Source organism: Rhodanobacter geophilus (assembly GCF_040812275.1).
Lineage (GTDB): Bacteria > Pseudomonadota > Gammaproteobacteria > Xanthomonadales > Rhodanobacteraceae > Rhodanobacter_A > Rhodanobacter_A geophilus.
The window spans coordinates 1-56,692 of the sequence record NZ_JBFOHL010000007.1 but is presented as its reverse complement, the minus strand read 5'-3'; the positions used below and the strand labels follow the sequence as shown (position 1 = coordinate 56,692).

Here is a 56,692-nt window from a genome sequence, read left to right as displayed (position 1 = left end):
CGAATGAAGCCATCGCCCTTTTATGATCGCGTCGTGGACGTCATGGAGGAGTTGTTCAAGTTCACGCTGCTGGTGCGCGATCGCAGCGACTACCTGGTGGATCGCTACAGTGAGCGCAAGGGCGCGGCGCAGGCGCGTGCGGTTTCCATGGCGGCCGCGGTCATCGAGCCGGTGGCGGTCGCCACGCCGCTCTTATCGCCCAAACCAGCCAACGAAGCCGTTCGGCCGCGCAGCCCTTGCTGTGCCAGTGGGAGCTGCTGAGCATGGAAGCCAAGCAAGCGACGATCTATCACAACCCGGCCTGCGGCACGTCCCGCAACACGCTGGCGCTGATCCGGCATGCCGGCATCGAGCCGACGATCATCGAGTACCTGGCCCATCCACCCGCGCGCGCTCAGCTCCGCGCGTTGATTGAGGATGCGGGCTTGACTCCAAAGCAGGCCATTCGGGAGAAGGGCACGCCTTTTCATGAACTAGGTTTGGGACGGTCAGGCGTGAGCGACGAGGCGTTGCTGGACGCGATGGTGGCCCACCCCCTTCTGATCAACCGACCTTTCGTGGTGACGGCGCGCGGGACACGCCTGTGTCGTCCATCGGAGGTGGTGCTCGATATCCTGCCGCCGGTGACGGCGCCCTTCGCCAAAGAGGACGGCGAGGTGGTGATCAACGTGCACGGCAAGCGCGTGCGTTGAGTCTGTGACCAGGGCCGAACAGCGACACCGTAGCGCACGGCCCCGGCACCACCGGCATCACTCCTTCAGGTACGCATCGCACTCGTCGACCAGGCGCTGTACTTCCGACTGGTCGGCGTCATGGCGCTGAAGCAGGAGGGCGCGCACCTGGGCGATCTGTTCGTTGCTGGGGATAAGTTCCGAGGGGCTCTCCCACATCCAATCGATCAGGAAGGGAAAGAGCGCGTCGGCCGGCATGCTGGCAATTTCGGAACAGGCCGGAATATCCATGCCCGAGCGCAGCACCGGGTTGTTCGCCCGTGACTTTCCGTGGCCGCCAAAAAGGCACTCTCAGGCATGCCAAAACGATCATCGGGTTCGGTCATGATGCCCTCCGCAATTGCAACGGTCAGTCCCAGATGCTTTCCTTGGACTGCCCCCGTGGATGGCTGTGAGCATAATTCACGGCACATGGTGCATGGGCGCCTCAACGGGCATCAAGCCTCCGCCGCCTGATCGTGACGATGACCTCTCACTCGCTTGACACTTATCTCGAAGCGGCGCAGCGGGAAAACACGCAACGCAGCTATGCCTCCGCGGTGCGCCACTTCGAGGTGAGCTGGGGCGGTTTGCTGCCAGCCACGGCCGACACCGTGGCGCAATACCTCGCGGCTCATGCGACCACGCTATCGATCAACACGCTTCGGCAACGGCTGGCCGCGTTGTCGCAGTGGCATCAGACGCACGGCTTTGCCGATCCCACCACGGCGGCGAGGGTCAAACAGGCGCTCAAAGGCATTCAGGCGCTTCACCCGGCTCGCGAGAAGCGTGCTGCTCCCCTGCAGCTCACCGCCGTCGCCCGAGTCTCCGATTGGCTTGACGCCGCTGTCGCGGCGGCGGACCAGCGGGGGGACCGCGCTGCTGCGCTTCGCGCCCGTCGCGATCGCGCGATGCTTTTGCTGGGGTTTTGGCGCGGCTTCCGCGTAGACGAACTGGTCGGCCTCCACAGCGAGCACGTGACGGCGGTGCCTGGCCATGGCATGACGTGCTTCCTGGGACGCAGCAAAACCGATCGGCAACTCGTCGGTACCACCTATCGGGTGCCCGCGCTCAGCCGGTGGTGCCCGGTGGCGGCGACGCTCGACTGGATTGCCATGGCGGGGCTCACCGAGGGCCCGCTATTTCGCGGCGTCACCCGCACGGGCGGGATCAGGTCCGGCGCCCTGCATCCAAACAGCGTGGTACCCCTGCTACGGCGGCTTTTCGTCCGCGCCGGCTTGGCCTCGCCGGAAAGTTACAGCGGCCACTCGCTACGCCGTGGGTTTGCCGGATGGGCCAGCGCCAACGGTTGGGACGTACGCGCCCTGATGGAGTACGTCGGCTGGAAAGACATGCACTCGGCAATGCGCTACATCGACGCACCGGATGCGTTCGGCCAGCAGCGAATTGAAACAGCCCTCGCCAGCATGTCGGCTCCGGGATCGCCGCCGGCTTCCTTGCCACCACCGGCCAGCCAATCGGCAGCTGCCGTCACCTTGATGCTCACGCTGCGCCTGACGCCCCGCCGGGCGGGCCGAAGCGTCGCCAAGGCGCGAAAAACGATCGAGACTCTTTGTCTTTCGCCGCACCGGGGCGTGGCCGTTAATCCCGAACGTACCCGCTACCGACTTCAGGTTGAGGCGACGGATGACCTCGACCTGGACGAGGTGGCATCCGCACTGATCGAAGACCTGTATCGCATCGCAGACAACCACGACCTGCATTTGGACGCATCGCTTCACGACGAAGCCGCCGAGCGCCACTGGAACTGACCTCTCGCCTGACACCGGAGATGCAAGACGCATGACCGCACCTCACGAGACCGCTTATCCGCGACTGAAGCAAGACCCCACCGCCCGCGAGCTGGATCTGCACTTCACGCCCTCCGCGGACGAGCGGGCCTTCGTGCAGGCCTTGAGCAAGCAACCGGCCATCCGTTTGGCCGTGATGCTTCACTTGAAAACCCTTCCTCACCGCGGGCACTTCGGCGCACTGAGCCAGATACCTGAGCGCATCGTGCGGCATGTGGCTGACGCGTTGGGTTACCGGCGCGCGTTCAGTGCCAGCGATCTAGACGCCTACGACGCCTCGCGCATGAAGCGCGAGCACATCGCTAAGATTCGGCAGTACTTGAATGTGCGCCCGCTGGGAGAGCCCGGACGACAGTGGCTGCGGACGGTGGCTCAGCAGGCGGCACAGACCAAGCACATGCTGCCGGACATCATCAACGTGATGGTGGAGGAGCTCTATCACCACCGGTACGAATTGCCCGCGTTTCGCACGCTCGATGACATTGCCACGGCGGCCCGGGAAAGCGTTCATGAAGGCCATTTCGAACGTATCGCTGCCTTGCTCACGCCAGCGGCGCGCAAGAAGATCGATGAGCTCTTAGCCGTCACACCGGGCGACACGCATAGCGGCTGGCAGGCCCTGAAGCGCGAGCCCAAGCGCCCCGGAAACAAGGAGGTGCGTTTTTATCTGCAGCACATCGACCGGCTGCAGAAGCTGGCCGCAATGATTCCTGCGCTCGAAGTACCAGTGCCCAAGCTGAAATATTTCCGCGCCATGGCACGAGCGCTGGATGCCGGCGAACTGGCCGAGCTCAAACCTGCCAAGCGCTATGCCCTGGCCGCCGTGTTCATCCGCTCCCGCCACGGCAAGGCGCTGGATGATGCGGCGGATCTGTTCATTCGACTGATGCAGAACCTGGAGAACACGGCCCAGAAGAACCTCATGGCTTACCAGGTCGAGCATCTGAAGCGCACCGACTCCCTTGTCGGGCAATTGAAAGAGATTCTTCAGGCCTATCAAGTCGACGGAACCGATAGTCAGCGTATCGACGCCATCGGCGATGTAATCGGGCCAGATCTGGCCAGGACACTCGCCGAGTGCGATGAGCACATGGCCTACGCCGGTAAGAACTTCCTGCCGTTCCTGGCCAAACCGTACGCCCAGCAGCGTGCCTTGCTGCTCAACTGCCTGGAAGTGATGGAGTTGCGCACTTCCTCCCAGGATCCCGCCATGGAGCGCCTGGTCAAAGCGCTGGCAGCATTACGGGCTCAGCGCAGGGACGTGGTGGAGGCGGCGTCGCTGGGGCTGAGCTTGGAGCACGATTTTGGCTGGATGTCAGCGAACTGGCGGCGGCATGTGTTTCCGAAGGACTGGGGTGTGGATCGGGCGGGCTGGATGCAACGGCGCTACTTCGAACTGGCGGTGCTCTTCCAGATCAAGGATGAGCTGAAGTCGGGCGACTTGTTCATCCCCGGGGGCGAGCGCTACGACGACTATCGCGAAGAGCTAGTCGACGAAAGCACCTTCCAAGAGGAACTGGGCAACTATGGGGAGGTCTCTGGCATCGCGACCGAGCCGGCCGCCTTTGTGGAGACGTTACGGGAGCAGCTTCGAACGAAGTGCCGTGAGGTCAATGCTCGTTTTCCCGAGAACGCCCACGCCGATATCGTTGATGGCCGGCTGATCCTCAGGAAGCTGCCGCGCACGGAACTGTCCCAAGCCATCGCGCTGGTCGACAGCCTCATCACCGAGCGCCTGCCTGAGACGAGCATCGTCGATGTGCTGGTTGATGCGACCAGCTGGGTGGACTTGAACCGGCACTTCAAGCCGCTCGCCGGCACCGAGGCGCGCGTGCGCGACTTGCACCACCGTGTTGTGACCACGCTGTTCTGCTATGGCTGCAACCTTGGTCCCACCCAAACGGCGCGATCGGTGCGCGGCTTCAGTCGGCGGCAAGCTGCATGGTTAAACCTCAAATACGTGACGGAGGACACCCTGGAGCGTGCCACGGTCGACACGATCAACCTGTACAACAAGTTCGAGCTTCCCGGCTATTGGGGCAGCGGCAAGTCGGCCTCGGCCGACGGCACAAAATGGAGCGTCTACGAGCAGAACCTACTCTCCGAATACCACATTCGCTATGGCGGCTACGGTGGCATTGGCTACTACCACGTCTCCGACAAATACATCGCGCTCTTCAGCCGCTTCATTCCTTGCGGCGCCTATGAGGCGATTTACATCCTCGATGGGCTGATCGAGAATCGGGCCGAGATTCGGCCGGATACGGTGCACGGTGACACTCAAGCGCAGAATTTCCCGGTGTTCGGCTTAGCCCATTTGCTGGGCATTGATCTCATGCCTCGCATCCGCAACGTCAAGGACCTCTCGCTTTCCAAGCCGGACCCACAAGCGTCTTACCCGAACATCCAGGCACTCTTTGGCGATGGGAGCATCGACTGGAACCTGATCGAAACCCATTTGCACGACATGTTGCGCGTCGCCGCTTCGATCAAAACGGGCAAGATTTCTGCCTCCACCATTTTACGACGATTGGGCAACTACAGCCGAAAGAACAAGCTGTACTTCGCCTTCAAGGAACTGGGCCGTGTCATTCGAACCTTGTTCTTGCTGCGCTATATCGATGATGTAGAGGTACGCAAGACCATCCAGGCGGCGACCAACAAGAGCGAGGAGTTCAACAACTTCACCAAATGGGCGTTTTTCGGGGGGCAGGGGATCATCGCGGAGAACGTGCTCCACGAACAGCAGAAGATCGTTGGGTACAACCACCTGGTGGCCAACTTGGTGATTCTCCACAACGTTGAGCAGATGTCCCGGGTGCTGGCCGAGCTCCGCGATGAAGGCATTGAAATCAGTCCGGCAGTACTGGCGGGCCTGTCGCCATACCGGACCGCGCACATCAACCGCTTTGGCGACTACACCGTTGACACGAGCAGGGAAGTCACGCCCATCGACTTCGCTCGCCGGATTCTTCGTGCAGCTGAGGAGGCCGCGGCCGCGGAACGCGACGAAGAAGAGCTATCGAGCGCTAGCTATAAATCCTAAGTGCGGCAGTGACTTAGAGGCCGAATTGCCGCTTTCTGGGCGAATCCCTGCCAACCCTCGTCATGACGCGGAGGCATGGCATCGGAAGGCACGGGCGAGCCTGCCTCGCGTCCCAGCAATTGCGGATAGTTCGCCAACACCTGGCAAGCCACTTGGCGGGCCGTCAGCCCGGGGGTCTGAAGTGGATGATTGCCGTGCCCATACGGTGCGTACACGGATGCATCGGTGACGCAGAACATGCCGATGGTCGGTGTCCGCGCCGCCACGGCGAGGTGCATGACCCCACAGTCGGCAGTGATCATGAGATCCACGCCTGCCATCACCGCACCCATACGACGGATGTCCGACGAGTAATAGGCGGGCCACTCCGCGCCCAGCATGGAGCAGCCATGCATCGGAATCAGTTCGAGGATGCTTGCCGCCGGGCAGAGCAGCTTGAAGGTGTCGATGAACTCCTGCCACCACGACATCGGATATCGCTTGCCGCCCGTGGCATTGGCGAATACGCCGACTACCGGAGGCGACATTGTCTGGCGGGATTCGGCCAGCAATTGCTTGATGGCATGGCGCCCGTTGGTGATCTCCGCATCGGTCAGCCGGATGTCGAGCACGGGGACGTCGTCTTGCCAGGTGGTTTCCACCGCCATGGCCCAGCGCAACAAGTTCACCGGCCGCTTGGCCATGTGCCGCCCGGCTATCTCTGTCGGAGCTGCATGGGTCAGGCCATCGTGCTTCGAGTCGTCGTTGAAGCCGAGCTTGTACGTACCTCGGAACAAGCGCGTCAGCGTTCTGCTGAAGCCGGAACCGACACAGGGATCGATGACCAGATCGTAGGGCGTCGCGCGCACGCGGCGAACCAGCCGCAGGAAGGAAAGCGGGTGCTTGAAGCCCCGCTTGGGCAGGCAATACACGTTGCGCACACTGAAAAAACTGGCGAATACTTCCTTGGCGATATCGCCTTCCGCGATGACATCGATTTCCGCCCCCTTGAAGTGCCGCTCAAGCTCGCTGATCAGCGGCGTCAACAGAATGGTGTTGCCGAGGCGATGGTTGGGGCGGCAGATCAGGATACGGAAGATGCCTTTGCGTGGCAGGGGGGCATCGCAATGGAGTGTCGAAATCTGTTCCAAGCGGCACCAGGGCAGAAGTGGAAGGGACGGATGCGGCTGCTTCGCTTACAGCGAATTCCGTGCCATCGGCACAACTGTTTGATGCGTGGAGAAAAGAGCGTTTCCTGCATGGGCAGGCCGGCATGCAGCCTGCAAAATTTGTCTGCAAGGATTGGCGTGCGTTTCAGGGCAATGCCTGGTGGCCTGGGCATGCCGGCAGCTCATCGCCTGGCCTGGACGGCAGCGTGATGGTCATCACCACGCGTACCGTGGCGTCCACCTGGCAGACAGCCACATAACCGATCGCGCCCGGCGTCTTCGCCACGAACTGGACCACGGCATCCGGCGACGCCAGCACATAGGGCGGGCTCACGCCCTGGAAGTATTGCTTGTTCCAGTAATCCTGGAGCTGGTCATCATCCATATGCAGGATGGTGTGTGCGAACGCCTTGCGCAGCGGCGCGCCACTGGGCAGATTGACCGGCGTGATCCGCCGGCCGCGGCCGTCCACAAAGATCCTCTTCAGATAGATGTTGCGCAGCGTGTTCTGGTCGAACGTCAGGTGCGGCGTGTCGGGCGCGGTGATGACGGCCATTTGCGATGAAGCCGCCCAGGACACCTGGGCGAACGCCAGCAGGCCGCCCAGAGCCAACCATTCCAACCATTGCCGGAAGTGTCCGCGCATGGCCCGTCAGAACAGGATCGCGGCGGAGGCCAGCCACCCGGTGGGGGCCAGCGACAGATTATGCGTGCCATCACGATATTCGACTTTGAGGACGATGCCTTCGATCGGCTTGAAGTTGATGGCCGTGGTGCGGATGGTGCTGGTCTGCTCCGGCGTCGAGGAGCGGTAGCGCTCGTAGCGCTCAATGAAGTAGAACCGGCGCCACAACGGTATTTCCGTCTGCACGAATCCGCCGCGCTCGTCCGGGCGGTTGTCCGTGCTGCTGCGGTAGATGGCCTCACCGGTGAAGCTGATGTAATGCGTGGTCCAGTTGAAATCGAGGCCGCTCAGGAAGTACTTGTCGCGGGGTGATTCCAGCTCGTAGCTGAGGGCGGAGGCGCCGATGCTCAGCGAATCCCCAGACAGGTGGTACAGCACCCGTCCGCCGAACGCCTGACGGAAATTGTTCTGCAGCGTCTCGGCCGTGCCGAAGTTGGTGTAGGCATTGTCCTGGTCGTCGCCGATATTGAGGTTCTTCGTGTCGTCGGCAAATACCCAGTAATCGAGGTCGTTCCCTTTCACGGGGAGCGTGCCGAACATCATGGCGCCCGTGGCATGGAGCGCGAAGGCGGCCGATGTCGAGAGCGGGCGCGATATCGTCCAGGTCAGCGGATCAGCATGCACCAGGTTCCACTCGCCAACGGGCGTGAGGAACTTGCCGAAACGGAAATTGAGGTACGGGTTGACGTGATAGTCGATGTACAGGCGTTCGACATCCAATTCGGCATCATCGACGTCGGTGCGCCCCCGGCTGCTTACCGGGTTGGCGGCTTCGATCTCGGTGAACAGCTGCCACTGCGTGCCGATGTCCTGGGTCAGGAACAGGCTGAGATCCCGGACGTTGTAACTGGACCTGGTGCCCTGGACGTCATAGAAGTTGAAGTCGGCGTAGCCGCCTATCCGCAGTCCTGTCCCAGGGAAGTACAGGCCCTGGCCCAGCGTGTAAGGCGCCGGCTGCCAGACGCTGCCTGTACTGTCACCGTTGTCGGCAGCCATGGCGCCCGATGCGTAGGCTGTCCCGAGCAGCAGGACGGCCACACCGTGGCCCAAAAGACGGCACAGGTACCTGTTCATGGGGCAGTCTACCGGCAATGCTGTGGAGTGAAGCCGGCACGCGTGAGCCATGCCGGCGGGTATGCGAAACATCGAGGCCACCGCTTTCCCCACGATGGATCGGCGCCGCCCCGAATTCTGCGACACTGATGCAGGCGACCGCAAAACGGCACCTCACCATCGCGCAACGGCATTCACTTGACCATACGAGCGGCCCTTTTTCGCCTGTTGTTCTGGACCCTGCTGGGTACGGTGCTGGTCGTGGGCGCATTGTCGTTCTACCAGTTCCGTGCCGCGCTCAGGACGGAGATCGCGGCAAACCTCCGGTTCGGCGCCAGCACGGTCATGCAGCGCATCGATACTCTGCTGTTCTCGCACATCGAGAACATGCGCGTGTGGAGCGGCCTGGAGGTCATGCAGGACATCCGCATCCACGACGTGGACAAGCGCCTGTCGCATTTTCTTTCGGACTTGCACGCGGGCCAAGGCAACGCCTACACCGCGTTGCTGTGTACGGACGAACAGGGCCGCGTGGTCGCGGCGAGTCAGGCCGCGTATATCGGCACGATGGCACCCGTCGCCAAATCCTGGCGCGCCATTCCCGGCGGTTGGCTCAGCGGCGTGAGCCTGGCGCGGGTTCACGATGCCGATGGCGGGACGACCATCTTGCGCACGGCGATCCCCAACGCCTTTGGCGAGGGCAGCCTTGGCTACCTCTACGCCGTGCTCGACCGGCACGTCACGCAGCAACTGCTGGACGATGCAGTCGGCCGCGGGCCAAGGAGCCTGTTGCTGCTGGACGAGCATGGCCACGTGATCGCGGCCTCGGCAGCACTGCGCGCGCGCATCGATGAGAATCGATTGACGCTGGGCTGGCGCCTGCCGGATCGGGGGGCCGTGTCCTACGTGCGCAACGGCAGCGCGCTTGGCTACGGCACGGTTCTGGTGGGCGTGGCCAGGTCCGAGGGCTATCAGCAGTTCCAGGGACTGGGTTGGCACATCGTGATGGTGGAGCCCACCGCCGTGTCCTTCGGGCCGATCTGGCGCCTGCTGTGGGCGATGCTCGCCGTGCTCGTGCTGACCCTGCTGGCGAGCCTTTGGATCTCTTCGCGCCTGGCCCAGCGCATCGCGCTGCCGATCATGACACTGACGGATTTCACGCGCAGTTTCCGTCAACGCGATGTGGCGCTGGTGCCATTGCCGGCCACCAACATCCTGGAGACGCAGGAACTGCACCACGCCTACGCGGAGATGATCGATGCCTTGGCGAAGTCGCGCGAACAAGTCGTGCGCGCGGGCAAGCTCGCGGTCGTAGGTGAAATGGCGGCGATCATGGCACACGAAGTGCGCACGCCCCTGGGCATCCTGCGCAACTCCGCGCAGTTGCTCCAACGGCGACCCGATCTGGGAGACCGGGAGCACGAGCTCATCGGATTCATCTTCAGCGAAACCGAACGGCTCAACCGACTGGTGACCTTGCTGCTCGAATGCGCACGCCCGACACAGCCGGATTTCAAGCTGCATGACCTGCACGCCATCATTGATGACGTGCTGAGTCTGCTGGCATCCCGGGCCGAGAAGGCAGGCATCTCGCTCTCGTGCAGTTTCGCCGAACCTGCGCTGATCTTCCTGTGCGACCGGGAGCAGATCATGCAAGTGCTGCTCAACCTGGTACTCAACGCACTCGCGTTCGTCGGCGAACACGGTCGCGTGCAAATTGCCACGCGGCTGGACGGTCCGGTGTTGCAGGTCTCGGTGATGGACGATGGTCCCGGCGTGCCACCGGCGTTGCGACAGGCCATCTTCGACCCCTTCTTCAGCCGCCGCGAAGGCGGCATCGGCCTCGGGCTCACCATCGTGCAACAGGTCGTGCACGTGCATGGCGGCGAGATCGCCGTGGGCGTGAGCGCGTGGGGTGGGGCGTCCTTCAATCTCACCTTTGCAGTGGACGGGCAGGACCGATGAGCGCCAAGCGCATCCTCATAGTGGACGACGAAGCCAAGATGCGGCGCATCCTGGAGCTGTCGCTCAAATCGATGGGAAACACCGTCGTCGAAGCCAGCGATGGGATGGAGGCATTGTCCATCGTCGAGAAACAGCCCATCGACCTGGTTCTGACCGACTTGCGCATGCCCCGCATGGACGGCATTGCCCTGCTCGCTGCATTGCGCGAGCAGGGTGTGGACGTGCCGGTCATCGTGATGACGGCGTACGGCACCATCGACACGGCCGTGGCTGCCATGAAGCTGGGCGCCATCGACTACATCATCCGACCGTTCGAAATGGAGACCGTCGAGATGGCGGTCACCCGGGCGCTGGCCATGCAGGCCGCGCAACGCGAGAACCGTTTCCTGCGCGAGGAGGTTTCGCGCGGCTGGGGAGAGTTTGTCGGGACAAGCGCCGCCATGCAATCGCTCTACGAGCTGATTCGCCAGGTGGCTCCCACGCGCAGCAATGCCTTCATCGTCGGGGATACCGGCACCGGCAAGGAGCTGGTGGCGCGCGCCATCCACGAGGCCTCCGGCCGCACGGGCCTGTTCGTGCCGATCAACTGTGCGGCCATCCCCGCAGAGTTGCTGGAGAGCGAGCTTTTCGGGCACGTCAAGGGTGCGTTTACCGGAGCCGTGCGCGATCGCGTCGGGAAATGCGAACTGGCCAGCGGAGGCACGGTCTTTCTCGACGAAATCACCGAGATGCCCGCCCATCTGCAAGTCAAGTTGCTGCGCGTGTTGCAGGAGGGGTGCATCGAAAGACTCGGATCCAATGGAACGATTCCGGTGGATCTGCGGGTCGTGTCAGCCACCAACCGCGATCTGCAGCAGGCGGTGGAAAGCGGTGCCCTGAGGCGGGATTTGTATTTCCGCCTCAACGTCGTGCGCATCGACGTGCCTAGGCTTCGCGATCGCCATGGTGATATCGCCCTGCTGGCCAATCACTTCCTTCACAAGCACGCGCTGGAACTGGGGCGTGCCACGCCTCGTCTGATGTCGCACGTGCTGCAGCGCCTCGAGTCTTATGAATGGCCCGGCAATGTGCGCGAACTTGAAAACATCATGGAGCGCGCCGTTGTCCTGTGCCGTAGCGGAGAGATCACCTTGGCTCATCTTCCGGCGGAGCTGTCCAGTGAATCGCCCGGTCGGTCTTCATCGTCTTCCGCGCTTGCCGATGACCCGGCAATCGATGGCCCACTGGATCTGAAAGCCAGAGTCGAAGGACTCGAATGCCGGCTCATCAAGGCAGCACTGGAGCGCAGCGCCAACAACAAGGCTGCAGCAGCTCGCCTGCTTGGCATCAGCGAACGAACCCTCTGGTACAAGCTCAAGATGTACAAAGTTGGAAGCTAGATCGGGCCTGTCATACAACCCCAAGGGCGGCAAGCACAATCAATCCGGGCTGGTTCAGTCGGGGCACAACAGCGGAGATACCACGTCCGCGACAGAGAGAAAGTCCCCATGGGCGAATTCCTAGGTCAAGTCTCGACCTTGCAGCTGCTCCCAGCGCAGGCGGCGTCCATGCAGGTACCGACACGCGCCTGTGTCGTTATACACAAGGTCGAATGGAAGAGGGGCATGCCAGTGTCGGGACCCGCAACAATTCTCAAGGTGCAGCTTAGGCGAGGACTCAGAATGGAAGCTGGCAGAAATTGCCCAGCTTGAAAAAAGAAAAACCCCCGACGAATCGGGGGTTTGTGAGTCAAAACCGTACAAAGACGGTCTAAGGTGTCCTCTAGAACGGAATGTCGTCGTCCTCGAAGCCGCCGGTGTTGGCGGGGGCCGACGGCGACGGCGCGCTGCCGCCGCGCGCCTGGTTGTCGTAACCGCCACCGTAGTTGCCGCCGCCCTGCTGGCGCTGGCCGCCCTGCGGCCGCTCGCGCTGGAAACCGCCGCCGCCCGAGCCGCCGCCTTCACCGCCGCCGGGACCGCCGAGCATCTGCATGTCGCTGGCGACGATGTCGGTGGAGTACTTCTCCACGCCACTCTTGTCGGTGTACTTCTCGGTGCGCAGCGAGCCTTCGATGTAGACCTGCCGGCCCTTCTTCAGGTACTCGCCGGCGATCTCGGCCAGCTTGCCGAACATCTTCACGCGGTGCCACTCGGTGCGTTCCTGGCGCTCGCCGCTCTGCTTGTCGGTCCAGCTTTCGGAGGTGGCCACGCTCAGCGTGGCGATGGCGGTGCCGCTGCCGGTGTAGCGCACTTCCGGATCGTTGCCGAGGTTGCCGACCAGAATGACCTTGTTGATGCCACGTGCCATGGATGTGTTCCTGGTTGAGCCGGCCGCACTTGAGGTTGGATTGCGGCCGGGGTTGAAGTGCCTGTCATCATACCCTGCCGGGGGCCGGACGCATCCGCCGCGACCGGCAGTCGCTGTAGTCCCGGGCGGGCGCAGGGCGCCGGCTGCCGCCGCACCGCTCCGTCCCGGAGCACAGTCGCGGTTCGGCGCAGTCGCGCCGCAGCGGCATCGGGACGTGCAGCCGGCCCGCCTCCGCCGGCCAGGTGGATCGGCGCTTGCGGAGATGCTCCGTCGCGCTAGTCTTGAAGGTCAGCACGATCGCTGCGTTGCCGCCGGATGCCCATGTCCCACCCACCCTCCCCGCCTTCGCCTACGGTCCGCCGCCTGCTCGCTGAGGCGGGAACGGCGCTGAGCCAAAGGCGGCCGGACGATGCCGAGCGCGCGCTCACCAGCCTCCTGGCGCTGGCTCCGGATAACGTGGACGCCCGGTATCTGCTGGGCATCGCCTGCCTGATGCGCGGGGACAGTGCCCAGGCTGTCGGGTTTCTCCGCGCAGCGGCGCATCAACGTCCGGGCGATGCGAACATCCAGACGAACCTCGGCAGCGCCCTGCACGACGCCGGCGCCGTCGAAGAGGCCCTGGTCTGCCTGCGCCGCGCCTGCGAACTGGCTCCCGGACAGGCCTCTGCCTGGTACAACCTCGGCAAGGCATTGAAGCTGCAACGCCGGCTCGACGAGGCCGAGCACGCCCTGGGCCAAGCCCTTGCGCTCGACGCCAACCACCTTTCGGCACGCATCACCCTGGCCGACATCCACACCATCCGTGGCGGAATCGCCGCCGCGGCGCGCGAGTACCGCAACGTGCTGCAACGCCAGCCCGAATACGCTGCGGCCTGGCATGCATTGGCCAACCTGAAAACCGAACCGTTCGGCCCCGGGGACGTGCGCCGGCTGCAGCAGGCGCTGCGCAAACCAGGGCTGGATGCCGAATCCCGCATCCTGCTGGGTTTTGCCTTGTTCAAGGCACTGGAAGATCAAGGCGACCAGGCCGCCGCCTTCGAGGCGCTCCGCGAAGCCAACACGCTCAAGCGTCGGCAGGTCCGCTGGGACGCCGCCGGCGAGCACGCGCATGTTGCAGCGCTCATGGAGTCCTTTCGCGATCCGCCGGCCCGACCGCTGGATGCGTCGCTGGGGCAGGAGGTGATCCTGATCGCCAGCCTGCCGCGCTCCGGCTCCACGCTTGTCGAACAGATCCTCGCCACCCATCCCGATGTCGACGGCGCCAACGAAACCGACCTCCTGGAGCAAATCATCGACGAGGAATCCCGGCGGCGCGGCATGGCGTTTCCGGGGTGGGTGGCGACGGCCAGCCCGCAGGACTGGGATCGCCTTGGCCGCGACTATCTCGTGCGCGCCGCCCACTGGCGCCGGGGCAAGCCGCGCTTCACCGACAAGAGCCTGACCAACTGGCAGCTGACGGGTGCGGCACTGGCCATGCTGCCCGGCGCGCGCGTGGTCAACTGCCATCGCGACCCCGTCGAAACCTGCTTTGCCTGCTACCGGCAGCTGTTCAGCGGCGGCGCGCATTTCAGCTACGACCTCGACGAGATGGCCGCGCACTGCAAGGACTACCAGCGACTGACCCGGTACTGGCTGGAACGCCATCCGGCACGCGTCCTGGATTTTTCATACGAAGCCCTGCTCAAGGAAACCGAGCTGCAGGTGCGGCGCCTGCTCGATTTCTGCGGGCTGGGCTTCGATCCGGCCTGCCTCGCCCCGCATCGCACCCATCGCGAAGTGCACAGCACGGCCAGCGCGGCACAGGTGCGCCAGCCCCTGCGGGCAGACACGTCACGGGCCGGGCATTACGCCGCGCAGCTGGCGACGTTGCGCAGCCGCTTCGAGTCTTGAAGGAAAACCGGATCGCCGGCCCCGGCCGACGACCTTTTCGCGCCTCTTCGCCCCCGGCATCCGGACCCGCGCCCCATGGACGGGCGCTGGAAACCCGGTTCCGCTCATGCGCCGGCGGCGATCCGTCCCGATGGCTCCGCCACCCGTCCACACCATCGCCTTCCAGCGCATCCGCACCGCCCGTTCAACCGAAGGTGAAGCTGTAGACCTGCACCCCCTTCTGCGGGACATGCACCAACAGCACGTGCTCGCCGTCGGCCGCACTGTCGTACAAGGTATAGAGCCGGCTGCCCTGCACGGTGACGGCGGGCTGCGCCTTGCCGTCGACCGTCAGCTGCAGCGTGACCGGCTGCACGGCGCTGGCCACCACGTAGACTTTCGCGGCCTTGAAGCGCAGCCTGATGTCGCCCTCCGAACCGGCCAGCCTGGCGTATTCGTCGGTGATCTCCCAGCGCCCCTCCAGGGCATAGTGGTTGGCTGCGGGTCCGCCGGATGCATGGAAGCGGTGCATGCCGTTGCCGCCATCGCTGGCCTCGGCGGCGTCCAGCCCGGACTGCGTCGCACGGCCGAGGTGCAGTTCGGGGGTATCGCCAGCGGCAGGGGCATTGCCTGTCGCCACGCCCCCCGCCGGCAGCGGCCCCAGGTCCAGCAATGCGCGGACGGCGTTCTCCATGAGGTCATAGGCGCCCTCGCCGTAGTGGTGGCCGACCAGCCGGCCACCGCGGTCGACCAGGTATTCGGCCGGCCAGAACTGGTTGTGCCAGGCGTTCCAGGTGCCGGCATGGCTGTCCATCGCCACCGGATAGGTGATGCCGAGACGCTGTATCGCGGCCTGCACATTGGCCGGATCGGCCTCGAAATCGAACTCCGGCGTATGCACGCCGACCACCACCAGGCCCTTGTCCTTGTAGGCCTGGTACAGGTGTTCCACGTGCGGCAGCGCGCGGATGCAGTTGATGCAGGAATAGGCCCAGAAATCGATCAGCACCACCTTGCCGCGCAGGCTGGCCATGCTCAGTGGCGGCGAGTTGAGCCACTGCGCGATGCCGGCGAACTCCGGCGCCGGCGCTCCCGCCGGCGGGGCCGTGGCGTCGCCGCCGGCCTGCACGCAAAACGACATCAACACACAGACGAGCAGACACACCCAGCTCTTCATGACCGCCTCCTCGACAGCAATGCCGCCGCGACAAAGCAAAAGGGGTCGTCAACCTGACGACCCCATTCTCCCGGAAAACAACCTGGGCGGGCGACGCAACCGCAACAGCGGCTGCGTCGCCCGATACCGCGACTTACCAGTCGTAGCTCACGCCCATCTGCAGGTAACGGGGCGCCTCCAGGGCGAACGGCGTCAGGTAGATCGGATTCGGAGTACCCGTGGTCCCATAGAAGGTATTGATCTGGGTGTACTTCTGCTCGTCGAACACGTTGTGCACCTGGGCCGTGAACGCCAGCTTCTTGTCCGCCCACGACGGCCGGTACTCGACGCTGAGGTTCAGCTGATGCGTCCATGGCGTGCGGCCGGTGGTGCCGGGGGGAGTCGCCACGCCGCCGCACCAGTGGTAGGCGCCGTTCTGCACGGTCGCATAACCGGTCGGATCGGCTTCGTTCGGGCCGTAGAACCCAAGGCAGAAATTCGGGGTGCCCGAGGCGATCGTGTAGATGCCGCTGACCGTCCATTCCGGCGCGATCTGGTAGGTGCCGTAGGCCTTCAGCACGTGCCGCCGGTCGTTCGCCTGGCTGCCGTTCGCGTACTGCATCAGCGAGCCGAAGTCCCACTGCTCGGTGGCCGACACGGAGTTGCCGCCCTGCCCGATGCTCGACAGCGACGGACCTTCCGTGGTGCCGAAGCTGTGCGAATACACGTAGTCGATCTTGCCGGACCACTTGCCGTCGAACGGGTGCTCCAGGTACAGCTCCAGCGAGCCGTACTTGCGGGTCACCTTCGGGAAGCCGAATTGTGCCGGCGACACCGTCCAGCTGTAGTAGCCGCCATGGCCATCCGCGATCCGGAAAGTATTGGTCGAACCCGGATTGACCAGCACGCTGCCGTTGAGCGTGACGTTGGCGCAATTGGTGCCGATTGCCGAGGCCGCGCCCGGGTTCTGCGCCAGCAGCTGCTGGCATTCGACACCCGTGTCGTCGACGTCGTCGATGACGCGGCCCAGCGTGCGCCACATGGCCGTCGCGCCATACACCCATGCCGGGCTGATCTGCTGCTGCATGCCCAGCACGAACTCGTCCTGGTATTCCGCCTTGAGGTTGGCCGAGGCCACCGTCTTGGGATCCAGCGGCTGGCCGTATTCGTCGTTGGTCGAAACCGGGCCGGACGGATTCGAGGGCAGCGGGGTCAGCCCGGTCGGGATGCCGTTGGCATCGATGCCGGTGTAGTTGTAGTACACGTTGGTATACAGCGAACCGGAGGCTTCGCGCAGCGCCACGCCGGCCGGCATGGCCAGGTAGTAGCGGCCGGCATTGCCGAACACCTTCAGGGAGGAATCACCGAACACGTCCCAGCTGAAGCCGAGGCGCGGCGACCACTGCGGGCTGGTCAGGCGCAGATAGGCCACGTGGTCCGGGTTGTAGTTGGTGAACTGGTCGTTGCGCAGGCCGATGTTCAACAGCAGGTTCGGGGTCACCTGCCAGTTGTCCTGGATGTACTGCGCGCGCTGCTTCACCTGCACCGACGCCTGGGTGATGAAGACGTACTTGTTGACGACGTAAGGACTCGCGGACGGGCCCACATACGGCGGCGACGCCGGATTGGTGCCCACGACGGGCTGGCCCACCTTGACCGTGTTGTATTCCCACGCGTAGCCCGGCCCGGTCATCGCGTTGCCCGCGTCGACGTCGTTGCTCGTGTCGTTGTCGATGCCGAACAGGATGTCGTGGTTGCCCAGCTTCCAATCCAGGTCCAGGCGCAGGTTCGTCACGCTGGAGGTGTGCTTGGGATTGTTGATCTGCGCGTTGATGTTCTCGTTGCTGATGGGAGAACCGTTGGTGTAGGCCGGGTTCTCCAGGTTCGGGTTGAGGATCGTCGGCAGGGACGGATCGAACCCAGCGTACGCCGGCTGCACGGTGTAGTAGGTACCGTCCATCTTGCCGTACATCGCGTTCAGGGTGAGGTTGTCGGTGATGTACGAGGTGTACTTCGCGATCCAGATGCCGAAGGAATTCTTGATGCTCTGGTCCAGGCTATTGAAAGCACCCGTCTGATGGGTGTTGTAGTCGTAGTTGTAGAGCGAGCCCGAGACGGAGTGCGTGTTCTTGATGCCGGTCAGCGACAAGGTGTTGTTGTCGTTGATGTTCCAGTCCAGCTTGGCGTAAAGCTTGGGGTCGTTGATATGGAAATTCTCGATCTGGTTGAAGCCGCCGGAATTTACCGTGGAATTGAGCACCTCGGTGTGCTCATGCTTGTCGCCCTCGGCCGAGATGAAGAAGAACAGCTTGTCCTTGATCAGCGGACCGCTGATGTAGGCGTCGTAGACCTTCTCCCACTGGCTGTTGCCGCCCTTCTGGTTGTTGTAGATCTGCCCGTAGTTGCTGGCCCTGGGGTTCGACCAGTAGATGTTGTCCTCGTCGCTCGTGGCCCAGTCCGGCTGCCACAGCACCTGGCCGCCGAAGTGCCAGTCGTTGCTGCCGCTCTTGCCGATCTGGCTGATCACGCCACCCGCGGAACGGCCATACATGGCGCCATAGCCGCTGGTCAGCGTTTCCTGCTGCGAAATGGAACCATACGGAAGCGTGATGCCGCCAAAGTTGCCCAGCGGATCGGAGGTGTTGAAACCGTTGATGTAGTACGCGTTCTCCGAGGGGTCCGCACCGCCGAAGGAAACCACCGCCTTGCCCGTCGGACCCGCGCCCAGCATGCTCGCGCCTTCCACCGTGCCCGGGGCCAGCAAGGCGATCGCCTCGCCGCTGCGCGCCAGCGGCAGGTGCTTGAGCTGCTCGGCCGTGATGACGGTGGCCTCGCGGGTCGAGGTCACGTCGATCGCCGGCATGGCACTGCCCGTGACCGTCACGGTGGACAGGGTCTGTGCGCCCTTCTCATTCGCGCCGCCAGCCGCGAAGTTAACTGCCTGCGCGCCCGCCACGTTCGGCGTGACGTTGGCTTGCGACTGCACCACGGTGCCGTTCTGCAGCAGGTTCACGGTATAGGTGCCCACCGGCACCGTGATCGAGTAGTGCCCGGTGCTGTCGACCGGCACCGAGCGATTGAAGCCCGAGCCACCGACGACCTGCACGGTCTCGCCAGCCGCAACCGGCGCGGTACCGAAAATGGAGCTGGTGGTGGACTGCGCCAGCACCTGGCCCGTCATGCCGGCACTCGCGGCAATGGCCAGCGCCAGCGCCGTGCGGCGCAGACGCGTACCACGCGACGACGCATCGTGGAATTTTGCGATGTTCATTCAGGACTCCCCAGCGTTTGCAATGGAAATGATCTTGGCCCAAGGCCAATGATGGAAAATCATTGCGAGTTAATGACTGGTGGACGCTTTCCGCTCCGTGCCAGCCGAATAACTGCAATTCAGGAAATACTCAGGTATCGACAGCAGCTACCTGCACGCTGCCTGCCCTCGACCGGCATCCGCATCCCATTCCGCCGTTCAACCGGTCTTGTCGAGAAGTCGAGTGGCGATATTGGCCAGGACATCACGCTCCATCGCAATCTTCTGCAATCTGGCGCGCAATTGATCGACATCGCTGGCCGCGCCTCGCATGCAACGAAAGCGGCGCACCCAGACCCGCACGACCTCGCTGCGCAGACCGAGCTGCAAAGCCGCTTCACCCACGGTCAGTCGATGCTTGACCACCAACCGGACGGCTTCAGTCCTCACTTCGTCCGGGTAGAACCTCGCGCGCATCAGCCATGCCTCCAGTAATTATTCTTTTCTTGCGTACGTTTCGCAGCAACTTGCAAGTGTCGCAGCCGGTCCGATCGACGCCGGCCAATGTCGCAGCCGCATGACGAGTGGGACATCTCTTTATCTCCACAACCGCAGTACATTAAATAAACATTTACATCCTTTACATAGCCAATGTGGTTCAAATGCGCATGACCAAAACCCGATGCCGTTTGTCGGCGACATAACCAATTCCACGGAAGCTCATATAGCCAATAGGAAGCTCGCATGTTTCTCGAACTCGATGGCCATGGCCCCCATTACAGCCAACTGACCCGAGCCATGAAGTCGGCCATCCAGGATGGCCGGCTGGCGGTCGGCGCCCGGCTGCCCCCCACGCGCGTGCTGGCCGAGGAGCTGGGGCTCTCGCGCATCACGGTGCTGACCGCTTACGAGCAGTTGCGGGCCGAGGGTTACATCATTGGCCGCGTTGGCTCCGGCAGCTACGTCAGTGCGTCACGCACCGACCCCATGCCGCCCAGCCACACGCAAGCGAAATCCATCGCCCCGCCTTCGAACTACGCGAAGCGTGCGCGGCAACTGGCGGACTGGTCGATCGCCAGGCTGCATCACGACCGGCGCCTCGACATGCAATACGGACGCTCGCAGGTCAATCCCACCCTGGGCGCCATCTGGGGACGCGAACTCGCCCGGGCCGCGACACGCACCAAGCTCGAATACACCAGCCACCAGGGGTTGCCGATCCTGCGCGAACAGATATGCCACTATCTTGCGCGGCGCCGGGGCATCCGGACCTCGCCGGACCGGATACTGGTCGTCGGCGGCACCCAGCAGGCGATCACCCTGATATCGCGCGTGCTGCTGGACGAAGGCGATACCGTGGCGATCGAGGAGCCGCACTATTTCGGCGCCTGGCAGCAGTTCGGCGCTCATGGCGCGTCCCTGCTGCCCATCCCGACGGACCGGGAGGGCCTGGTCTGCGGCGCCTTGCCGCGACAGGCGCCGCGCCTGGTCATGGTCACTCCCTCCCACCAGTTTCCCAGTGGCCCGCCGCTGTCCCTGCCGCGTCGGGAGGAGCTGCTGCGCTACGCGCAGGCCGGGGACTGCTGGATCGTGGAGGACGATTACGATGGCGAGCTGCACCACGACTCGCCGCCGCTGCCGGCCCTGCGCTCGCTCGACGCCGATGACCGGGTGATCTACGTCGGCACCTTCTCCAAGGTGATGTTCGGCGCCATGCGGCTGGGCTACATGGTGCTGCCGGAAGTGCTGCGCGGCGACTTCATCAACGCCAAGTACCTGTGCGACCGCGGCAGCCCGGTCATCCAGCAGGCCGCACTCGCGCATTTCATGGAAGACGGCGGCTTCGAGCGCCACCTGCGCTACATGACGCGGGAGCTGGGCGCGCGGCGGCGGGAGCTGCTCGCCGGGCTGCAGCAGCACGCCGGCGCGCGCGTGCAGATCGCGGATACGCATGCCGGCATGCACATCGTGGTCTGGCTGCCCGACTACAGCCACGCGCAGGTCGACGCGCTGATCGCCGATGCGCACGACCGTGGGCTGGGCCTGTACTCCATCGCGCCGCACTACCGGCAGCCGCCGGCCGTGCCCGGCCTCATCCTCGGCTACTGCGGCCTGTCCAGGGTGCAGTTGCGCGAGGCGATGCAGCTGTTCGGAGAATGCCTGGACGCGATCGATGCCGCGGCGCGGAAGCTTTCGCCGCCGCGGCGCCAGCGGGCATGAAGACCTGATCGCACTCAACCGAGGAAGCGGTAGCCCACGCCCGGCTCGGTCTTCAGCCAGCGCGGCTGTGCCGGGTCGTCGCCCAGCTTCTGGCGCAGCTTGCCGATCACGATGCGCAGGTACTGGCTGTCGCCCACGTGGCTGGGGCCCCACACCTCGCGCAGCAGTTGCGGCTGGGTGACCACGCGGCCGGCGTGGCGCAGCAGCAGCGCCAGCACGGCGTACTCCTTGCGGGTCAGCGCCAGCTCGGCGCCGTCCAGCCGCACTTCGCGGCGCAGCAGGTCCACGCTGAGCCGGCCGTCGTCCCAGCGCGGCGGCGCCTCGGGCTCGCCGGGCGGGCGCTGGCGCAGCAGCGCGCGCAGTCGCGCCATCAGCTCCTGGATGCCGAAGGGCTTGGTCACGTAATCGTTGGCGCCGGCGTCCAGCGCGCGCACCTTTTCGGCCTCGGCATCACGCACCGACAGCATCAGCACCGGCACCCGGCTCCACTGGCGCAGCTCGGCCAGGACCTGGTGGCCGTCGCGGTCGGGCAGGCCGAGGTCGAGGATCACCAGGTCCGGGCTGCCGGTGGCGGCCAGTGCCAGCCCTTCGGCGGCACTGGCCGCAAGCAGCACCTGGTAGCCCTCGGCGCGCAGGCCGATGTCGAGGAAGCGGCGGATCTGCGCCTCGTCGTCGATCACCAGCACACGGGGAGAAGTGTTCATGCAGGGCTTGCGGGCGCTTCGGGCAGCGACAGGGTGATGCGGATGGTGGTGCCGCCGCCTTCGCGCGGCAAGGCCTCCACGCTGCCACCATGCGCGCCGATCATGCCGCGGCAGATCGCCAGCCCCAGTCCCGTGCCCTGCACGGCGCGGTCGCCGCGCGACACCGAATAGAACATGTCGAAGATGCGCGCGCGCTCCTCCTCGGGGATGCCGGGACCGCGGTCGCCCACTTCCAGCAGCAGGTGCTCGCCGTCGCCGCGGGCGGCCACCGTCACCGGCTGCTCCGGCGGCGAGAAGCGTGCGGCATTCTCCAGGATGTTGAACAGCGCCTGCTCGATCAGCGCGGGGTGCACGTAGAGCAGTATGGTGTCGTGCGGCAGCGCGGTATCCACCCGCACCGCGGGGAACAGCTTGCGCAACCGGGTCACCGCGGCGGCCACGATCTCGGCCACGTCCACCCAGTCGCGGTTGAGCTTGAGCGTGCCGTGGCCGAGCCGGGTCATGTCCAGCAGGTTCTGGATGTAGCGATCCAGCCGCTGGCCTTCGCCCAGGATCGCCTCCAGCAGTTCGCGGCGCTCGTCCGACGGCAGCCTGTCCTCGTAGTCGATCAGGGTGCCGGCCGCGCCGATCATCGAGGACAGCGGCGAACGCAGGTCGTGCGACACCGAGGAGAGCAGCGCGCTGCGCAGGCGCTCCGTTTCGCCCTGCACGCGCGCGCCCTCCAGTTCCTCGGCCAGCCGGGCGCGGGCCAGCGCCTGGCCGATGTCCTGCACCATCGCCAGCGCCAGGCTGCGGCGATCCGGGTCGGGTTCGCCCGCATCGGGTGGAAAACGCAGCGCGGCCACGCCCAGGCGCTGCTCCTCGCTGCCCAGCGGCAACAGCCAGCAGGGTGCGGCGTTCAAGGTGTCGGTGTAGCGACCAGCCGGCGCGGCGTGACGCTCGCACCAGTCGGCAGCAGCCAGGTCCTGCGGCAGCAGCTGCAGGTCGTGCGGCTCCGCCGCCGTCGGCTGCAATGCGCCGGCGGCATCGCGCGCCAGCAACGCGGCCTCGCAGGGCAATGCCTGCGCCAGCGCCGCGACGCCCACCGCGCGGATGCCGGCGGCATCGGTGCTCGCGGCCAGCCGCTGGCCCAGCAGCAGCAGCGCGCGTGCCTGCACGTGCGCGGCGCGCAGCGACTCCACCTGCTGCGCCAGCCGGGTGGCCAGCCGGCTGCACACCAGCGCGGCGAGCAGGAACAGGCATACCGCCAGCACGTCGTCGGGACTGGAGATCTCCAGCGAATAGACCGGCGGGGCGAAGAAGAAGTTGTAGCAGACGAAGCACAGGATGGCGGCGAAGACGGCCACCGCCATGCGCGTGCGCACCGCCACCACCAGCACTGCGGTGAGGAAGATCAGCGACAGGTTGGCCACCGACAGATAGCGCTCGCCAATGAAAGCCAGCAGCAGCGCACCCAGCGTGGCCAGCGTGGCATAGGCGTATTCGCCGCGCCGGCCGAGGCCGCCAGGCAGCCCCAGCCGCAGGCGCCGGCGCGAGGCCGCCCGCTCTACCGGGGTGGCGATGATGGTGAGCTCCAGGTGCGCGCCGCGCCGCAGCAACTGCTGGGTCAGCGAGCGGCCCACCATGCGCGCGAACAGGCGCTCGCGGGTGCGGCCGAGGATGATCTGGCCGGCGCCCTCGCGGTCGGCGTACGCCAGCAGTCCGTCGGCGATGGTCTGGCCGCGCAGCACGGCCGCGTCGCCGCCCAGCCGCCGCGCCATCCGCAACGCGCTTTCCAGCCGCTCGCGCCGCGCGGCGTCCAGTGACGTCCCCGTATCCACGAACACCACGCTCCATGGCGCGCCGCGCCGCTCGGCGATGCGCCGCGCCACGCGCACCAGGTATTCGCTCTGCGCATGGCCGTCGATCGCCGCCAGCACGCGGCGACGCACCGGCATCGCCGCACCGCGCGCCAGCATGCTGCCGCGCAGGTCGCTCTCGACGTGGCCGGCCACGGTGTCCACCGACAGCTCGCGCAGCGCGGCGAGGTTGGTGGGCGAGAAGAACGCGTCCAGCGCCGCCGCTGCGGTTTCCGGCACGTAGACCTTGCCCTGCTTCAACCGCTGGATCAGCTCGCGTGGCGGCAGGTCCACCAGCACGATGTCGCGCGCGCGGTCGAGGAAGGCGTCGGGCACGCGTTCGCGCACGGTGACGCCGGTGATGCGCCGCACCTGGTCGTTGAGGCTCTCCAGGTGCTGCACGTTGAGCGCGGTGTAGACCTCGATGCCGGCGTCGAGCAGCTCGGCAATGTCCTGCCAGCGCCGCTCGTGGCGGCCACCGAGGAGATTGGCGTGCGCCAGCTCGTCCACCAGCAGCACGGCCGGCTTGCGTGCCAGCGCGGCGTCGAGGTCGAATTCCTCGAACTCGCGGCCGCGGTACTCCACGCGCCGCCGCGGCAGCACTTCCAACCCCTCCAGCAGCGCCGCCGTCTCCACCCGGCCGTGGGTTTCCACCAACCCCGCCACCACGTCCACGCCCTGCTTCTTCAGCTCGCGCGCGGCCGACAGCATCGCCCAGGTCTTGCCCACGCCCGGTGCGGCGCCGAGGAAGATCTTCAGCCGCCGCTGCCGCCCGTCGCTGACGGCATCGAGCAAGGCATCGGCACGGGCATCGCGGGCGGCATCGGTCATGCGCTTACGTTAGCTCCAACTCAGCGCACCGCCAGCGCGTCCAGCGCCAGGTTGAGCTCGAGCACGTTCACCCGGGGCTCGCCCAGCACGCCGAACTGGCGGCCGCGCGTGCAGCGCGCCACCAGCGCCCGCACTTCGGCGGGTGGCAGGCCGCGCGCCCGGGCCACCCGCGCCAGCTGGTACTGCGCCGCCGCCGGCGAGATCTCAGGGTCCAGCCCGCTGCCGGAGGCGGTGACCAGGTCCACCGGGATCGGCGCATGGTTGCCGGGATCGGCCGCCTGCAGCGCGGCGATGCGCCGTTCCACCGCGCCGGTCAGCGCCGGGTTGGCCGGCCCGAGGTTGGATCCTCCGGATGCGGTGCCGTTGTAGGCCTGCGGCGCGGTAGCCGACGGCCGTCCCCAGAAGTACTTCGGCGCGGTGAACTCCTGTCCGATCAGGCTGGAGCCGTTCGGCCTGCCGTCGCGCTCCATCAGGCTGCCGTTCGCCTGGTGCGGGAACATCGCCTGGGCCAGCCCGGTGACCACGAGCGGATAGACGAGGCCGGTCAGCACGGTCAGCAGGACCAGCAAGGTCAGGGCGGGACGGACAAGTGCGGGTGTGCGCATGGTGGTGGCCAGGGTTTTTGGGAAGTGCGGCCATGGCATGCATGGCCGCTTTTCGATACTCGCGATCGCGGATCGATCGCAAGAAGAACCTAGAAGCTCCCTTGCAGCATCAGCAGGCCGCGCGTACCGCCCACGGCCAGCGTGTCGGCGGGGCTCTGGAAGCTGGTGGTATGGCGATAGAAGCGGTCATTGGTGGCGTGGGTGACCACGCCGAGCACCGTCCAGTGCGTGTTGATCGCGTACTTGGCGCCCACGCCGATATCGGCGTAGCTGGGGTCGCGCGCGCCATCGGCATTCGCTGCCGCCAGCCCGGTGCTGTAGGAGGTGTAGCCCAGATGCAGGGTCAGACTCCACTGTGGATCCAGCGGAATGGCGCCTTCCAGCATCAGATAGCTGGTGCCCCGGGAATGGCCGCGATAGCCCTGCTCGCGATCCGCGCCGAAGTAGTCGGTGAGCGCATAGTTGTATTTCAGCGTCCACAGTTTCCAGTTCAACGCCACGTTCGCTTCGCCCGTATCGAGCGAGCGCGCCGGCAGACCGGCGTGGTCGAGATTGGCGCCGGGATAGAAGTAGCCGTACAGGCCGGCGCGCCACGACCAGTCGGCGTTGATGGGACGGCCGTAGCTGGCGTAGATGTCCCATTCCACCGAGCCGCCGGGATAACTGTGATCGCTGACGCTGGACATCCAGCTGCCCGCGGCGAAGCCGCTGGCGGTGGCGAGATCGGCGCCGCCCTGTACCGCGGGCTTGCCCCAACTCTGGGTGAGGCCGCGGAAGACGTAGTCGGAGGCGAGCTCCACGTTGCCGGTGACGGTGGTGGCCGGCGTGTCGTCCGCGAGCACCGGCATCGTGCCGAACTCCGCAACCAGCCCCAGCATTGCAACAAAGCAGTGCATTCGTATGTTGAACATGCTGCCCTCTGGTGAGTTCATGTGGGTCAGATGCCGGCGTAGCCGCCGAAGGCATGGTCTTCGGCACTCGATGGCTCATCCGACGATGCACGGGATATGCCAGCACGCGCCGAGGGCAACGTGACCACCACGTCGCACAGGGTTTCGTTGGTCGACACGCGCAGCTCCATGTCCGGATGCGTGTCGTTGGGCCATGAAAGCGAGAGCTTGAGCGTTTGCATGCCGGAAACTCCTCTCAGGCCAGTCCGCACAGGACCAGCAGCAGGTCGATCAGCTTGATGCCGATGAACGGCACGATGACGCCGCCGAGGCCGTAGACCAGCAGGTTGCGCCGCAGCAGCGCACCGGCGCCCAGCGCGCGGTACTTCACGCCCTTCAGCGCCAGCGGGATCAGGAAGATGATGATCAGCGCGTTGAAGATCACCGCCGACAGGATCGCGCTGCGCGGCGTGGCCAGGTGCATCACGTTGAGCGCGTTGAGCGCCGGGTAGGTGGTGGCGAACGCGGCCGGGATGATCGCGAAGTACTTGGCGATGTCGTTGGCGATCGAGAACGTGGTCAGCGCGCCGCGGGTGATCAGCATCTGCTTGCCGATCTCCACCACCTCGATCAGCTTGGTCGGGTTGGAATCCAGGTCGACCATGTTGCCGGCTTCCTTGGCCGCCTGGGTGCCGGTGTTCATCGCCACCGCCACGTCGGCCTGGGCCAGCGCCGGCGCGTCGTTGGTGCCGTCGCCACACATCGCGACCAGGCGGTTCTCGGCCTGGATGCCGCGGATCAGCTTGAGCTTGGCTTCCGGCGTGGCCTCGGCGAGGAAGTCGTCCACGCCGGCCTCCGCCGCGATGGCGGCGGCCGTGAGCGGGTTGTCGCCGGTGATCATCACGGTCTTGATGCCCATCCGGCGCATCTCGGCGAAGCGCTCCTTGATGCCGCCCTTGACGATGTCCTTCAGCTCGATCACGCCCAGCGCGGTGTTGCCCTCGGCGACGATCAGCGGCGTGGCGCCGCGGCGGGCGATCTCCTCGGCCATCTGCTTCACGCGCGCCGGCAGGTGGCTGCCGATCGATTCCAGGTATTTCTCCACCGCGTCGAGCGCGCCCTTGCGGATCGCGCGGCCGTCCACGTCCACGCCGCTCATGCGGGTCTGCGCGGTGAACAGCACGAACACCGCATGGCCTTCCTCCAGCTGGCGTTCGCGCAGGCCGAAACGCTGCTTGGCCAGCACCACCACGCTGCGGCCCTCGGGCGTCTCGTCGGCCAGCGAGGCGAGCTGGGCGGCATCGGCGAGTGCACTTTCCTCGATGCCCGGCGCCGGATGGAAGGCAACCGCCTGGCGGTTGCCCAGGGTGATCGTGCCGGTCTTGTCGAGCAGCAGCACGTCGACGTCGCCCGCCGCCTCCACCGCGCGGCCGGAGGTGGCGATCACGTTGGCGCGGATCATCCGGTCCATGCCGGCGATGCCGATCGCCGACAGCAGCGCGCCGATGGTGGTGGGGATCAGGCAGACCAGCAGGGCCACCAGCACGGTCAGCGTGATCGGATGGCCGACGCCCGCGGCCTGCACGCTGTAGATCGAATACGGCAGCAGGGTGGCGCAGGCGAGCAGGAAGATCAGGGTGAACTTCGCCAGCAGGATGGTCAGCGCGATCTCGTTCGGCGTCTTGCGCCGCGAGGCGCCTTCCACCATCGCGATCATGCGGTCGAGGAAGCTCTCGCCCGGGTCGCTGGTGATGCGCACCACCAGCCAGTCCGACAGCACGCGGGTGCCGCCGGTGACCGCGCTGCGGTCGCCGCCGGACTCGCGGATCACCGGCGCGGACTCGCCGGTGATCGCGCTCTCGTCCACGCTGGCCGCGCCGATCACCACCTCGCCGTCGCCGGGGATCTGCTCGCCGGCCTCGACCAGCACGTGGTGGCCGCTGCGCAGGTCGGCGGAGGAGACGACGGTGACCACCGCCTCGCGCTCGGGGCCGGCCAGCTTCTTCGCGACCACGTCCTTGCGCGAGCTGCGCAGCGCGGCGGCCTGCGCCTTGCCGCGCCCTTCCGCCAGCGCCTCGGCGAAATTGGCGAACAGCAGGGTGAACCATAGCCACGCGCCGACCCAGAAGATGAAGCCGGTGGGCGCCTCGCCGTGGCCGGCGAGCGCCTGCACCCACAGCAGCGTGGTCAGCACGCTGCACACGAACACCACGAACATCACCGGGTTCCTGAACTGCAGCCGCGGCGACAGTTTGCGGAACGAATCCGCGACGGCATGGAGGACCAGTTCGCGGTCGAAATTCTGGATGGAGTCCGCGCGGACGGCATGAGTCGTCGAAGTCATGGATCAGTGCCCCGTGGCAGACATCAAGTATTCGGCGATCGGGCCGAGCGCCAGCGCCGGCAGGAAGGTCAGCGCACCCACCACGATCACCACGCAGGCCAGCAGCGCGACGAACAGCGGCGTATGCGTGGGCAGGGTGCCGGCGGATTCGGGCACGTGCCGCTTGGCGGCCAGCGCCCCGGCCATCGCCAGCATCGCGATCGCCAGCGGGTAGCGCGCCAGGAACATGCACACGCCCAGCAGCACGTTCCAGAACGGCGTGTTCGCGGAGAGGCCGGCGAAGGCGCTGCCGTTGTTGTTCGAGGCCGAGCTGACCGCGTAGAGGATCTCGCTGAAACCATGTGCGCCGGGATTGGCGATAGCCGCCACGCCCGCCGGCGTCATCACCGCGATCGCCGTGCAGATCACCACCAGCGCGCAGGGCAGCAGCACCGCGAGGCTGGCCATCTTCATCTCGTAGGCCTCGATCTTCTTGCCCAGGTACTCGGGCGTCCTTCCGACCATGAGGCCGGCGATGAATACCGCCACCACGGCGAAGGCGAGCATGCCGTACAGGCCCGAACCGACGCCGCCGAAGATCACCTCGCCCAGCTGCATCAGCCACAGCGGGATCAGGCCGCCCAGCGGCGTGAGCGAATCGTGCATCGCGTTCACCGCGCCGCACGAGGCCGCCGTGGTGATCGCGGCGAACAGGCCGCTGGCGGCGATGCCGAAGCGGGTCTCCTTGCCCTCCATGTTGCCGCCGGCCTGCAGCGCGGAGGCGTGCTGCTCCACCACGTGCCGCGCCACCAGGCCATGCAGTGCCGGGTTGCCGGCCTGCTCGGCGGCGACCAGGCCCACCGTCAGCGGGACGAAGATCAGCAGCATCGCGGCGAGGATCGCCCAGCCCTGCCGCCGGTCACCGACCATCCGGCCGAACATCACGCACAGCCCGCCGGGGATCAGGAAGATCGCCAGCATCTCGATGAAGTTCGACAGTGGCGTGGGGTTCTCGTACGGATGCGCCGAGTTCGCGTTGAAGAAGCCGCCGCCGTTGGTGCCTAGCATCTTGATCGCCACCTGCGAAGCCGCCGGCCCCATCGGCAGGGTCTGGGAGGTGAGCGGTGCGGGCCGGGTCTCGGGGTTGCCGGAAGCATCCTTGACGGGATTGCCCGCCGCATCGGTCACCGGCTGTGCGTACGTGCTGGCCTGCACCACCGGCACGTCCACATAGGGCTTGAGGTTCTGCACCACGCCCTGCGAGGCCAGCAGCAGCGCGACCACCAGCGACAGCGGCAGCAGCACGTACAGCGTGGCGCGGGTCAGGTCGACCCAGAAGTTGCCCAGCGCTTTCGAACTGCGCCGGGTGAAGCCGCGCGCCACTGCCACCAGCACCGCGATGCCGGTCGCCGCCGACAGGAAGTTCTGCACCGCCAGCCCCAGCATCTGGGTCAGGTAGCTCATCGTCGACTCGCCGCCGTAGCCCTGCCAGTTCGTGTTGGTGGCGAAGCTGATCGCGGTGTCAATCGCCGAATCCGGCGCCACGTTGCCGAAGTGCTGCGGGTTCAGCGGCAGCCACTGCTGCACCCGCTGCAGCAGGTACACGAGCAGCAGGCCGAGCACGTTGAACAGCAGCATGGCCAGCGCGTAGCGCTTCCAGCCCATGTCCTCCTCGCTGCGGATGCCGCAGAGGCGGTACAGCAGGCGCTCGATGCCGCCGCCGACGCGCGTCACGCGGTTCGGCGCCTCGGCGAAAACCCGTGTCATGTAGCTGCCCATCGGCTTGAGCAGCAACAGCAGGACGACCGGGTACAGGCCGACCTGGATGAAATCGTTGGCGGTCATTCAAACCACTCCGGCTTGAGCAGGGCCACGCACAGGTAGGCGATCAGCAGCACCGCGATGACGGCGGCGATGGCGTAGGCGAAATGCATGCAGACACTCCCGCGATGCGAGTCAGGTTCGGGACGGATGGCGCGCGTTACCTGCGCGGACCCAGCCGGTCGCAGACCAGCAGGAAGCCGAGCACCGCCGCGCCCAGCACGAACAGGAACAGCAGGTAGAGAAAATCCATCGGCGTCGACTCATGGAAACGACGCCGCGCACTGTAGGCAGTGCGGCATATGAAAGGGATAGCGATCCGCGGCTGGCGCGTATAGAACGCGTAAATTTTCCGCCGGCGGGAATTGCGCGTTCAGACCACCGTAGTCGCGGGGCCGTCCACGCCAGCCACCTGCGCCGGTGCCAGCCGCTGCAACGCGTAACCGGCCGCATCCCAGGCATCCAGCCCACCCCGCAGCGGCCGCACACGGCGGTAGCCGCGCGCCATCAGTACCCGCGCCGCGTGGGCGGCGGAGACCTCGTTCGGGCAGTTGCAATACACCACCAGCTCGCGATCGGGAGGGATCGCGACGACAGCCTGCGCGATGCCCTCGACATCGGTGAGCAGGGCGTCGGGAATGATCCGGTCGTCCAGCTGCCGGGCCACCGCCGAACGCACGTCGATCACCACGGGCGCGCGACCCGCCGCGATCGCACGAGCGAGCTCCTCGACCTCGATGCGGGCCATCCGCAGCGAACGCAGCAGGCGTTCGCGCCGCCACCACCTGGCGAGCACATAGGCCACAAACAGCGCGGTCACCACCTCGACCGCCAGCGTGCCGGCATTGGCGACGGCATCCAGCACGTGGTCGACTTCGCCCGCGAAGGCGTAGCCGAGCGCGATCGCCACGCCCGCCCAGAGCAGCGCGCCCAGGCCGTCGAGCAGCACGAAGTTCCGCGGCGGCAGGCCCATCGCGCCGACCAGCGGCGGCGCCAGCATCGACAGCCCCGGCACGAACTTGGCGACCAGCAGCACCCGGCCGCGCCAGCGCTGGAAGCGCAGTTCCGACTGCTTCACACAGGAATCCGGCGACAGCGAGATGCGGCAGAGCGTGCGCATCACCCCCGCGCCATAGCGCCGCCCCGCCAGGTACCAGGCCAGGTCGCCGAGCAGGCTGCCGGCCAGCGCCGCCGCCACGATGCCGGCCAACGGCAGGCGGTCGGCCGCCGCCAGCGCGCCGGCCACGACCAGGGTGGGCACCGCCGGCACCGGCGCGCCCGCCTGCGTCGCCAGCACGTTCAGGAACACCAGCAGCAGACCGTACTGGGCGATCAGCGCAATGATTTCGTGAGCCATCGGACCAGCCCCTCGGCAGCAACGACAAGCCGCCACCCCATCATTGGGCCGCCCGGCGCAGCTTGCAATCGCCCGTCGGACGCTGGTTCGCGGCGAGCCGCCCTCTATAATCATCCGATCCGGACCGCGACAGCCCATGAACTCGATCCCCGCCGACGCCCCCCGCCCCGCCGACTTCGCCACCGTGCGCGCGCTCGCCGACGCCGACATGCGCCGCATCGACGCGCTGATCCGCGCGCGGCTGGCCTCCGACGTGGTGCTGATCAACCAGATCGCCGAACACATCATCGCCGGCGGCGGCAAGCGGCTGCGGCCGATGCTGCATGCACTGGCCGCGCGCGCGGCCGGCTACCGCGGCGAGCAGCACGTGAAGCTGGCCGCGGTGATCGAGTTCATCCACACCTCCACCCTGCTGCACGATGACGTGGTGGACGAATCCGGCCTGCGCCGCGGCCGCGAGACCGCGAACGCGCTGTGGGGCAACGCCGCCAGCGTGCTGGTCGGCGACTTCCTCTACTCGCGCTCGTTCCAGCTGATGGTGGAACTGGACGACATGCGCATCATGCGCATCCTCGCGGACACCACCAACACCATCGCCGAGGGCGAGGTGCTGCAGCTGCTCAACATCGGCAACGCCGACGTGGACGAGGCCGCCTACCTCGCGGTGATCGAACGCAAGACCGCCGTGCTGTTCGCCGCCGCCACCGAGCTGGGCGGCCTGCTCGGCGACCTGCCCGCGGAACAGGTGGCCGCGCTGCGCCGCTACGGCATGGAGCTGGGCTACGCCTTCCAGATCGCCGACGACCTGCTGGACTACACCAGCGACGCCGACACGCTGGGCAAGAACATCGGCGACGACCTCGCCGAAGGCAAGCCCACCCTGCCGCTGATCTACGCGCTGCAGAAGGCCACGCCGGAACAGGCCGCTTCCTTGCGCCACGCCATCGAGCACGGCGGGCTGGATTCGCTGGACCGCATCGTCGCCGCGATCCGCGACTCGGGCGCGCTGGAGCGCACCCGGGCGCGCGCCGAAGCGCACGCCGCCGCCGCACACCAGGCCCTGTCCGTCCTGCCCGCCTCGCCGTACCGCGATGCGCTGGCGACGCTGGCGGACTACTCGGTGCAGCGCACGTTCTGATGAACCCCCGCGACCACCTCGCGCCCGCCGACGCCGACACGCCGGAGGAAACCCTTTACCAGGGCCGCTGGCTGAGCCTGCGCCGGCGCGGGCGCTGGGAGTATGCCGGGCGCAACAACCCCGGTGGCGCGGCGATCGTGATCGCGGTGACGCCGGACGACCGCGTGCTGTTCGTGGAGCAGTACCGCGTGGCGATCCAGGCCCGCACCATCGAGATGCCGGCCGGCCTGATCGGCGACCTCGCCGGGCAGGAGGACGAGGGCATGCTGCTGGCCGCGCGGCGCGAGCTGGAAGAGGAAACCGGCTGGCGCTGCGGACGCGTGGCCTTCCTGCACCAGGGGCCGTCCTCGGCGGGCATGAGCACCGAGATGATCGCCTACGTGCGCGCGTTCGACCTGGTGAAGGTGGGCGCCGGCGGGGGCGACGCCAGTGAGAACATCGTGGTGCACGAAGTGCCGCGCGGCGAGGCAGGCGGCTGGCTGTTCGCGCGTGCCGCCGAGGGGTATTCGATCGATCCCAAGCTGTTCGCGGGCCTGTGGTTGCTGGAACACGCATCCGTGCGTTGAGCGGGCCGCGGAAATCCGCGGCATCGCCCGCCGGCATGCCATGCGGCGCGGCGCCGCCCTGCTGGAATCACCGCTGCGGTGCCTGCTCTTCCGCCAGGCGCGCATCCAGGTTCTTCGCCGCGCCGGCGGCGTAGTCGCGACAGGCTTGCGGGTCGACCAGCGGCGCCACGTCCGTCGGCGATTTGCGCCGCGCGACTTTCTCCCAGAATCCGCTGGCGCCGGGATGCGGAGTCAGCAGGATGTCGCAGGGCAAGGCGGCCACGATGGCGAAGGTCCCGCGGAAGGCGGCCACGTAGCCGGGGTGGTCGGTGAAGCGGTAGCTGTCTGCGCTGATCGCGCTGAGGCTGTCGACGTAGGCCATGTGCAGGCAGCGCCCGCCTGCGCAGGATTCCCAGGTCCACGAGGTGCTGCCCGGCGTATGGCCGGGCGTGTAGTGCGCGGTGACGGCCACATGGCCGAGTCGCAGGATTTCGCCGTCGCGCACCACGTGCACGTTCTCCAAGGGCGTGTATCGGGGCGCCGAGCCGTATTGCGGATCGCTGCGGTCGGCGCCGCCCAGTTCCAGTTCGCGCTTGCCGGCAGCGCTCGCCAGCACCTGTGCGCCGCTCGCGGCCTGCAACGCGACGATGCCGCCGGCATGGTCGCTGTGGGCGTGCGAGTTGAGGATCCACTTCACGTCGCGCACGCGGAAACCGAGTTCGCGGACGTGCGCCTCGATCTGCACCGCGGACTCGGGCAGGTCGCCGTCGAACAGCGCCAGGCCCTGTCCGGTATCCACCAGGATCGAGGACAGGCCATGCGGCCCGACATACCAGGTGTTGCCGTAGATGCGGAACGGTTTTTGCGGCGCGTTCCACTGGTTGTGATCGATGTCGTGCAAGGGCGGCGCCGCGCGGGCAACCGGCAGGACCAGGCCCAGCACCAGGGCGGCGCCGATCAGCAAACGCAAGGACATGGTGCGTCTCCGTGGAAGCGGATGCAAAGCATCGCCGCCGTAGCGGGTCCGCCACGGGCACGATCCTGGCATTTCGCCGATGGCGATCAGCGGTTCAGTGGCGTGAGTGTGGGCGTGGACGCGATGCACGACGATGCCACACCAGCAACGCCACACCGGCCAGCGCGACGACGACCCAGGCGGTGGCGGCTGCGGTACTGCTGCCCAGCCACGGCATGGCCGCAAACACGCCCACCACGAGCAGGCCGCCACCCAGCGCCACTCTAGGATCAATGCGCATCGCACCCTTCCGCCGCAACAGCAGGCCCATGCCCAGGGTCGCCAGAAGCACGGCAAGGATGCGCCGCGGCCAGACCAGCACCGGTTGCGCTGCCATGTCGGGACGCATGTCCAGAAGCGTGCTGTCGCCCACGTTCACTTCGTAACCGTCGCCGTCGACCGCGTTCGGCACCGCCACGAGATGGTCGCCGTCGACACGCGCGATCATCGTCACTTCCTGCAGCGGCACCGCGCTCCAGCTCACCTGCAGGTCACCGAGGCGCGGATTGCCCGGGTTGGCGCTGGTCACCAGCGCACCGTCCTGCAGGGAAAAACTGGCTGCGAGGTTCGCCGGCAATGCCTTCATGACGGGCGCGACGGGCTCGCGGTCCGGCAGGGCGTGCACCAGCGCGGCATCCAGCTTGTAGCCGCCCAGTTCCACGCTGCCGGCGTCGAAGCGCTTGCTGGCGATCGGAAACGGCCCCGGATTGGCGTGGCCCTTCGGTTGTGCGAAACGACTGGAATCCTGCGGCGTGTCCGCCCAGTCCAGTTCGTAGGTCGTGTTGCTGCCGAGACGCAGTTCACGCCACTGGAACATCCGCACGTGGCGTTCCAGCACCGGCGTGGCCGCCTGCTGGTTGAAGTCGGGATCGTAGGGTGACTCCACCACCCGAGGCGTGCCGCTGATGCGTACCATGCGGCCCTGCAGGCCATCCTGCGGCTCCATGGCGTGGCCGAGGTCGATCACCCCGCCGCCATGCAGTTGCAGCGCGAGCCGGTAATCCCACACGCTGTGTTCGGTCAACGCCGCCAGCACGATGCCCAGTACCAGCGATGCCAGACCGACCGCGATGGCCGGCGGCCCGTGCAAGGCGGTGATGCGGCCGACGGACATCAGCCGGGGCTCCCGTGCAGTTCAGGCAGCTCGTCCGCGCAGCCGTAGCGGCCACGCTCATCGCGCTGCACGCGCGCCGCGGCGCAGGCGTGGTCGTGGGTGAAGAACAGTCGCACGCCGCGCGTCAGCTTGTCGTCAAGGAAGGCGCGCTTCTCGTCGATCAGCTTCTCGGGGTAGCGGTCGTAGCCCATGGTGATCGGCAGGTGCACCCAGGCACGACCGGGAATCAGGTCGGCGCAGAACACCAAGCCACCCACCTCGCCCAGCATCAGGCCCGGCGTGTGACCGTCCGAATAACTGAAGCGCACCGCCGCGCCCAGCGCCTTCGCATGCTCACCCTCGACCAGTTCCAGCCGGCCGCTGTCCGCCAGCAGCTGCTGCAATCCCGGGATGAACGAGGCGCGGTCGCGCGGATGCGGCTTCGACGCGCGCTGCCAGTGCGCCGCGCCCACGACATAGGTGGCGTTGGGGAACAGCAGCTGCGGCGGCTGGCCTTCCTGCCATGCCGCCAGCAGGCCGCCGGCATGGTCGAAGTGCAGGTGCGACAGCACCACGGCGTGGATGTCCTCATGTGCCAGCCCTGCCGCGGCCAGCGAATCCAGCAGCACGTGGCGATCCTCCACCACGCCGTAGCGTTCGCGCAGCGCCGGCTCGAAGAATGCGCCGATGCCGGTCTCGAACAGCACGTTGCATCCGGGCACGCCATTGACCGCGAGCCCCTTCACCAGCAGACAGCGGCAGGCCAGCGGGATGCGGTTCTGCTCGTCCGGCGCGATCCAGCGCGACCACATCGCCTTCGGCGCGTTACCGAACATCGCACCGCCATCCAGCTTCTGCGAATTGCCGAGGAGCGAATAGAGTTCCACGTCAAACACCTCGAGTCCGAACGCCACTTCGCGCCAGCCTTGCACGTCATCCCGCCTAAAGCTTTTCAGCAGCCGCAGGCTGGTCATCCAGCGACGGCCCGCTCATCCAGACGATGTGACTGCTGGATGACCAGCTGCGCCGTTGTGAAGCGCCTCCGGCCTTCGCCGGAATGACGAAAAATCACTCCACCTTGCCCAGCCCCGACGGCCGGCGCGGATCGCTGGCGGCGTCGAGCGTGTTGGTCCTGTGGTCCCAGGTGACCACGTTCATGAAGCCCCAGGCTTCGCGCGGCTTCAGCGTGTAGCCCATCTTCCGGAGCGCATCGCTGGTGGCGGCGTCGAACACGCCGTCCTCGACGTACACCTGGTCGGGCAGGAACTGGTGGTGGTAGCGCTTGTCGGCCACGATCTGCCGCGCGCTCTGGCCGTCGACGAAGTGCAGGATGCCTTCCAGCACCTGGGTGATGATGGTGGAGCCGCCGGGCGAGCCGATCACCGCGCTGCGGTCCTTGCCGATCACGATGCTGGGCGACATCGAGGACAGCATGCGCTTGCCGCCCACCGGCGCGTTCGCCTTGCTGCCGAGCAGGCCGTAGACGTTGGGCTTGTTCGGCACCAGCGCGAAGTCGTCCATCTCGTCGTTGAGCAGCACGCCGGTGCCCTTGGCGACGAAGGTGGAGCCGAGGATGTAGTTCACGGTGGAGGTGATCCCCACCATGTTGCCGTCCTTGTCGATGATCGAGAAATGCGTGGTGTGCATGCCCGGATCGTGCGCCGGCCCGTGCGGCAGCATGGACGAGGGCGTGGCCTGGTCGGGCAGGATGCTCTGGCGCAGGCCGTCGGCGTAGAACGGCGACAGCAGCATGTCCAGCGGCATCTTCACGAAGTCGGGATCGCCGAGGTAGTCGTTGTGGTCGCGGAACGCGCGGCGCATCGCCTCGACGATGATGTGCACGCGATGCGCCGGGTCCATCTTCGCGAGATCGTAGCCGCGCAGGATGTTGAGGATCTCGGCGATCGCCACGCCGCCGGAGGACGGCGGCGGCGCGGTGACGATCCGGTAGCCCTGGTAGTCGACGGTGATCGGCGTGCGTTCCTTGGCGCGGTAGTTCGCCAGGTCCTGCAGCGTCCAGTTGCCGCCGGCGGCACGCACCGCGTCCACCAGCTTCTGCGCCACTTCACCGTGGTAGAAGCCGGCGTCGCCCTTCGCGGCGATCAGTTCCCAGGTGCGCGCCTGGTCCGGATCGCGCCAGACCTCGCCCGCCACCGGCGGCTGGCCGCCGGGCAGGAACTTGGCCGCGGAGGCGGGCCAGCGCTCGAGGTCCTTCTGCTCGCCCTTGATCGAAGCCAGCAGGCGCGGATCGGGCTTGAAGCCGTCGCGGGCGATGCGGATCGCCGGCGCCAGCGACACGCTCAGCGGCAGCCTGCCGTAGCGCTTCGCCAGCAGCGCCAGCCCGGCCGGTTCGCCGGGGATGCCGGCGGAAAGCGGCCCCTTCAGCGCGGTGTCGCGGTTCGGCGTGCCGTCGGGGTTGAGGTAATCCTGCGGGTTCACCGCCATCGGCGCCGTTTCGCGCGCGTCGATGAACACGTTGCGGTTGCCCTTGGCGATGTGCAGCGTGGCCATGAAGCCGCCGCCGATGCCCGAGCTTTCCGGTTCCACCACCGACAGCGTGGAGGCCACCGCCACCGCCGCGTCGAACGCGTTGCCGCCCTTGGCGAGCACCTCGAAGCCGGCGTTGGTGGCAAGGAAGTTCGCGCTGGCGATGCCGGCGTGGCCGGGGCGCTGAACCGGCTGTGCGGACGTCGTGGCCGCCGGCGTGGTCTCGGGAGCGCCGTCGGCGGCGAAGGCCGCGCCGCTCGTCAACAACAGGGCCAGCAGCAGCGCGCGGCCGTGCAGGGAGAAGTTCATGCGGCAGGCTCCTTGGCCATCAAGTGCTGGTACTTGAGTTCGAGCGACTCGTGCGACTCGGTGCGCTCGGGGTCGACGATGATGCACTCGACCGGACACACCTCCACGCACTGCGGCTCGTCGTGGTGGCCCACGCATTCGGTGCACAGGGCGGGATCGATCACGTAGTACTCCTCACCCAGCGAGATCGCCTTGTTCGGGCAGACCGGTTCGCAGACGTCGCAGTTGACGCAGGTATCGAGGATCTTGAGGGACATCGGTTCACGCGGCGCGGCGGGGAACGGGGGACTTGCGCCCTCGTCGCCCGCCGCGCCCTTCGATCACATCTGCACGAAGCGGAACGTGGCACCGGTGGGGTTGACCACACCGGCGACGCGCTGCTCGTCGGCCTTGTCGCCGATGAACACCACGATCACGTCCTTGAACGTGCCGGGCTTGGCGTCCTTGAACGCGGCCACGACCAGGTCGGCGGTGGTCGCCGAAACCGGGCCGGCGAAGGCCATCAGGTTGCCCGGCAGCACGCCGCGCGCCACCGCATCCTGCACGTTCTGCAGCTGGCGGTCGTTCTGCGCCTTGTCGTCGTCGGTCTGGCCCGGGGTCACCAGGTAGGCATACGGCTGCTGGGCGGCCATGCCCTGCAGGTTCTTCTGCACCAGCTGGCCGAGGTAGGCGTTCCAGCCCTTGGCGTCGGTGATGCTGGTCGGCCTGGTGATCGCCTTGGCCTGCTGCGAGGCCTGCTGATCCTGGTCCGAGCCCTGCGAGCAGCCGCCCAGGACGAGGCCGGCGGCCAGCGCGATGGCGGCGATGAGGACGAACTTACGCATGATGGTCACCTTCTGTTTCGGGTTGCTTGGGGAGGCCGCCGTTGCGGCCCTTGTGCCAGCGCTGACGCATGGCCTGTTGCACCGCCGGATGCACGAAACCGGAGATATCGCCGCCGAGACGGCCGATCTCGCGCACCAGCGACGAGGAAATGAAACTGTATTGTTCCGCCGGCGTGAGAAACAGCGTCTCCGTCTGCGGGATCAGATGCCGGTTCATGCTGGCCAGCTGGAATTCGTATTCGAAATCCGACACCGCGCGCAGGCCGCGGATGATCACGCCCGCGCCGATCTCGGCCACGAAGTCGGCGAGCAGGCTGTCGAAGCCGCGCACCTCCACATTCCGCAGATCGGCCAAGGCGAGGCGCGCCAGCGCGATGCGCTCGTTGAGGCTGAAACCCGGCCCCTTGCTGGAGCTTTCGGCCACCGCCACCACCACGCGCTCGAACAGTGGCGCGGCGCGCGCCACCAGGTCGGCATGGCCGTTGGTGATCGGATCGAAGGTGCCCGGATACACGGCCAGGCGGGGATTGCCGGAGGTTTTGTTCACGACGACGCAGGGGCAACGGAAACGGGCCTAGCTTAACGGAAGCGCGCGCTGATAGAGCGCGCCGCGCACCTCGCCGGCCCGTCCCTCGCGATGCAGCGACCAGTTCGCCGGCACGGCGGGCGCCAGCTCGCGCGGCGACTCCAGGTAAATCCATGCCCGCGCGGCCAGCCAGCCTGCCTGCCCCAGCCGTGCGGCCAGCACGCTCCACAAGTCCAGCGCGAACGGCGGGTCGAGGAACACCAGGTCGAACGGACGCGCCGCGCCGCGCAGGAAGCCTTGCGCGTCGACCGCCACGACCTCGCCCGCCGTGACCTTCAAGCGCGCCAGGTTGTCGCGCAGCGCCCGCGCCGCACTCGCCTCGGGCTCGACGAAACAGGCGCCGGCCGCGCCGCGCGACAGCGCCTCGATGCCCAGCGCGCCGGTGCCCGCGCACAGGTCCAGCACGCGCGCGCCGGCCAGCATCGGCGCCAGCCAGTTGAACAGCGTCTCGCGCAACCGTTCCGGGGTGGGCCGCAAACCCGGCAGCCCGGGCACCTCCAGCCGTGAATTGCGCAGGCTGCCGCCGATGATGCGGATGCGACCGGGACGGCCATTCATGTGGCTTGCCGCGGCTCAGCGGCCGGTACGGGTGAGGGTGTTAGCATGCCGCCTATTGTCTTTGAATCGCCCCCGCAATGCTCAAGTTCTGGAAGAAGAAGCCCGCCGAGACTTCGCCCGCAGCCCCCGCCGAGGCGCCGGCCGTGGATGCCCCGCACGAGGCGGCCGCGCCTGCCGCGACGCCGGTGCAAGCGCCCCTGCCCGGGCAGGAAATTGAAAATCCCCGCGCCGACGAAGCGGACATGCCCGTTGCGCCTGCTGCCACCATGGTGGCCGAAGCGGCACCGGCCAGGCGCGGCTGGCGCGAACGCCTCGCCGGCAGCGCGCTGGGACGCGGCCTGGGCAACCTGTTCCAACGCAATCCCAAGCTCGACGACGACCTGCTCGACGAGCTGGAAACCACCCTGATCACCGCCGACGTGGGCGTGGAAGCCAGCACCGCGCTGGTTGAAGATCTGCGCAGGCGCATGCACAAGCGCGAGTTCGCCGACGCCGCGGCGTTGCGCGACGCGCTGCGCGAGGCGCTGGTCGCCCTGCTGCAGCCGGTGGAACAGCCGCTCGATCCTTCCGGCCGCAAGCCCTTCGTGGTGCTCACCGTGGGCATCAACGGCGTGGGCAAGACCACCACGATCGGCAAGCTCGCCCGTCGCTGGCGCGACGAGGGCCATGGCGTGCTGCTGGCCGCCGGCGACACCTTCCGTGCCGCCGCCGTCGAGCAGCTGAAGACCTGGGGCGAACGCAACGCCGTGCCGGTGATCTCGCAGGGCCAGGACGCCGACGCCGCCAGCGTGATCTTCGACGCGCTGCAGGCCGCGCGCTCGCGCGGCGCCGACGTGCTCATCGCCGACACCGCGGGCCGCCTGCACACGCAAGGCGGCCTGATGGACGAGCTGGGCAAGATCGCCCGCGTGCTGAAGAAACTCGACCCCGCGGCGCCGCACGAGGTGCTGATGGTGATCGACGGCACCACCGGCCAGAACGCGGTGAACCAGCTGCGCCAGTTCCGCCAGATCGTCGGCGTCACCGGCCTGGTGGTCACCAAGCTCGACGGCACCGCCAAGGGCGGCGTGGTGTTCGCGCTGGCGCGCGAGTTCGGCCTGCCGATCCGCTTCGTGGGCCTGGGCGAAACCGCCACCGACCTGCGCACGTTCGACGCCGCGGCCTTCGTCGACGGCCTGCTGCCGCCCGCCGGCCATGGCTGAGCGGGACTGACATGCCGCGCGGGCTGCAACGGCTGCTGATCACCGTGGGCGCGCTGGCCCTCGCCGTGCTGCTTGCCGTGGTGGGCGTGCTCTACCTGCTGCTGCAGCCGGACCGCTTCACCGCGATGCTGCAGGGCCAGGCGCAGAAGGCCGGCCTCGTGCTGAACCTGGCCAGCCCCGCCAGTCCCACCCTGTTCCCGCGCCCGGCGCTGGACCTGCGCGGCATCACGCTCAATGCCGCAGGCGCGGACAGCCCGATCCTGCTTGCCGCGCACGGCCGGCTGGTGCTGCCGTGGCGCACCCTGTTCGGCGGCCCCACCGCGATCGCGCAGATGGAGGTCGATGCGCCGCGGGTGGACCTGGACGCACTGCAGGGCTGGCTCGCCACCCTGCCGCCGCAGCCGGCAGGCAGCGCCCCAGTCATGCCGCGCATCGATGCCGGCATCAGCATCGAACACGGCAGCGTGATGCGCGGCGACCAGCTGCTGCTCAACAACGTGACGCTCACCGCCGGCACGCTCGCGCTCGACCAGGAGTTTCCGCTCGGCGTGTCGGCCACCACGGCCACGGGCGCACCGCTGCAACTGCGGCTCACCACCACCCCGCACATGCACGGCAACACCCTGCAGTTGAACGACATCCAGTTGCACCTGTCGCAAGGCAGCGGCACCACGCTCGCGCTGCGCGGCAACGCCCGCTGGCACGGCGCCGCGAACGCGACCGCGCAACTCGGCGGCAAGCTCGACCAGGCCGACGCCGGCAGCTACGACATTGCCGTCACCCTCGCCCCTGCCAACCAGACCGAACCGCTGCTGCTGCATCTCAGACTGGACGGCCCTGCCAACCATGCCGACCTGCTGCTGCCGCCGCTGGCGCTGGCGCACTGGTGGAGCACGCTCAACGCGCCGGCCGGGCAACAGGCCGGACCGCAGCCCGCCATGCCGCCCGGCAGTGGCACGCTGCAGGTGGCGAAACTGCAGGTCGGCAGCCTCAGCATCGAGGGTTTGAGCGTGCAGGCCGGCAACGCCGCACCGACGCCGGCCGCCGCGACGGCGAAGCCCGCCGCCACGCCCGCCAGGACAGGCGGCAAGTCGAAGTGAAGCCGTTCGCCGCCGCCCTGCTGGCCTGGTTCGACGACCATGGCCGCCACGACCTGCCCTGGCAGGGCACACAGGACAACGGCCGGCGCGACGCCTATCGCGTATGGCTGTCGGAAATCATGCTGCAGCAGACCCAGGTCGCCACCGTGGTCGGCTACTTCGAGCGGTTTGTCGCCGCGCTGCCCGGGCTGCGCGCGCTCGCCGCCGCCCCCGAGGACCAGGTGCTGGCGCTGTGGTCGGGCCTGGGCTACTACCGCCGCGCGCGCTTCCTGCATCGCGCCGCGCAACTCTGCGTGGAACGCCACGGGGGCGAACTGCCGCGCGACTTCGACGCGCTCGCCGCCCTGCCCGGCATCGGCCGCTCCACCGCCGGCGCGATCCTTGCCCAGGCATACGGTTTGCGCTTCCCCATCCTCGATGGCAACGTGAAGCGCGTGCTGGCGCGCTACCACGGCATCCACGGCCATCCCGGCGCAAGCGCGGTGGAGAAACAGCTGTGGCAGCACGCCGACGCGCACACCCCTGCTGCACGCGTGGCCGACTACACCCAGGCGATCATGGACCTGGGTGCCACCATGTGCACACGCACCCGGCCGCACTGCGGGACCTGCCCGCTGGCCGAGGGCTGTGTCGCCCGGCGCGATGGGCTCACCGCGCAACTGCCGTCGCCGAAGCCGGCGAAGACCACGCCCACGCGCGCAACCGTGATGCTGATCCTGCGCGACACGCGCGGACGCGTGCTGCTGGAGCGGCGCGGCCCGCAAGGCGTGTGGTCCGGCCTGTGGAGCCTGCCCGAAGCCGCCGACATCGACGCCGCATGGCGCCATGCCCGCCACCACGCGCACATCGACGACGCGGCGCAGCTCGCACCGTTCGTGCACGTGTTCAGCCACTACAAGCTGCGCGTCGAGCCGTTGCTGTTCGACGGCGCGACAGCCGCCTCCGGCATCGCCGACAATCCCGGCCTGCGCTGGTGCAATGCCGCCGAGCTGGCGACGCTAGGCCTGCCCTCTCCCGTGCGCAAGCTGCTGGAACAACTCGAGGGACACGACACATGAGTCGCACCATTCATTGCACCAAGCTCGGCATCGACGCCGAAGGCCTCGACTTCGCGCCCTGGCCCGGTCCGCTGGGCCAGCGCATCTACGCCGAGATCTCCAGGCCAGCCTGGCAACAGTGGCTGGCCCACCAGACCATGCTGATCAACGAGTACCGGCTCAATCCGCTCGACCCGAAGACACGCAAATACCTCGGCGAGCAGATGGAGAAATTCCTGTTCGGCGGCGAAGTCGACCAGGCCACCGGCTTCACCCCACCCGACCCGCAGTCTTGACGGCCAGCCGTGCATTCGGTCTAATGCACGGCTCCACGCCATGCCGACGATCGCAACGATCGCCCTGCTGGCAAGACGCATGGCCGGGTAGCTCAGTTGGTAGAGCAGGGGATTGAAAATCCCCGTGTCGGCGGTTCGATTCCGTCCCCGGCCACCATTGAATGATTGCAAGACGCCCGAAGGCAGTGCTCGCAGAGTCACTGCCTTTCTGTTGTGCGCAATCCGGTGCACAAGCTTGCAAGTGCGCCGAGAGAAAAAGATTTCGCCGAAACGTGATGGAGAGCACGGATAACTCTCTTGTTTTGCGTTTGCTTTCTCTTGGGGTGGTAGATTTTCGATCGGGCAAGCATTGCCCTCACACCACTCAAGGGGAACATCATGCGCTTGTTGATCCGTGCAGTCTTTGCAGCGTCGATCGCTGTCGCCACCGGCACCGCCCTGGCAGCTACGCCCGCCACCGGTCTTGGCCAGTCCTGGCCGAATGCCAGCGACGTCAGCACCAACCCGAACTTCCACGTGTATGTGTTCGCCATGGGCGGCGTCGAATACATCCAGGTCAACGATCTGAATGGCAACGTGCTCGGCAGTGTCGGCACCGCGGGGGGCCAGTTCATCACGCTGCCGATCGGCCGGTTCGCCCAGCAGGTCGTCACGCCCAGTCAGCCGGCCGCTGCATCCACGGACGCCGCCCCCACCGCCACCACGGTCTACAACGACGGCACCACGACGGTGACGGCCACGCCGTTGAGCGACGGCACCATGCGCCTCAACGCCATGGGCATCTGTCCAGACCCGATCACGTGCAGCATGAAGGGCATTACCGGTCAATGATCTTCGCAACCACCCCCGCGCCAGGCGTGGGGGTGGTCCGGTTCCAGAAACGAGACCAGCAGCCGCCTGCCATCGCGGATTGCGCGTCCACGCACCCGGCCGTTGAAGGTGGCGGCGCGATCCTCGATGGCCTTGCGCCCCAGGCCTGTGGCGCTGACCCGCAGGCGCTGCCGCAGGATCATCCAGTCCACGTGCGGTGAACGTGCCAGATCCCAGCGAACGTCGATCATCACGACCACCCACGCCCGGCCGCGGACACCGCAGCGGACTTTCACCAGGACATCCGATGGCTCATGCGCCAGACAGGCCTCCAGGATGGCTTCGCACACCACGCGGTAAACGGCCAGGTTCATGCTCTGCGACAGGACGTTCACCGGTCCGCGCAGGTCACACCAGTACTTGATGCCGGCTGCGTGGAGGGTCCTGGCCAGGGATCCATGGGCCAGCGCCCCGGGAAGGCCACGCTCACGCAGCATGGAGGGGTTCAGGCTGTCGGTCAGCAGGAAAAGCTGTTCCTGGGCGCTCTCGACGTGCCGGCGATAAGCCGTGTCATTCGTCGTGGACAGTGGCTGGCGCTGCTCCTCCCGCAGCATCAGCTTGAAGGCGCCCTGGGTCAGGCTGCGCAGCTGGTCCAGGGCCTGGGCGGTGACCCGCAACTGGGCCTCCCCCAAGGCCACGTTGCGATGGGCCAGGGCCATGGCCATATGTGAATCGAAACGCTCCTGCTCCACCCGCCGGGTCAGGGCAGCCATGCGCGCGCCCACCAGCAGCATGGTCGAAACGGCCATGGCCACCAGGGTTTCGGCCTGCATGGTGACGGGGTCGTTGGTGGCAGGCATCAGGGTCACGATGCCCAGGCTGGCCAGGGTGCCGGCCACTGCCGCTCCCTGCCAACCGTAGCGGAAGGCCATGAAGACGACCGGCAGGAACATGGCCATCTGCGCCATCACGCGAGTCTGGGGGTCGTGCATGCCCAGCCAGACCAGGAACGCGACGAGCGGGAACACCCCAAGCGCACCTTCCGCCAGGAAGCGGCTTTCCAGCAGCGCCCGGAACCAGCGCCGCCACTGCAGATCCGCAGCCACGAAGCTCTGATAGGCCACCAGCGTGACCGGTGCCACCGTGAGCACACCCATGAAATTGCCGAGCACCAGGCGCGCCGTCACCTCACTGTAGTGGATGACATAGCCGGGCGAGAGCGTCGCAAACTGCACCTGCCCTATCGTCTCAATCGTCGAAATGATGGCGATGATGAAGGCGCACAACACGAAGATCGGCATGTTGACCGTTCCCCGGGTCGGGAACAGCCGCCAGCGCTCCCGGAACCACCACACTATGGGCGCTTCGTAAACAAGCGCCGGGATCGTGTTGAGCATGGCCCAGTACAGGCCGTATTGACCGAGATAGGTGTAGCTGATGTAGGTCAGGCAGGCTGTGTCCGCGACGAAAAGCGCCGGCCAGTAGCGATACGGAACAAGCATCAGCACTGCAACGTGAAACCCGGTCAGGATGAACCAGTGCTGGATGGAAACCACGCGGAACAGGAACAGCGCGGCCAGGTAGACACCCGCCACCAAGACTTGCCGCAACAGGCTCCCCGCCCATGATCCAACGCGCATCGCGCTTCCCCCCACTCGATCCTTGACCCCAACCCCCGAAAACCGGATCACGCCACCATCACCGCATGTTTGCCTTGAACCAGCGCTCTGCGGCGCAAGCTGACAAAGCATAGAACCGGATTGCGGGTCATGCCAGCCCAAACGATCCTGGCTCGCCGCATCGGCATAGATCAAGCAAAAGCAGTGCCATTCGCCCCCGTTGACCAGGCCCGCCGTGTCGAAGCCGGAAGCACGCAAGACGGTCCATTGCACGAAGATCCGCACCATGGAACGGATCGACCCGGCGCAAGGCATGCAAGCGACAGCCCTGCCTGCCCGGCCTCATCCGACTCAACTCCGCCACGGCAGCCAGTGTGCGTTCGCCGACTGTCACTCCACTGCCACCGGCGGATCACCGGCGGGCCATGCGCGCCGTCCAGACTGTCCGTCCCGTCTCCCGAGGACCGCGGTCATGCCGGCGCAGTACGTCGCCCCATCGAAGTTCGGCCTGTTCCGCATCGTGCGGCATGGGCGGCGCTGGCGCAGCCTGCTGGAGGATTGCGAACTGGCGCGGCATGACGACGTGGCCGCGGCGCTGGCCTATCTGCACGCGAGCTGCCCACGCGCCCGCCTCCCGACGGGGCTGGAGCACTGGCGCTATCTGGGGGAACCGCCGGCACGGTTGGCACAGGCCTGCGTCAACGACGGCGATTGGCTGCTGACCGGCTGAGCCGCCTCGCTCAGGCGGCCGTGGCCGGCATCGCCCCCGCATTGTGCGCCAGCAGGCTGTCCAGCATGCCGCGCGCCATCTCGTGTTCGCCGGACACCACCAGGTCGGCACCCTGCTCGCGCAGGTGCGCGACGGCGGCGCCGGAACCGGCGCGGGCATAGATCGGCAGTCGTGGGTTCAGCCGGCGCGCCACGCGCACGATCTCGCCGGCCTCGAATGCATCCGGCGCGGTCACCAGCAGTGCCCTGGCGACGCCGAGGTTGGCAGCAGCCAGCGCCTCGTCGCGCGCAGCATGGCCGGACACCGTGCGGATGCCCTGCTCACGCAGCTCGTCGACGCGCTCGGCCTCCATCTCCATCACCAGCAGGGTATTGCCCTGACGCAGCAGTTCCTCGCACAGCAAGCGCCCCACACGGCCGTAGCCGACCACCACCACATGGCCGGCCAGGTCATCGGCCGGCCCGGGCGTCGGTTCGTCGGACGCCTTGAACGCGGCGGCCTGCGCCGCCTCGCGCGCATCCAGCCACGGTTTGGCATGGTCGAACAGCTTGAACAGCAGCGGGTTGAGCAGGATCGACACGATCGCCGCGGCCAGCAGCACGTCCTGCGCCTCCTTCGACACCATCTGCTGCGCCACGCCCACGCCGATCAGGATGAAGGAGAACTCGCCGATCTGCGCCAGGCTCACCGCGATGGTGAGCGCGGTGCGCAGCGGCCGCCGCGACACCAGCACGATGGCGAACGCCGCCAGCGACTTGCCCAGCACGATGATCGCCAGCGCCGCCAGCACCACCAGCGGCTCGGTCAGCACCACGCGGTAGTTGAACAGCATGCCGATCGAGACGAAGAACAGCACCGCGAACGCATCGCGCAGCGGCAGCGTTTCCTCCGCGGCGTCGTGCGCCAGCTTCGACTCGCCCATCATCATGCCGGCGAAAAACGCGCCCAGCTCGAACGACACGCCGAACACCCCGGCCACGCCGAACGCCACGCCCAGCGCGATCGCCAGCACCGCGAGGCGGAACAGCTCGCGCGAACCGCTGATCGCCACCCGCGCGAGGATCCACGGGATCAGCCGCTTGCCCACCACCAGCATCAGCGCCACGAACAGCGCCACCTTGCCGATCGCCAGACCCACCGTGCCGGCCAGCGCGGCGAACGAGACGCCCTGCCCCGCAGCCAGCGCGCCGCCCACCGCGGGCAGCAACACCAGCGCCAACACCATCGCCAGGTCTTCGACGATCAGCCAGCCCACCGCGACGCGGCCACGCTCGGTCTCCATCAACCGGCGCTCTTCCATCGCACGCAGCAGCACCACCGTGCTGGCCACCGACAACGCCAGCCCGAACACCAAGCCCTGCGCGAACGGCCAGCCCAGCGCCCAGCCCAGCAGCAGGCCAAGCACGGTGGCGACCGCCATCTGCCCCAGCGCGCCGGGGATCGCGATGGACTTCACCGACAGCAGGTCCTTCAGCGAGAAGTGCAGGCCCACGCCGAACATCAGCAGCACCACGCCGACCTCGGCCAGCTCGTGCGCGATATGGCCGTCCGCCACGTAGCCCGGCGTGAACGGACCCACCACCACGCCAGCCAGCAGGTAGCCGGCCAGTGCGGGCAGCTTCAGCCGGTGCGCCAGCGCGGCGAACACGAAGGCCAGCACGATGCCGCTGACGAGGGTGGCGATGAGCGGGGCTTCGTGCATGGAAAATCCTTGGCGGGCGCGCGACGACTCCCGTTGTAGGAGCATCCGATGACGGGCACAAGCGCGCCGCCGCGGCCACTCACTCCGCCGCGTTGATCACCGCGAGGAAATCGCGCCCGTAGCGCTTGAGCTTGGCCTCGCCCACGCCGCTGACCTGGGCCAGTTCGCCTTCGTTCGCCGGCATCGCGCGCAGCATCGCCAGCAAGGTGGCGTCGTGGAACACCACGTAGGGCGGCACGCCCTGCTGGCGCGCCAGCTGGGTGCGCAGGGCGCGCAGCGCGTCCCACAGCGGCTGCTCGTAGGCCTCGATGCCGAGGTTGGCGCCGGTGACCAGCTGGCTGTCGCGGCGGCGGCGCGCGGAGCGCACGGGTTTCGCATCCTCGCGCAGGTGCACCTCCTGCTTGCCCAGCAGCACGTCGCGGCTGGACGCAGTGAGCCGCAGCGTGCCGTAGCCTTCCGCATCGGTGGCCAGCAGGCCCGCGGCAAGCAGCTGGCGGAACACCGAGCGCCAGCCTTTCTCGTCCAGGTCGGCGCCGATGCCGAAGGTGCTGAGCTTGTCGTGGCCGAGCTGGCTCATGCGCTCGTTGTCCACGCCGCGCAGGATGTCGACCACGTGGCCGGCGCCGAAGCGCTGGCCGCTGCGGTATACCGCCGACAGTGCCTTCTGCGCGGGCACGGTGGCGTCCCAGGTCTTCGGCGGCTCCACGCAGTTGTCGCAGTGGCCGCAGGGGCCGCGGTAGTCCTCGCCGAACGCGCCGAGCAACAACTCGCGCCGGCAACGCGTGGCCTCCGCGTAGGCCAGCAGCGACTCCAGCTTCTGCCGCTCGATGCGCTTGCGCTCGTCCGCCGATTCGGACTGCGCGATCATCTGGCTCATCGTCACCACGTCGGCCAGGCCGTAGATCATCCACGCCTCGGCGGGCAGGCCGTCGCGGCCGGCGCGACCGGTTTCCTGGTAATAGCCTTCCATGCTGCGCGGCAGATCGAGATGCGCCACGAAGCGCACGTCGGGCTTGTCGATGCCCATGCCGAACGCCACCGTGGCCACCATCACCACGCCGTCCTCGCGCAGGAAGCGCTGCTGGTTCCTCGCGCGCGTGGCGGCGTCGAGGCCCGCGTGGTAAGGCAGCGCCTCGATGCCGGCCTCGGCCAGCCAGGCGGCGGTGTCGTCCACCTTCTTGCGGCTGAGCGCGTACACGATGCCGGCCTCGCCGCGATGGCCGTCGAGGAACTGCATCAGCTGCGTGCGCGGGTTGTGCTTCAGCGTCACGCGATAGCCGATGTTCGGCCGGTCGAAGCTGGAGACGAACTGGCGCGCATTGCCCAGCGCCAGCCGCTCCACGATCTCCTCGCGCGTGCGCGGGTCGGCGGTGGCGGTGAGCGCGATGCGCGGCACCTGCGGGAAGCGCTCGTGCAGCACGGTGAGTTCGCGGTACTCGGGGCGGAAATCGTGCCCCCACTGCGACACGCAATGCGCCTCGTCGATCGCGAACAGCGCCACCCCGGTCTGCTCCAGCAGGCCGAGGAAGCGCCCCGTCAGCAGCCGCTCCGGCGCCACGTAGAGCAAATTCAGCTCGCCGGCCAGCAGTTGCCGCTCCACCTCGCGCTGCGCCTGGGCATCGAGGCTGGAATTGAGGTAGGCCGCCGCCACGCCGGCGGCGCGCAACGCGTCGACCTGGTCCTGCATCAGTGCGATCAGCGGCGACACCACGATGCCGGTGCCCGGCCTGAGCAGCGCGGGAATCTGGTAGCACAGCGACTTGCCGCCGCCGGTGGGCATCAGCACCAGCGCGTCGCCGCCTTCGGCCACGTGCTCGACGATGGCCTGCTGCTGGTCGCGGAAACCGGGGTAGCCGAAAACGCTGTGGAGGATGTCGAGCGCGCTGGAAATCATCGCGCGCATGCTAGCAAACCGGCGTCGCGGACCGGACGGCGCGAAGGCATCGGAACCGTGTCAGGCTTTGCCGAAGAAATCGCGGAACGCGTCCGCCACCCGCTCGACGCCTTCGTCATCCACGTCCAGGTGCGTCACCAGCCGCAGCGTGGGCAGGTAACCGATGCTGATGCGAATGTCCGCCGCGCGCAGGTGTGCGTCCAGCGCCTGCAGGCGGGCGGTCGGCACGTCGACGAACACCATGTTGGTGTGCTGGCCGAGCAGTTCGACGCCCGCGATCTCGCGCAGGCGGCCGGCGAGATGCGCCGCGCGGCGGTGGTCGTCGGCGAGCCGCGCCACATGATGATCCAGCGCGTGCAGGCCCGCGGCGGCGAGCATGCCGGCCTGGCGCCAGCCGCCGCCGGCGACCTTGCGCCAGCGCCGCGCCTTCTCGATCAATGGCGCGGAACCCACCAGCACCGAACCCACCGGCGCGCCCAGGCCCTTGGAAAGGCACACGGACACGCTGTCGAAATGCTGCGCGATGGCGCGTGCGCCGACGCCAGCGGCAACCGCGGCGTTGTACAGGCGCGCGCCGTCCAGGTGCAGCGCCAGCCCGCGTTCGCGGGCGAAGTCATGTGCGTCGCGCAGGTAGTCCAGCGGCAGCACGCGGCCATGCCAGGTGTTCTCCAGCGCCAGCAGGCGGGTGCGCGCGAAGTGCGGATCGACCGGCTTGATCGCCGCGGCGACGCGCGGGAGCGGCAGCGTGCCGTCCTCGGCCTGCACGATGGGCTGCGGCTGGATCGAGCCCAGCACCGCGGCGCCGCCGCCCTCGAACTTGTAGGTGTGCGCGTCCATGCCGACCAGGTATTCGTCGCCGCGCTCGCAATGGCTCATCAGCGCCAGCAGGTTCGACTGCGTGCCGCTGGGCACGAACAGCGCATCCTCGAAACCGAGATCCCCGGCCAGCCGGCGCTGCAGCGCGTTGACGGCGGGATCCTCGCCGTAGACGTCGTCGCCCACCTCGGCATCCAGCATCGCGGCGCGCATCGCCGGCGTGGGCCTGGTGACGGTATCGCTGCGCAAGTCGACCACGTTCATTGCCTCTCCTGCCTCACGCGTGCTTGCGGAAATACAGCCACGCCACCAGCGCCAGCAGGGCCGCCGGCAGCAGGTTGGCGAGCAGTGGCGGCATGCCGTAGACGGTGCCGAAGTTCACCATCGCCTTCTGCAGGAAGTACCAGGTGATCGCCAGCAGCATGCCGATGAAGATGCGCTTGCCGAGGCCGCCGGAGCGCATCGTGCCGAACGCGAACGGCATCGCGCACAGCACCAGTACCAGCACGTTGAGCGCATACAGCGCGCGCGTCCAGAACGCCACGGCGTAGACGCCGGGATGTTCGCCGTTGTTTTCCAGATAACGCATGTTGCGGCGCAGGTCGCGCATCGACAGGTACTGCGGCTGGATCACCGATTGCGCCAGCACCTGCGGATTGAGGCTGGAATGCCACTGCTCGCTGGCCGAGACGCTGCTGTGCACGCCCATGTCGTCCAGCGTGGTGCTGCGCACGTTGTGCAGCACCCACTCGTGACCGTCATGGTCGGCGGTCTTGGCCCAGTCGAAGCGGCTGAGCTGGCCGTCTTTCGTGAACGTGAACACGCGCACGTCGGCGAGCGCCACCGTGTCGTGGTCGCCGGCATGGCGCACCACGGTGCCGCCACGCACGTTGATGACGCGGTCGCCATCGCGCGCCCACAGGCCACTGCCGGTGCTGCCGATGTTGTTGGACTTCAGGCGCAACTGCATGGCCTGCCCGAGCTGGTCGCCCCAGGGCGCGGCGGTCTCGCCGAGGATCACCACGCCCACGATCAGCACCGCGATCACGCCGGTGGCCGAAGCGGCGATGCGCAGCCGCGACATGCCGGAAGCGCGCAGCGCGGTGAGCTCGCCGGTGGCGGCCAGGCCGCCCAGGCCGAGCAGGCCGCCGATCAGCGCCGCGTTGCCGAACATCTCGTAGGCGCGGCGCGGCGTGGTCACCAGCACGTACACCGTGGCGTCGGTCAGCGTGAAACCGTTCTTGCCGATGTTGCTGAGCTGGCGCAGGAACTGCGTCACCGCGTCGAAACCGGTGAGCACCAGCCACACGCCGACCAGCGAGCCGAGCACGCTGAGCGCCACCAGCTTGTCCACGCGCTTGATAGCCAGACTCATGCAGGCAGCGCCTTGTCGTTGCGTGGCTTGCGCGGCGAGTACTGCTTCCACCACAGCCATGCGGCGATCGACATCATCACCAGGTGCAGCAACCACAGCGCCGTCTGGTGGTGCCAGTGGCCCTTGCTGATCTGCGCGCGTCCCAGCGCCAGCAGCGTGTAGTAGAGATAGAAGCTCGCCATCGCCAGCATCAGGCGCCCGTAGCGGGCTTCGCGCGGACTCTGCCGCGACAGCGGCAGCGCCAGCATCAGCATCACCAGGGTCAGCGCCGGCGCATTGACGCGCCAGGCCAGCTCGGAGCGGGCATCCGGCGTCTCGGTGCGCAGCAGCTGCAGCGTGGTCATGCTCTCGGCGGGATCCTCCTCCGTGTCGCTGGTCACGCTGGAGAGCGAGGAATCGTTGCGCTGGTACTGCATGCGCCGCCAGTTGTCCGCGCCCAGCGGGATGTCGTACTGCCAGCCGTCGCGGAACGCGATGAAGCGGCTGGAGCCGTTGCTCTCCTGGTAGAGCTGGCCGTTGCTGGCCGTGACCAGCTTGATGTGCTGCTGGCCGTCCCCGCCGGTGCGCTGGGTGGACACGAAGCTGCGGCCCAGCCTGGAGCCGTCCTGGCTCAGCGTGTCGGTGAAGATGATGCCGCCCTTGCCCGGCAGCTCGGTGAAACGCCCGGCATCGAGGCCGGCGGCGATCACCGAGCGGTTCGCGGCAGCCACCAGCGTGTCGCTGGTGGCCGACGCCCACGGCCCCAGCCAGAGCGCGACCAGCGCGGTGAGCAGCACCAGCAGCACGGCGAGGATCGCGGTCGGCCGCACCAGCCCGTTCGGGCCCATGCCCGAGGACAGCAGCACGTGCATCTCGCTCTCGCGGTACATCCGTCCCAGCGCCATCAGCACGCCGATCATGCTGGCCAGCGGCAGCATGTTGGTGAGTCCTTCCAGCGTGCGCAGGCCCAGCACCTGGAACATCACGCTGGCGGGAAAACTGCCCTTGGCCACCTGCTGCAGCACGGTGGCGAACGCGGTGCCGGCGACGATCACCATCAGCACCACCACGGTGGCGGCCACGGTCTGCGCCAGCTCGCGCAGGAAATAGCGGTCGAGAATGCTCAGCATGCGATAAACTTGTGGGCTTCCGTCAACGCCGGCCCCGGCCGGCGAACCGCCAGTCTAGCCGGTTCGCCGCTCGCCGCGCCCACGCAGGTACCCCCGATGACCCTCCAGTTCAGCCTCGCCACCGCCACCCCCGAGACCGTCGACACCGCCTGCGTGCTGGTGGGCGTGTACGAACAGGGCGTGCTGACCAGCGCCGCCGCCCGGGTGGACGGCGCCATCGGCGGCGCGATCAAGCGCCAGGTGGAGAGCGGCGACGTCAGCGGCAAGGCCGGCAGCACCACGCTGATCTACGCGCCGGCCGGCATCGCGGCGAAGCGCGTGCTGGTGGTGGGCCTCGGCACGCAGAAGGGCTTCGACGCCGCCCGCTACCAGAAGGTGGCCATCGAAGCCGCGCGTGCGCTGGGCAAGCTGCCGCTCACCGAAGCAGTGTCGTACCTCGCCGAAGTGGACGTGCCCGGCCGCGACGCCGCCTGGCGCGTGCGCATCGCGGCGCTGGCCGCCGACCACACCGCCTACCGCTACACCGCCACCTTCAAGCCGCGCGAGAAGAGCACGCAGCCGGAATTGGCCGCACTGGCCTTCGCCGCCGGTGCCGAGGCGCAGCCTGGCCTGGACCAGGCCATCGCCATTGCCGAGGGCGTGCGCTTCGCCCGCGGGCTCGCCAACCTGCCGCCGAACATCTGCACGCCCGCCTACATCGCCGGCCAGGCCGAGGCCTTCGCCGGGGCGCACGACAAGGTGAGCTGCACGGTGCTCGACCACGTCGAGATGGAGAAGCTGGGCTTCGGCTCGCTGCTCGCGGTGGGCCGCGGCTCGGCCAACAAGCCGAAGCTGATCGCGCTGCAGTACCACGGCGGCGCCGAAGGCACGGCGCCCTATGCCTTCGTCGGCAAGGGCATCACCTTCGACACCGGCGGCATCAGCCTGAAGCCCGGCCCCGGCATGGAGGAGATGAAGTTCGACATGGGCGGCGCCGCCGGCGTGCTCGGCGCCTTCGTCGCCGCGGTGAAGATGGGCCTCAAGCTCAACCTGGTCTGCGTGGTGCCCGCGGCGGAGAACATGCCCGACGGCGACAGCTACCGCCCCGGCGACGTGCTCACCAGCCTGTCCGGCCAGACCATCGAGGTGCTCAACACCGACGCCGAGGGCCGCCTGATCCTGTGCGACGCGCTGACGTACACCGCACGCACCTTCCAGCCGCAGGCGATGGTCGACGCCGCCACGCTCACCGGTGCCTGCGTGATCGCATTGGGCAAGCATGCCAGCGGCCTGTTCAGCAAGCACGACGACCTCGCCGCCGAACTGCTCGCCGCGGGCGAGCACACGCTGGACCGCGCCTGGCGCATGCCGCTGTGGGACGACTACCAGGTGCAGTTGGATTCCGGCTTCGCCGACGTCGCCAACATCGGCGGCAAGAGCGCCGGCGCGATCACCGCCGCCTGCTTCCTGTCGCGCTTCGCCGAAGGGCAGCGCTGGGCGCACCTGGACATCGCCGGCACCGCCTGGGACGAAGGCCGCAAGGGCCTGGCCACCGGCCGCCCGGTGGCGTTGCTGGCGCAGTGGCTGATCGACCGTAGCTGATGAAAGGCGGGGAACGGAGGATGGTGAACCGGGAACATGCCGTGAGCGGCGAACGGGACTTGCCAGCTGTGATCCCGGCATCCGGATTTGCCACGAGCGATGCTTCAGGCGTACGGCCGATGTTCCCCGTCCCCCATTCCCCGTTCCCCGCTCCCTGACCATGCCCCGCGTCGACTTCTACCTGATCGGCAAGCCGCGCTTCCGCGAGCAGCCCCTGCTGCTGGTCTGCGAGCTGACGAAACGGGCGTTCGCAACGCAACAGCCCACGCTGATCCTCGCTCGTGACCATGTGCAGGCCGAGGCCATCGACGAGTTGCTGTGGGCGTTCGACGAGGATGCGTTCATTCCGCACCAGCTTGCCGGCGACGACGACGACGCGGCCACCGCTGTGCTGATCGTGCCGCCCGGCGTGGACACGCCCGACCGGCCGCTGCTTATCAACCTGCGCGAGAACTGCCCCGACGGCCGCTGCGAACGCGTGCTGGAAGTGGTGGCCGCCGACCCGGCCGAACGCGACGGCTCGCGCCTGCGCTGGCGCGAATACCAGCGCCGCGGCTTCGAGCTGCACAAGAACGACATGTGACGCCATGCGCCGCGGCGTTCACCCGGCCGCGGCCTCCGCACGCTCGGCCGCCCCGCGCAGCACACGCGCCAGCATCGCCGCCAGCTCCTCGCCGCTGAGCGGCTTGCGCAGGAAGCCGTCCATGCCCGTCTCGCGCGCACGCGCCTCGTCCTTCTCGCCCGAGCGCGCCGTCACTGCCACGATCGGCAGCCGCCGCCCCGTCTCGCGCTGGCGGATCAGCCGCGCCACCTGGAAGCCGTCCACGCCCGGCAGGTCCAGGTCCAGCAGCACCGCGTCGTAGCGGCTCCGCTCCAGCTCGGCCAGCGCCAGCAGGCCGTTCGTCACGTGGCAGGTCTGGTGCCCTTGCTGCTGCAACAGGCCGGTGATCACCGCCGCCACGATAGGGTCGTCCTCCACCAGCAGCAGCCGCAGGCGCTGCCCGTCGGCCGCCACCGACGACGGCGATTCGACCGGCACGGCGTCCACCACGATCAGCGGCAGCCGCACCAGGAACGTGCTGCCGTGGCCCAGCCGCGACTGCAGCTCGATGCTGCCGCCCATCATCTCCACCAGCTCGCGGCAGATCGCCAGGCCCAGCCCGCTGCCGGCACGCCGCTGCGGGCTCTCCTCCTGCTCGAAGCGCTGGAACAGCCGCGCCTGGCTCCCTTCGGGGATGCCCGGGCCGGTGTCGCTGACGCTGAACAGCAGGCTGTCGCCGCTGCGCGCGGCGCGCAGC

50 protein-coding genes and 1 tRNA gene (1 of these 51 cut by a window edge) are annotated in these 56,692 nt (G+C 67.4%); 19 read left to right on the top strand and 32 right to left on the bottom strand.

Translation table 11 applies throughout. From position 1 onward, the window contains the following. Together arsH and arsC are read left to right on the top strand one after the other, a co-directional pair. Nucleotides 1-261 carry the end of an arsenical resistance protein ArsH gene (arsH, locus tag ABQJ56_RS09025; protein WP_367844682.1) on the top strand. 546 nt of this gene lie to the left of the window's left edge, so the window shows 261 of its 807 coding nt (coding positions 547-807); its start codon lies beyond the left edge, outside the window; its stop codon occupies nt 259-261. A gap of 2 nt (nt 262-263) precedes the next feature. Beyond that, complete coding sequence (gene arsC, locus ABQJ56_RS09020; protein ID WP_367844681.1) at nt 264-692, top strand: arsenate reductase (glutaredoxin); 429 nt, start codon at nt 264-266, stop codon at nt 690-692. A gap of 57 nt (nt 693-749) precedes the next feature. Here the strand turns inward: arsC and ABQJ56_RS09015 are convergent, their stop codons facing one another. After that, the gene (locus ABQJ56_RS09015) at nt 750-977 is read right to left on the bottom strand and encodes a hypothetical protein (RefSeq protein ID WP_367844680.1); all 228 of its coding nucleotides are present in this window, start codon (nt 975-977) and stop codon (nt 750-752) included. Between the two features lie 218 nt (nt 978-1,195). Here ABQJ56_RS09015 and ABQJ56_RS09010 point away from each other — a divergent pair, with 218 nt between their 5' ends. Then, complete coding sequence (locus ABQJ56_RS09010; protein ID WP_367844679.1) at nt 1,196-2,482, top strand: site-specific integrase; 1,287 nt, start codon at nt 1,196-1,198, stop codon at nt 2,480-2,482. Between the two features lie 31 nt (nt 2,483-2,513). Next, nucleotides 2,514-5,567, top strand: a complete 3,054-nt coding sequence (locus ABQJ56_RS09005; protein WP_367844678.1) for a Tn3 family transposase — start codon at nt 2,514-2,516, stop codon at nt 5,565-5,567. Here the strand turns inward: ABQJ56_RS09005 and ABQJ56_RS09000 are convergent. The 3 genes from ABQJ56_RS09000 to ABQJ56_RS08990 all read right to left on the bottom strand — a co-directional run bounded on the left by ABQJ56_RS09000 (nt 5,564) and on the right by ABQJ56_RS08990 (nt 8,474). Next, nucleotides 5,564-6,697: a glycosyltransferase family 9 protein gene (locus ABQJ56_RS09000; protein WP_367844677.1), complete on the bottom strand. Its 1,134-nt coding sequence runs from the start codon at nt 6,695-6,697 to the stop codon at nt 5,564-5,566. The genes ABQJ56_RS09005 and ABQJ56_RS09000 overlap by 4 nt on opposite strands. A gap of 163 nt (nt 6,698-6,860) precedes the next feature. Beyond that, nucleotides 6,861-7,361 carry a type 2 periplasmic-binding domain-containing protein gene (locus ABQJ56_RS08995; RefSeq protein WP_367844676.1) on the bottom strand — a complete coding sequence of 167 codons (501 nt, stop codon included), beginning with the start codon at nt 7,359-7,361 and terminating at the stop codon, nt 6,861-6,863. Nucleotides 7,362-7,367: 6 nt separating this feature from the next. Further along, nucleotides 7,368-8,474, bottom strand: a complete 1,107-nt coding sequence (locus ABQJ56_RS08990) for a porin (RefSeq protein ID WP_367844675.1) — start codon at nt 8,472-8,474, stop codon at nt 7,368-7,370. A gap of 177 nt (nt 8,475-8,651) precedes the next feature. Between ABQJ56_RS08990 and ABQJ56_RS08985 the strand changes: the two genes are divergently transcribed. Both ABQJ56_RS08985 and ABQJ56_RS08980 read left to right on the top strand, forming a co-directional pair. Next, complete coding sequence (locus ABQJ56_RS08985; protein ID WP_367844674.1) at nt 8,652-10,418, top strand: ATP-binding protein; 1,767 nt, start codon at nt 8,652-8,654, stop codon at nt 10,416-10,418. Beyond that, complete coding sequence (locus tag ABQJ56_RS08980) at nt 10,415-11,797, top strand: sigma-54-dependent transcriptional regulator (RefSeq protein ID WP_367844673.1); 1,383 nt, start codon at nt 10,415-10,417, stop codon at nt 11,795-11,797. The genes ABQJ56_RS08985 and ABQJ56_RS08980 overlap by 4 nt, the downstream gene beginning before the upstream one ends. Before the next feature lie 382 nt (nt 11,798-12,179). Here ABQJ56_RS08980 and ssb read toward each other — a convergent pair whose 3' ends face one another. Continuing rightward, nucleotides 12,180-12,704: a single-stranded DNA-binding protein gene (ssb, locus tag ABQJ56_RS08975; RefSeq protein WP_367844672.1), complete on the bottom strand. Its 525-nt coding sequence runs from the start codon at nt 12,702-12,704 to the stop codon at nt 12,180-12,182. A gap of 321 nt (nt 12,705-13,025) precedes the next feature. Between ssb and ABQJ56_RS08970 the strand changes: the two genes are divergently transcribed. After that, complete coding sequence (locus ABQJ56_RS08970) at nt 13,026-14,594, top strand: tetratricopeptide repeat-containing sulfotransferase family protein (protein ID WP_367844671.1); 1,569 nt, start codon at nt 13,026-13,028, stop codon at nt 14,592-14,594. 184 nt (nt 14,595-14,778) lie between these two features. On the opposite strand, the gene ABQJ56_RS08965 is transcribed toward ABQJ56_RS08970, so the two are convergent. The 3 genes from ABQJ56_RS08965 to ABQJ56_RS08955 form a co-directional block, all read right to left on the bottom strand. Beyond that, entirely contained in the window at nt 14,779-15,750 is a 972-nt protein-coding gene (locus ABQJ56_RS08965; protein ID WP_367844670.1) for a thioredoxin family protein, read from the bottom strand. Nucleotides 15,751-15,883: 133 nt separating this feature from the next. Continuing rightward, nucleotides 15,884-19,000, bottom strand: coding sequence for a TonB-dependent receptor (locus tag ABQJ56_RS08960; RefSeq protein ID WP_367844669.1), 3,117 nt, complete (start codon nt 18,998-19,000; stop codon nt 15,884-15,886). Between the two features lie 198 nt (nt 19,001-19,198). Continuing rightward, nucleotides 19,199-19,456: a transposase gene (locus tag ABQJ56_RS08955; protein ID WP_367844668.1), complete on the bottom strand. Its 258-nt coding sequence runs from the start codon at nt 19,454-19,456 to the stop codon at nt 19,199-19,201. Nucleotides 19,457-19,723: 267 nt separating this feature from the next. Here ABQJ56_RS08955 and pdxR point away from each other — a divergent pair, with 267 nt between their 5' ends. Continuing rightward, on the top strand, nt 19,724-21,199 hold the full coding sequence (gene pdxR / locus ABQJ56_RS08950; RefSeq protein WP_367844667.1) for a MocR-like pyridoxine biosynthesis transcription factor PdxR: 1,476 nt from the start codon (nt 19,724-19,726) through the stop codon (nt 21,197-21,199). Nucleotides 21,200-21,213: 14 nt separating this feature from the next. Here pdxR and ABQJ56_RS08945 read toward each other — a convergent pair whose 3' ends face one another. The 9 genes from ABQJ56_RS08945 to ABQJ56_RS08905 form a co-directional block, all read right to left on the bottom strand. Continuing rightward, nucleotides 21,214-21,903 (bottom strand): response regulator, encoded by a 690-nt coding sequence (locus ABQJ56_RS08945; protein ID WP_367844666.1) that lies wholly within the window; start codon nt 21,901-21,903, stop codon nt 21,214-21,216. After that, the gene (locus ABQJ56_RS08940; protein ID WP_367844665.1) at nt 21,900-24,572 is read right to left on the bottom strand and encodes an ATP-binding protein; all 2,673 of its coding nucleotides are present in this window, start codon (nt 24,570-24,572) and stop codon (nt 21,900-21,902) included. The genes ABQJ56_RS08945 and ABQJ56_RS08940 overlap by 4 nt, the downstream gene beginning before the upstream one ends. 20 nt (nt 24,573-24,592) lie before the next feature. After that, entirely contained in the window at nt 24,593-25,177 is a 585-nt protein-coding gene (gene kdpC, locus ABQJ56_RS08935) for a potassium-transporting ATPase subunit KdpC (RefSeq protein ID WP_367844664.1), read from the bottom strand. A gap of 89 nt (nt 25,178-25,266) precedes the next feature. Beyond that, complete coding sequence (locus ABQJ56_RS08930; RefSeq protein WP_367844663.1) at nt 25,267-26,088, bottom strand: TorF family putative porin; 822 nt, start codon at nt 26,086-26,088, stop codon at nt 25,267-25,269. Between the two features lie 26 nt (nt 26,089-26,114). Beyond that, on the bottom strand, nt 26,115-26,309 hold the full coding sequence (locus tag ABQJ56_RS08925; RefSeq protein WP_367844662.1) for a hypothetical protein: 195 nt from the start codon (nt 26,307-26,309) through the stop codon (nt 26,115-26,117). Between the two features lie 14 nt (nt 26,310-26,323). Next, nucleotides 26,324-28,411: a potassium-transporting ATPase subunit KdpB gene (gene kdpB / locus ABQJ56_RS08920; protein WP_367844661.1), complete on the bottom strand. Its 2,088-nt coding sequence runs from the start codon at nt 28,409-28,411 to the stop codon at nt 26,324-26,326. A gap of 3 nt (nt 28,412-28,414) precedes the next feature. Next, entirely contained in the window at nt 28,415-30,235 is a 1,821-nt protein-coding gene (gene kdpA / locus ABQJ56_RS08915; protein ID WP_367844660.1) for a potassium-transporting ATPase subunit KdpA, read from the bottom strand. Next, on the bottom strand, nt 30,232-30,324 hold the full coding sequence (gene kdpF / locus ABQJ56_RS08910) for a K(+)-transporting ATPase subunit F (RefSeq protein WP_181300560.1): 93 nt from the start codon (nt 30,322-30,324) through the stop codon (nt 30,232-30,234). Before kdpF ends, kdpA begins: the two co-directional genes overlap by 4 nt. Before the next feature lie 260 nt (nt 30,325-30,584). Further along, nucleotides 30,585-31,556 carry a VTT domain-containing protein gene (locus tag ABQJ56_RS08905; RefSeq protein ID WP_367844811.1) on the bottom strand — a complete coding sequence of 324 codons (972 nt, stop codon included), beginning with the start codon at nt 31,554-31,556 and terminating at the stop codon, nt 30,585-30,587. Between the two features lie 148 nt (nt 31,557-31,704). On the opposite strand from ABQJ56_RS08905, the gene ABQJ56_RS08900 reads away from it, so the two are divergent. Together ABQJ56_RS08900 and ABQJ56_RS08895 are read left to right on the top strand one after the other, a co-directional pair. After that, the gene (locus ABQJ56_RS08900; protein ID WP_367844659.1) at nt 31,705-32,706 is read left to right on the top strand and encodes a polyprenyl synthetase family protein; all 1,002 of its coding nucleotides are present in this window, start codon (nt 31,705-31,707) and stop codon (nt 32,704-32,706) included. Then, nucleotides 32,706-33,272 (top strand): NUDIX hydrolase, encoded by a 567-nt coding sequence (locus ABQJ56_RS08895; RefSeq protein ID WP_367844658.1) that lies wholly within the window; start codon nt 32,706-32,708, stop codon nt 33,270-33,272. The genes ABQJ56_RS08900 and ABQJ56_RS08895 overlap by 1 nt, the downstream gene beginning before the upstream one ends. 67 nt (nt 33,273-33,339) lie before the next feature. Here the strand turns inward: ABQJ56_RS08895 and bla are convergent, their stop codons facing one another. The 8 genes from bla to rsmD all read right to left on the bottom strand — a co-directional run bounded on the left by bla (nt 33,340) and on the right by rsmD (nt 40,123). Beyond that, nucleotides 33,340-34,227 (bottom strand): subclass B3 metallo-beta-lactamase, encoded by an 888-nt coding sequence (bla, locus tag ABQJ56_RS08890; protein ID WP_367844657.1) that lies wholly within the window; start codon nt 34,225-34,227, stop codon nt 33,340-33,342. 94 nt (nt 34,228-34,321) lie between these two features. Then, nucleotides 34,322-35,380, bottom strand: coding sequence for a TMEM43 family protein (locus tag ABQJ56_RS08885; RefSeq protein ID WP_367844656.1), 1,059 nt, complete (start codon nt 35,378-35,380; stop codon nt 34,322-34,324). After that, nucleotides 35,380-36,246, bottom strand: coding sequence for an MBL fold metallo-hydrolase (locus tag ABQJ56_RS08880; RefSeq protein WP_367844655.1), 867 nt, complete (start codon nt 36,244-36,246; stop codon nt 35,380-35,382). Before ABQJ56_RS08880 ends, ABQJ56_RS08885 begins: the two co-directional genes overlap by 1 nt. Nucleotides 36,247-36,427: 181 nt before the next feature. After that, complete coding sequence (gene ggt, locus ABQJ56_RS08875; RefSeq protein WP_367844654.1) at nt 36,428-38,155, bottom strand: gamma-glutamyltransferase; 1,728 nt, start codon at nt 38,153-38,155, stop codon at nt 36,428-36,430. Further along, nucleotides 38,152-38,412: a YfhL family 4Fe-4S dicluster ferredoxin gene (locus ABQJ56_RS08870; RefSeq protein WP_367844653.1), complete on the bottom strand. Its 261-nt coding sequence runs from the start codon at nt 38,410-38,412 to the stop codon at nt 38,152-38,154. Before ABQJ56_RS08870 ends, ggt begins: the two co-directional genes overlap by 4 nt. Before the next feature lie 63 nt (nt 38,413-38,475). Then, complete coding sequence (locus ABQJ56_RS08865) at nt 38,476-38,979, bottom strand: hypothetical protein (RefSeq protein WP_367844652.1); 504 nt, start codon at nt 38,977-38,979, stop codon at nt 38,476-38,478. Then, nucleotides 38,972-39,526, bottom strand: coding sequence for a pantetheine-phosphate adenylyltransferase (coaD, locus tag ABQJ56_RS08860; protein ID WP_367844651.1), 555 nt, complete (start codon nt 39,524-39,526; stop codon nt 38,972-38,974). The genes ABQJ56_RS08865 and coaD overlap by 8 nt, the downstream gene beginning before the upstream one ends. A gap of 27 nt (nt 39,527-39,553) precedes the next feature. Next, nucleotides 39,554-40,123 carry a 16S rRNA (guanine(966)-N(2))-methyltransferase RsmD gene (gene rsmD / locus ABQJ56_RS08855; protein ID WP_367844650.1) on the bottom strand — a complete coding sequence of 190 codons (570 nt, stop codon included), beginning with the start codon at nt 40,121-40,123 and terminating at the stop codon, nt 39,554-39,556. A gap of 77 nt (nt 40,124-40,200) precedes the next feature. Between rsmD and ftsY the strand changes: the two genes are divergently transcribed. The 6 genes from ftsY (at nt 40,201) to ABQJ56_RS08825 (ending at nt 44,589) form a co-directional block, all read left to right on the top strand. Next, complete coding sequence (gene ftsY, locus ABQJ56_RS08850) at nt 40,201-41,325, top strand: signal recognition particle-docking protein FtsY (RefSeq protein ID WP_367844649.1); 1,125 nt, start codon at nt 40,201-40,203, stop codon at nt 41,323-41,325. 11 nt (nt 41,326-41,336) lie between these two features. Continuing rightward, nucleotides 41,337-42,425 carry an AsmA family protein gene (locus tag ABQJ56_RS08845; RefSeq protein WP_367844648.1) on the top strand — a complete coding sequence of 363 codons (1,089 nt, stop codon included), beginning with the start codon at nt 41,337-41,339 and terminating at the stop codon, nt 42,423-42,425. Continuing rightward, on the top strand, nt 42,422-43,483 hold the full coding sequence (mutY, locus tag ABQJ56_RS08840; RefSeq protein ID WP_367844647.1) for an A/G-specific adenine glycosylase: 1,062 nt from the start codon (nt 42,422-42,424) through the stop codon (nt 43,481-43,483). The genes ABQJ56_RS08845 and mutY overlap by 4 nt, the downstream gene beginning before the upstream one ends. Beyond that, nucleotides 43,480-43,758, top strand: a complete 279-nt coding sequence (locus ABQJ56_RS08835) for an oxidative damage protection protein (protein ID WP_367844646.1) — start codon at nt 43,480-43,482, stop codon at nt 43,756-43,758. The genes mutY and ABQJ56_RS08835 overlap by 4 nt, the downstream gene beginning before the upstream one ends. 81 nt (nt 43,759-43,839) lie before the next feature. Then, a tRNA-Phe gene (locus ABQJ56_RS08830) sits at nt 43,840-43,915 on the top strand. A gap of 221 nt (nt 43,916-44,136) precedes the next feature. Then, nucleotides 44,137-44,589, top strand: a complete 453-nt coding sequence (locus ABQJ56_RS08825; RefSeq protein WP_367844645.1) for a hypothetical protein — start codon at nt 44,137-44,139, stop codon at nt 44,587-44,589. Here ABQJ56_RS08825 and ABQJ56_RS08820 read toward each other — a convergent pair. Continuing rightward, the gene (locus tag ABQJ56_RS08820) at nt 44,583-46,475 is read right to left on the bottom strand and encodes an MASE1 domain-containing protein (RefSeq protein ID WP_367844644.1); all 1,893 of its coding nucleotides are present in this window, start codon (nt 46,473-46,475) and stop codon (nt 44,583-44,585) included. The two genes, ABQJ56_RS08825 and ABQJ56_RS08820, sit on opposite strands and share 7 nt — an antisense overlap. Before the next feature lie 184 nt (nt 46,476-46,659). Between ABQJ56_RS08820 and ABQJ56_RS08815 the strand changes: the two genes are divergently transcribed. Next, nucleotides 46,660-46,917 (top strand): hypothetical protein, encoded by a 258-nt coding sequence (locus ABQJ56_RS08815; RefSeq protein WP_367844643.1) that lies wholly within the window; start codon nt 46,660-46,662, stop codon nt 46,915-46,917. Between the two features lie 10 nt (nt 46,918-46,927). Here ABQJ56_RS08815 and ABQJ56_RS08810 read toward each other — a convergent pair whose 3' ends face one another. The 5 genes from ABQJ56_RS08810 to lptF form a co-directional block, all read right to left on the bottom strand. Next, nucleotides 46,928-48,619 carry a cation:proton antiporter domain-containing protein gene (locus tag ABQJ56_RS08810; RefSeq protein ID WP_367844642.1) on the bottom strand — a complete coding sequence of 564 codons (1,692 nt, stop codon included), beginning with the start codon at nt 48,617-48,619 and terminating at the stop codon, nt 46,928-46,930. A gap of 79 nt (nt 48,620-48,698) precedes the next feature. Next, on the bottom strand, nt 48,699-50,513 hold the full coding sequence (recQ, locus tag ABQJ56_RS08805; protein ID WP_367844810.1) for a DNA helicase RecQ: 1,815 nt from the start codon (nt 50,511-50,513) through the stop codon (nt 48,699-48,701). Nucleotides 50,514-50,573: 60 nt separating this feature from the next. Further along, nucleotides 50,574-51,593 carry a low-specificity L-threonine aldolase gene (gene ltaE, locus ABQJ56_RS08800; protein ID WP_367844641.1) on the bottom strand — a complete coding sequence of 340 codons (1,020 nt, stop codon included), beginning with the start codon at nt 51,591-51,593 and terminating at the stop codon, nt 50,574-50,576. A gap of 13 nt (nt 51,594-51,606) precedes the next feature. Beyond that, on the bottom strand, nt 51,607-52,704 hold the full coding sequence (gene lptG, locus ABQJ56_RS08795) for an LPS export ABC transporter permease LptG (RefSeq protein ID WP_367844640.1): 1,098 nt from the start codon (nt 52,702-52,704) through the stop codon (nt 51,607-51,609). After that, a complete protein-coding gene (lptF, locus tag ABQJ56_RS08790; protein WP_367844639.1) occupies nt 52,701-53,813 on the bottom strand; it encodes an LPS export ABC transporter permease LptF in 1,113 nt (370 codons plus the stop codon). The genes lptG and lptF overlap by 4 nt, the downstream gene beginning before the upstream one ends. Before the next feature lie 96 nt (nt 53,814-53,909). Between lptF and ABQJ56_RS08785 the strand changes: the two genes are divergently transcribed. Continuing rightward, nucleotides 53,910-55,394: a leucyl aminopeptidase gene (locus ABQJ56_RS08785; protein WP_367844638.1), complete on the top strand. Its 1,485-nt coding sequence runs from the start codon at nt 53,910-53,912 to the stop codon at nt 55,392-55,394. A gap of 160 nt (nt 55,395-55,554) precedes the next feature. Then, entirely contained in the window at nt 55,555-55,977 is a 423-nt protein-coding gene (locus tag ABQJ56_RS08780; RefSeq protein WP_367844637.1) for a DNA polymerase III subunit chi, read from the top strand. Between the two features lie 18 nt (nt 55,978-55,995). Here the strand turns inward: ABQJ56_RS08780 and ABQJ56_RS08775 are convergent. After that, the coding region (locus ABQJ56_RS08775) for a response regulator (RefSeq protein WP_367844636.1) at nt 55,996-56,692 on the bottom strand (697 nt) is incomplete at its 5' end.

Coding starts and splice junctions, on each gene's coding strand:
- ABQJ56_RS08815 (WP_367844643.1), top strand. CDS start 46,660: ATGCCGGCGCAGTACGTCGCCCCATCGAAGTTCGGCCTGTTCCGCATC.
- ABQJ56_RS08900 (WP_367844659.1), top strand. CDS start 31,705: ATGAACTCGATCCCCGCCGACGCCCCCCGCCCCGCCGACTTCGCCACC.
- ABQJ56_RS08895 (WP_367844658.1), top strand. CDS start 32,706: ATGAACCCCCGCGACCACCTCGCGCCCGCCGACGCCGACACGCCGGAG.
- ABQJ56_RS08990 (WP_367844675.1), bottom strand. CDS start 8,474: ATGAACAGGTACCTGTGCCGTCTTTTGGGCCACGGTGTGGCCGTCCTG.
- ABQJ56_RS08925 (WP_367844662.1), bottom strand. CDS start 26,309: ATGCAAACGCTCAAGCTCTCGCTTTCATGGCCCAACGACACGCATCCG.
- ftsY (WP_367844649.1), top strand. CDS start 40,201: ATGCTCAAGTTCTGGAAGAAGAAGCCCGCCGAGACTTCGCCCGCAGCC.
- ABQJ56_RS08845 (WP_367844648.1), top strand. CDS start 41,337: ATGCCGCGCGGGCTGCAACGGCTGCTGATCACCGTGGGCGCGCTGGCC.
- recQ (WP_367844810.1), bottom strand. CDS start 50,513: ATGATTTCCAGCGCGCTCGACATCCTCCACAGCGTTTTCGGCTACCCC.
- kdpA (WP_367844660.1), bottom strand. CDS start 30,235: ATGACCGCCAACGATTTCATCCAGGTCGGCCTGTACCCGGTCGTCCTG.
- ltaE (WP_367844641.1), bottom strand. CDS start 51,593: ATGAACGTGGTCGACTTGCGCAGCGATACCGTCACCAGGCCCACGCCG.
- ABQJ56_RS08945 (WP_367844666.1), bottom strand. CDS start 21,903: ATGAACACTTCTCCCCGTGTGCTGGTGATCGACGACGAGGCGCAGATC.
- ABQJ56_RS08885 (WP_367844656.1), bottom strand. CDS start 35,380: ATGTCCGTCGGCCGCATCACCGCCTTGCACGGGCCGCCGGCCATCGCG.
- ABQJ56_RS08780 (WP_367844637.1), top strand. CDS start 55,555: ATGCCCCGCGTCGACTTCTACCTGATCGGCAAGCCGCGCTTCCGCGAG.
- ABQJ56_RS08940 (WP_367844665.1), bottom strand. CDS start 24,572: ATGACCGATGCCGCCCGCGATGCCCGTGCCGATGCCTTGCTCGATGCC.
- arsC (WP_367844681.1), top strand. CDS start 264: ATGGAAGCCAAGCAAGCGACGATCTATCACAACCCGGCCTGCGGCACG.
- pdxR (WP_367844667.1), top strand. CDS start 19,724: ATGTTTCTCGAACTCGATGGCCATGGCCCCCATTACAGCCAACTGACC.
- ABQJ56_RS08825 (WP_367844645.1), top strand. CDS start 44,137: ATGCGCTTGTTGATCCGTGCAGTCTTTGCAGCGTCGATCGCTGTCGCC.
- lptG (WP_367844640.1), bottom strand. CDS start 52,704: ATGAGTCTGGCTATCAAGCGCGTGGACAAGCTGGTGGCGCTCAGCGTG.
- ABQJ56_RS08995 (WP_367844676.1), bottom strand. CDS start 7,361: ATGCGCGGACACTTCCGGCAATGGTTGGAATGGTTGGCTCTGGGCGGC.
- rsmD (WP_367844650.1), bottom strand. CDS start 40,123: ATGAATGGCCGTCCCGGTCGCATCCGCATCATCGGCGGCAGCCTGCGC.
- ABQJ56_RS08980 (WP_367844673.1), top strand. CDS start 10,415: ATGAGCGCCAAGCGCATCCTCATAGTGGACGACGAAGCCAAGATGCGG.
- ABQJ56_RS08930 (WP_367844663.1), bottom strand. CDS start 26,088: ATGTTCAACATACGAATGCACTGCTTTGTTGCAATGCTGGGGCTGGTT.
- ggt (WP_367844654.1), bottom strand. CDS start 38,155: ATGAACTTCTCCCTGCACGGCCGCGCGCTGCTGCTGGCCCTGTTGTTG.
- ABQJ56_RS09010 (WP_367844679.1), top strand. CDS start 1,196: ATGACCTCTCACTCGCTTGACACTTATCTCGAAGCGGCGCAGCGGGAA.
- ABQJ56_RS08960 (WP_367844669.1), bottom strand. CDS start 19,000: ATGAACATCGCAAAATTCCACGATGCGTCGTCGCGTGGTACGCGTCTG.
- ABQJ56_RS08810 (WP_367844642.1), bottom strand. CDS start 48,619: ATGCACGAAGCCCCGCTCATCGCCACCCTCGTCAGCGGCATCGTGCTG.
- ABQJ56_RS08820 (WP_367844644.1), bottom strand. CDS start 46,475: ATGGTGCGGATCTTCGTGCAATGGACCGTCTTGCGTGCTTCCGGCTTC.
- kdpB (WP_367844661.1), bottom strand. CDS start 28,411: ATGACTTCGACGACTCATGCCGTCCGCGCGGACTCCATCCAGAATTTC.
- ABQJ56_RS08870 (WP_367844653.1), bottom strand. CDS start 38,412: ATGTCCCTCAAGATCCTCGATACCTGCGTCAACTGCGACGTCTGCGAA.
- ssb (WP_367844672.1), bottom strand. CDS start 12,704: ATGGCACGTGGCATCAACAAGGTCATTCTGGTCGGCAACCTCGGCAAC.
- ABQJ56_RS08970 (WP_367844671.1), top strand. CDS start 13,026: ATGTCCCACCCACCCTCCCCGCCTTCGCCTACGGTCCGCCGCCTGCTC.
- ABQJ56_RS08955 (WP_367844668.1), bottom strand. CDS start 19,456: ATGCGCGCGAGGTTCTACCCGGACGAAGTGAGGACTGAAGCCGTCCGG.
- ABQJ56_RS08965 (WP_367844670.1), bottom strand. CDS start 15,750: ATGAAGAGCTGGGTGTGTCTGCTCGTCTGTGTGTTGATGTCGTTTTGC.
- kdpC (WP_367844664.1), bottom strand. CDS start 25,177: ATGCGCACACCCGCACTTGTCCGTCCCGCCCTGACCTTGCTGGTCCTG.
- kdpF (WP_181300560.1), bottom strand. CDS start 30,324: ATGCATTTCGCCTACGCCATCGCCGCCGTCATCGCGGTGCTGCTGATC.
- ABQJ56_RS08785 (WP_367844638.1), top strand. CDS start 53,910: ATGACCCTCCAGTTCAGCCTCGCCACCGCCACCCCCGAGACCGTCGAC.
- ABQJ56_RS08835 (WP_367844646.1), top strand. CDS start 43,480: ATGAGTCGCACCATTCATTGCACCAAGCTCGGCATCGACGCCGAAGGC.
- ABQJ56_RS09005 (WP_367844678.1), top strand. CDS start 2,514: ATGACCGCACCTCACGAGACCGCTTATCCGCGACTGAAGCAAGACCCC.
- ABQJ56_RS08865 (WP_367844652.1), bottom strand. CDS start 38,979: ATGCGTAAGTTCGTCCTCATCGCCGCCATCGCGCTGGCCGCCGGCCTC.
- bla (WP_367844657.1), bottom strand. CDS start 34,227: ATGTCCTTGCGTTTGCTGATCGGCGCCGCCCTGGTGCTGGGCCTGGTC.
- lptF (WP_367844639.1), bottom strand. CDS start 53,813: ATGCTGAGCATTCTCGACCGCTATTTCCTGCGCGAGCTGGCGCAGACC.